The organism is Actinoplanes sp. NPDC051475, from assembly GCF_040689425.1.
Lineage (GTDB): Bacteria > Actinomycetota > Actinomycetes > Mycobacteriales > Micromonosporaceae > Actinoplanes.
The window spans coordinates 115344-171313 of record NZ_JBFAZZ010000003.1; the positions used below are offsets into that span (position 1 = coordinate 115344).

The window sequence follows — 55970 nt, forward strand, 5'->3', positions numbered from 1 at the left end:
CACCGGGGAGACGTCCGGGCCGATGGCCTGCACCGCGTCGATCGCCTCCAGGGCACGCTCGCGCGGTACGTGGTACTCGGACTGGAGTTCCTCGCCGCTGCTGGGGGTGAACTCCAGGCGGAAGTGCGGCAACCGGGTGTGCCACGGTCCCGGGTCGCCCGACTGGTCGGTGCTGTTCAGCGCCGGCATGCCGGGAACGGGGTGACGGGGGCCGTCGGCGCGGCGGGCGCCGTACCAGTCGCCGGCGGGCAGGGGGTCGCGGCGCTTGAGCCAGGCCATGGTGATGTCGGGCCGGGTCCAGTCGGTGAAGAAGCTGACGCTGTACCCGTCCGCGAGCATCTCCGGCAGGTGGGCCTCGACCGACGCCCGCGGTACGTCGTCGTAGACGTACTGGCGGATCTCGTACGCGGGCTCGACGTCCAGGGTCAGGGCCGTGATCACCCCGAGGGCGCCGAGGTGGACGACCGCCCCCGCGAACCTGTCGCCGTCGGTGTCGCGGCGCAGCGTGACGAGCTCGCCGTCACCGCGGATCAGTTCGATGCCGCAGACCCCGGCGGCCAGATTGGCGTGGCGGCCGCCGGAGCCGTGGGTCGCCGTCGCAATGGCGCCCGCCACCGAGATGTGCGGGAGTGACGCCGTGTTGTGCAGCGCAAGTCCCTCGGCGTCCAGGCGGCTGAAGAGCTCGCCGTAGCGGATGCCGCCGTCGACCCGGACCGTCCTGCGGTCCGGGGCGACCTCGACGATGCGGGGCAGCTCGGTCAGGGAGACGAGGTCGCCCGCGGTGTCCGCCATCCGGTTGAAGGAGTGCCCGCTGCCCAGGACCTTGACCGGATTCCCGGCCGCCACCAGCTCCTGCACCTGCTCGACGGTGGCCGGCCGGCGCAGCCGGCGCGCGCCGAAGACGATGTTGCCTGCCCAGTTGGTCACGCGTTCGTCACTCATGGGGTTCAGCACATCACGGATGCATCGGCAGGGACATCGGTGCGCGAGATCAGGATGCCCGGGGCGGCGTCCAGGTGGTGGCGACGTGCCCGATGCGTACACGCTGGGGGTGGTCACCAACCTGGACCCTCGCGACCCGCTTGCCGGTCGCGAAGCTGATCGCGGTCACCTGGTCGGCGCCGGACTCGGAGATCACGCAGTCCAGCCCGTCGCCGCTGACCGTCGCCCAGTACGGCTTGCTGGCGGTGACCAGCTCGCCCTGGGTCAGCGTGGCCCGGTCGACGATCGTGGCGTAGTCGTCCATGGTGCCGGCCACGCAGAGCTTGGCGCCGTCCGGGCTGATCGAGAGCCCGTGGTGGCGCGAGTCGTTGACCCAGGTGGTGCGGTCCTCGTTGGTGGCGGGGTTCTTCGGCAGCTCCTTGACCCGGGTGATCCGGTCGCTCGGCACGTCGTACTCGACCACGCCGTTGAAGAACGAGACCTGGAAGTACAGCTTCTTCTCGTCGGGGGTGAAGACGGCCGGGCGGACCGCGTCGGACAGGTCGGAGCGGCCGAACGCGTCGAGGCGGGGACGCATGTCGATCGTGCGTACCGTCTGGAAGGTCGTCGCGTCGGCGACGGTGATGTGCCGGTCGCCCTTGGTCCAGTCCGCCGAGGGATCGTCGAGCGACGTGTTGACCTCGCCGATCGACATGTTCCAGAGATAGCGGCCGCCGTCGGTGTAGATGTTCTCGTGCGGCGTGTCGCCGGCGGCGAAGGAGCCCAGCTGCCGGCCGGTGACGATGTCGAGCACGTGCACGGTGTCGGAGGTGGAGGCGGAGACCGCGACGGCCTTGCCGTCGGGCGACACGGCCATGTGGTCGGAGCGGAAGCCGGAAACCGGGAACCGCCAGCGGACCGCCCCGGTGGCCAGGTCGATCGAGACCACGTCGGCGAAGCTGGGCCGCGAGACCACCAGCGCGCTGCCGTCCGGGGTGGTGTACATGTCGTCGACGAGCTGGTCGTGGCCTTCGCCGGGGCCGAGCTGGATGCCGAGGTAGAACGCGAGCTTGATCGGGTTGAGGTAGATCTCCCAGAGCCGCTCGCTCTTGTCCGGCACGACGTTGATCCGGCCCAGCTTGGCGAAGTCGCCGCGCGAGGCGATGACGTCGACCGTGCCCTCCCAGTTGTTGCCGACGAACATGACCTCGCGGAGGGGCGGCGCGGCGGCCTGCGCGGGCACTGCCGGTACGACCGCGATGAGAAGGGCTATCAGGGCCTTCGGTACGGATGCAGCGCGCACGGACGCCTCCCGGCCGGTCGGGCGGGGCGCGGATCCGGGCTGTTCCGCCGGACGCCCCACAATGTTACTTTGCGGTAACGCATAGGGAACAATGAATAACTCCGCGCGGATAGAGGACGGGAACCAATGCCGCAGCAGCCCGTTGTGCACCGCCCACAATCGCGCGAGGACGCCCTGGCGGTCCTGGTAGCCGACCTCGCCGGCGACGCGCAGCTCGTCGACGACGTGGTGCACGCGGCCCGCTGCGAGTCGCCCGGGATCGCGAGGATGCCCCGGTCCGAGAGCCGGCGGCACGTCGCCGCCCTGCTTGCCGCCGGGTTCGCGGCGTTCACCGGTGACGGCGAGCCGGACTTCGGCCCGGCCGCGCGCTTCGGCGCCGAACGCGCGACGCTGGGCGTGCCCGTGGCAGCGCTGCTGTCCGGGCTGTACGCGGGCCGCAGCCGGATCCTGGAGATCGCGATCGAGCGGGGCCGCGCCGCGGGCATCGCCACCGACGTGATGCTGCAGGCCCTGCTGAAGCTGGACCGCTACGGCACCCGGCTGGAGCGGCACATCGTCGGCGGATACCGGGCCGCCGAGCGGGAGCTCAGCCGCGATCAGCGCGACGCCCGGATCGGCCTCCTGCGGCGGTTGCTGCTCGGCGAGGACGACGGCACCGCGACCGACCCGGGCCGGTTCGGGCTGCGGGCCGGCGGGACGTACCACTGCCTGGTGTCCGATGCCGCCGACCCCGCGCGGGTCCGCCGGCTCGAGCAGGCCGTCGCCCGGTGCGGCGGCGTCGCGGCTCCGGTGGCCGGGCTGCTGGCCGGGCTCACCCCCCGGCTGCCGTCCCCGCCGCCGGCCACGACCGCGCTGGTGGTGACCACCCCGGCGGTCCCGCTCGAGCGCGCGCCGGCGGCGTACGCCCTGGGCGTGACGGCCCTGCACGCGGCCGCCGGAGAGGCGCTGACCGGCGTGCACGACGTGGTGGACCTGGCCGGTGAGACCGCGCTCGCGGCCCAGCCGATGCTGGCCGGCTTCCTGTCCCGCAGCCTGCTCGGGGCCCTCGACCCCGGCGACGAGTTCCACCACGACCTGGCGTACACCGCACTGGCCTATCTGGACGCCGGGCAGCGCCTGGACCGCACCGCCGAGGCGCTGCACCTGCACCCGAACACGGTGCGGTACCGGCTGCGCCGGCTCCAGGAACTCACCGGGCTCGGCGAGCGGCTGACCGTGCTCGACACCGTGCGCTGGTGGTGGGCCCTGCGGTCATGGCCGGCGCCACCGGCCGGAGAACATCGACGGCAATTCATGTCTTGACGGTCCTTCCGGGCTGGAGTTACGGTCCGTCCACCCAGAAACACGACCTTTTCTGGATCCTCCTGGACGGAGTCACGACGGTGACCGAACCTCGCTCGACATCCCCGGAAGGCCGCATCCGCTGGCGCCGCTTCGGCGTGGTGATGGCGCTCAGCACCGTCGCCACCGCCGGCGTGGTGTCACTGATCTCGCAGGGCGCGCTGGCCGCGACGTTCGTCGTCTCCGGCCAGCAGTTCAAGGTCAGCGCCGACGAGCTCGTGGCCTCCGGCTTCATCCAGTACGGCACGGTCGACGCCCGCATCGAGCCGGGCGGCGACCCGCAGAACCAGAAGCCCGAACCCGTCGCGGTGTCGGCGATGAAGACCGCCACCCTGACCAACCTGTGCCAGTCCGTCGTCACCGACCTCGGCGACTTCGGCTCGGTCAGCCTGATGATCCGCGCCGGCACCGGCGGCCAGCCGGTGACCGCAAAGAACATGGTCGTCGACATGTCCCAGCTCGAGGGCAACGCCAAGTTCGAGACGATCGAGATCGGCCGCGACGCGTCCACGCTGGACAAGGGCCCCGACAACGACCCGGGCGAGAAGGCCCAGCGCCGCGAGGGCTTCTTCAGCCAGCAGGCCGACCGGGTCACGATCACCAACCTCAAGCAGGTCGCCTGGTCCACCTCGGCGGGCGAGTTCAACCTGCGCAACCTCAAGCTGTCCCTGCACTGGGGCAAGGACGAGTGCTTCTAGAAGGAGAAACGATGCGACACCTCCGCCGTACGGGCGTCGTCGCCGCCCTCGGCCTCGGCCTCGGCGTCCTGCCCGCCGTTCCCGCCCTGGCGCTCGCCGCCGGCACCACCGTCGGGCCGGCCGGGCACGCTTACGCCGCCACCCTGGTGAGCGGCACCACCGCGGCCTTCGTGGTCGGCAGCACCACGGTGACCTGCAACCAGTCCGGCAACACCGGGCTGGTGCCGGCCGAGCCCGCCAACACCAGCCCGGACGGACCGGTGGTGTCCGCCGTGACCCCGGCCACCTTCACCAACAACGGTGGCAACTGCCCGACGAACGTGCTGTTCACGACCGCCCGTACCGCCTCCAACAACACCAACGGCGACTGGACCATCGCGCTGCAGTACGACGCGGCGGGCTCCACCGGAACGATGACGATCCCGACCGCGGGCGTGGTCACCACGATCTCCGGGCTGGCCTCCTGCACGGTCCTGGTGGCTCCGGACGGCCCGGCGACCCTGACCGGGCCGTGGATCGACGGCACCGAGACCACCCCGCCGGTGCTGGACTTCTCCGCCGGCGTGAGCCTGCCGATCCGCGTGACCGGCGGCCTCACCTGCCCCACCGGCGCCACCACGGCGACCTTCCGGGCCCGGTACGCGATCACCGACACCACCGACGCGACCCAGCGGATCACCGTGACCGACGGCACCGTCGCGCCGCCCGAGGGGTGATCAGCCGGATCCGGCCACCCGGGCCGCCACGGCCGGGCCGAGGAACGGCACCAGCACGAAGTACGTGAGGTCGGGCAGGCGGTCCGGAAGGTCCGCCGCCCGGCCGGTCGAGACGAGATCGAAGATGATCCCGTACACGCCGGCGATGACGGCCTCCACGACCCCGGCGGGCACGACGGGACCGCCGGGGCGCTGGGGCACGTCGGCGAAGAAGCCGGAGTAGCTCTCCAGCAGCAACCGCCGCCGCTCCCGCGCCCGCGGCCCGGCGGCCAGCACCTCGACCACGGCCAGCACCGCGAACGCAGGTTCCGCGGCGAGCACCCGCAGCAGCGTGTCGAGCCCGCACCGGATCCGCTGCGGCCACCTCGCGGGCCGGGCGAACGCCTCGGCGACCGTCTTCTGCATCAGCTCGACGCCCAGATCGAAGGCGGCGAGCAGGCACGCCTCCTTGTCGGTGAAGTGCTCGTAGAAGGCGCGCGTCGACACGCCGGCCGCGGCGCAGATCTCGGTCAGGGAGGCGTTCGGATACCCCTTCTCGGCCACCACCCGGGCCATCGCGTCGATGAGCCGGTCCCGCTGGGTCCGCGACACGAACTCGCGGGGCAGGTCGTGCCGCCCCCGCGGCAGGCGTGCCACCTCGACTGCCGCGCCCGACCCCGGAAGCCGCTCCCGCTCGCCGGCGACCATGGTGCCCCCTTGCTGCCTACCCCTGCTGTCGCCTGCAGCCTAGTGCGCGCGGGTCAGCGCAGCGCGGCGACGGAACGCCGTGCTTCAGGGGTACTGCATCCAGGCACGCAGGTCGCCCCGCGGGTCGAACACGTACGCGCCGTCGCCCAGCGCCTGCTCGTCGTCGGTCGGGTTGTCGAAGACCGGCGAGGTCAGGCCCCAGTGCTTGTGGGTGGCGGTGTCCCTGCCCTTGCCGACGTGCACCCAGACCGATCCGGCGGCGGGGACCACGGTGCCGGCCGGGAACGTGTAGCGGCGCAGGCCCGAGTCGCGGACCCACCAGCCGCCGACCGGTACGGCGTAGCGGGAGGCGTTGTCGACGCGTACCCATTCGCCGTTGAGATTCTGGTCGTCGAGCCCCTCGGCGTCGTAGTTGACGACGGCCGTGAGCGCCGCGCTCTGGTACGGGCCACTTCCGCAGGTGTCGGTGTCGAAGAGGTTGAGTCCCTCCCGGGCGGCGCGCGCCTGGGCGACCCGGTAGGACGCGTTCCAGGCCCATTCGCCCTTGAACGGCTGCCACAGCGCCAGGCCGTGGCGGATCAGGTCGAGGCCGACGTCGTGCCACACCCCGTTGATCCGGACCTCGACGGCGCGCAACGGCCGGTTCCTGCTGGAGCTCGACGCGTGCTGCGCGGTCATCCGGACCACCCCGCCGCCGGCCTTGACCAGCCGCTCGAAGCGGGCGGCGGCGGCCAGGGCGTGGCACTCACCGCGGCGGCGGGCGGGGATGGACGAGTAGACGCTGAACTCCATGGCCTGCGCGTTGATCAGCCGGATCCAGCGCGGGTTGTTCGCCCCGTCGCCCGCGATGTCGACCAGGACGGTGTCACCGTCGCCGACGCGGACCACCTTGCCGGTCCAGACCTGGCAGGCCTGGCCGCCGCCGGCCGGCAGGCAGGAGCCGGACGCCGCGGCGGCGGGCACGGCGAGACCGGTCACCGTCAGGACGACGGTGAGCAGCAGGGCCAGTCGGCGCAGCAGGGGCATGCCTGCCCATCGGCCACGCCGGGCCGGGGCTGAGCGTTTGTCATCCGCAGGGGGCCTGCACCGACCAGCCGCAGTCGGGGCAGAGGTCGAAGGCGGCGTAGCGGCGGACCCGCGCCCCGCCGCATCCCGGGCAGCGGGCCGGCCGCTCCCCCGCCGGCCGGGGGCCGAAGAGCCGCAGCACCGAGAACCCCAGGACCGGCCGCAGGACGCCGTCGCCCGGATCCACGGCGAGCGTTCCGGTCCGCTCCCGCACGAAGGCCCGGACCACGAGCCAGGGCCGGGCGTGCCGGGGCGGCTCGTCGGCCAGCAGCGGCGCCACGTCCGCCGGCGCGGCCTCCTCGACGCCGGAGACCACGGTGGCGTGCTCCCGTACGCCCTCGGCACCGAGCCCGTCGCGCCACGGGCGTTGCGGTCGCGGGCGGGTCGCGGCGGGACGGGCCGCCAGCACGAGACAGACGCCGCTGGTGTCGGTGCCGAGCATGCCGACCTTCACGCCGGCGCCGCGGCCGTCGTTGAGGCCGGACAGCCGGGCCGGCTCGTCGGGCGTGGCGGCACCGGGGTGCAGCAGGTGGGCGGTGCCGCGGAGGAAACGCCACAGCGCGGCCCGTACCGCCGGGGTGACGACCTCGTCGCAGCGGCGCTCGCTGCCCGGGCCGTCGCGGTGCCGCAGCGGGGGAACGAAGATCGGCGGGTGCGGGCGGGAGGGCCCGTACGGCTCCGGTGACGCCGAACGCATGATCGCATCGTGTCACCAGCGCCGCCGTCGATCGGTGCCGACCCACCGGCGGCGGGCCCGCCCCGCCGAACCTCAGTCCTGTTCCCTCGTCTCGTCCAGCCGCATCTCCTGCGCGACATCGCGGGCCTGGCCGTTCCGCCCGGCGTGCCGCAGAAGCTGCACGAGGTACGTCGCCGCCTCGACGGTGTCGGGGTGGCCGTCACCGAGCAGCGCGCGCCGATGCTGGAGGGCGTAGCGGGCCGGCGTCACCGCGTCGCGGTGGCGGCCCGTCGCGCCGAGAAACCCTGCGAGCTGGAACGCGCAGTCGGAGGTCAGGGGATGGCCGTCGCCCAGGACACGCTGGTATCGCCGGAAGGTGTCGTGCAGCAGTGGCAGGGCTTCGCGGCGGCGACCCAGGACAGCGGCGAGGGACCGGGCCAGTTGCAGCGATCGGGGATGGTCCTCGCCGAGGACCCGCCGGGAGCGGCCGAGGGTGTCCTGGAAGAGCCGGGCGGCGTCGGCGTCGCGGCTCATGTGGAACAGGGTGGTGGCCAGGTCGTTGGCGGCGGTCAGCGTGTCGGGGTGGTCCCCGCCGAGGACGCGGCGGTGCCGGTCGTAGGTGTCCTCGTGGATGGCCAGGGCCTCGTCGTGCCGGTGCAGGGTCCGGAGGGTGTCCGCGAGGTTCCCGGCGGAGATCATCGTGCTGGGATGGTCGTCGCCGAACATGCGCCGGCGCCGGTCGTGGGCGTCCCCGTGCAGGACCAGGGCCTCCTGGTGCCGCCCGGTCCGCCGGATGGAGTTCGCGAGATGGCCGGCGCTGATCAGCGTCTCCGGGTGATCCTTGCCGAGGACGCTGCACCGCCGGTCGTAGCTGTCCTGGTGAAGGTTCAACGCCTCGTCATGGCGTCCCAGCTCGCTCAGGGTCCGCGCGAGGTTGTTGGCGGAGATCAGCGTGTCGGGGTGGTCGTCGCCGAGCATCCGGCGACGCCGGTCGTGGATCTCCCCGCCGAGCTCGTAGGCGTCGGTGAAGCGGCCCGACCGGTCGTACGCGAGGGCCAGGTTGGTCCCGACGAAGAGGGCGTACGGATCGTCCGGGCCGAAGCGCTCCTGCCACGACAGGTAGAGGCGGCCGGAGACCTCGCCCGCCGTGTCGGTGTCGCCGCGGGAGAGCAAGTAGGACGTGGCCCGGCAGGCCATCCCCCGCAGTCCGTCGTGGGTGGTGGTGGCCGGGTCCAGGGCGTTGAGGTGCGGCGTGAGCTGCGCCCACCGCGGCCAGTGGACCGGGTCGCGGCCGTCGTCGGGCAGCGCGGCGGCGAGCAGCGTCTCGCAGCGGCGCCGGGCCTCGGGCCGATCCGCCGGGTCGACGCTGTCGCGGATGACGGCCTGGGTGAGCCGGTGCAGCTGCAGGGTGCCCTCGCCGACCCGGGCCAGCCCGAACGCCGCGATGCGGCGCCGGATGTGGGCGAACGCCAGCGGTGTCGTCACCACCTCGGCCAGCGGCGACGGCAGGGCCCCGGGGGTGGCGGTGAACAGGTCCATGGGTATCGGTTCCGGCGCGAGGAACGCGCAGACCCGCAGCAGCTGGAGAGCGGTCTCGTCCTCCGCCGCCAGGCGGCGCATCGACGTGTGGATCACGGCGGCGAGCGGCGCCGGATACCCGTCGGGGACCCCCTCCGAGAGGATCGGCACCGTCTGCTCGGACAGCAGCGTGAGATAGTCGCCGACCGACATGCCGGTCTCCCCCAGCATCTGAGCGGCCTGCGCGATCGCCAGCGGCAGGTCGCCGAGCCGGCCGGCGAGCTCGTCGGCCTGGTCGCCGGTCAGGTGCGACAGGCTGTGGCGCAGCAGGGCGACCGATTCGGGGCGGGTGAACTCCTGCAGCGGCACCGGCTGCACCAGCTGGCCCCACCCCGGGTTGCGGGAGGTGATCAGCACGTGGCCGGCGCCCTGCGGCAGCCACGGCTGGAGATCCTCGCGGCGCTCGGCGTTGTCGAAGACCAGCAGCCAGGCGCTCTGCCGGCGCAGCTGCTGCATCACCAGCGCGGTCACGTCCGGCGTCGGCATGTCGGCCGAGATCCAGCCGGCCGCGACGCCCAGATCGGTGAACTGGTCGCTGATCCGGGTCGGCTGTTCAGCGTCGATCCACCAGACGAGGTCGTAGGTGCCGGCGAAGCGGTGCGCGTACTCGACCGCCAGCGTGGTCTTGCCCACGCCGCCCATGCCGTGGACGGCCTGGACCACGGCCGCACCCCCGCCGTGCAACCGCTCCCGCAGGGCGACCAGCGGTCCGTCCCGGCCGGTGAACAACACGCTGCGCCGCGGCACGTTCCACACCGGCGGCAGCGCGCCCGGGAGTCGCGGCGCCTGCTCGCGCTGCACCTTGGACTTCGCGGTGCCGGGGAACTCGGGCACACCCGCCGCGTCCCGGGCGCCGCCGACGGCCTCGAGCAGCGTGGTACGGGCCTTCCGCTCGTCGAAGCCGAACAGGTCGCGGTGGGCCAGGGTCTTGAGCAGGCGCGGCGGATCGACCTGCGCCACCCGTACGGGCACCACCGGCTGACGGTCGCCGGGACGCTCCGCCATGACCGCGGTCCACTCGTCGGCGGTGAAGCGGTTCCGCTCGAAATATGCGGGCGACCAGACCATCACGATGAGGCCGGCGCGCTCCAGCGCCTGGTTCATCCGGAGCACGATGTTGTCGCCGGCCTGCCAGTCGACGTCCAGCTCGACGGAATAGCCGGCGTCGCGCAGCTGCCACGCCACCCACTCCGCCCAAGGCCGGTCCGCCCCGGCGTACGAGACGAACACGTCGGGGCCGCCGGAGGAGGGCTTCCCCCGCTTCCCGGACTTGCCCTTCCGGGTGCCCTGCTGCTTGCCACCGGCGCCTCTGCCGCCCATACCACCCGACCCATCGTCCCGGCCGGCACCACGGTATACCGTGCGGACCGTCGCGATATCGTCCGGTTGACACCCCCGTACCGTCTGGGTGAGTGTTCCGGGGTGATCCCTGACTGGCCGGCCGCGGGCGATCTGCTCGCCGCGCGCTATCGCCTGGTCACCCGGCTGGAATCCGGCGGCATGGCGGACATCTGGAGCGCCCGGGACGAGCTGCTGGACCGCCCGGTCGCGCTCAAGCTGCCCACCGGCCGCACCGCCACCAGCGCCGAGGCGCTGCATGCGGCCTGGAAGGAGGCCCGGATGGCGGCGCGGCCGTCGCATCCGGGCATCGCGGTCGTCCACGACTACAACGGCGCCGTGCGGCCCGGCGGTTCGGTGGCGCCGTTCGTGGTCATGGAGCTGCTCACCGGCGAGACGCTGGCCGCCCGGGTGGAGCGCGCGCCGCTGAGCCCGCGGGAGGCGGCCCGGATCGGCCGGGACGTCGCCGACGCGCTCGCCGCGGCGCACGCCAGCGGGGTCGTGCACCGCGACATCAAGCCCGGCAACATCATGCTGACGCCGGCCGGCGTGAAGATCCTGGACTTCGGCATCAGCGCCGTCGCCGGGGAGCCGGACGACGACGAGACCGGGGTGACCTTCGGTACGCCCGCCTACGTGGCCCCGGAGCGCCTCGACGGCAAACCGGCCGAGCCCGCCACCGACGTCTACGGCCTCGGTGTCCTGCTGTTCGAGATGGTTACCGGCGATCCGCCGTACCCGGTGGACACCTGGGAGGAGTTGGAGGCCGCCCGCGCCCGCGGTCCCGGCCGCCTTCCGCCGAGGTTGCCGGTGCCGTTCCGTGCCCTGGTCGCCGACTGCCTGCACGACGAGCCCGGGCGGCGGCCGACCGCCCAGGAGGTCCGCGACCGGCTCACCCCGCTCGCCGGCGAGCCGCCACCGCCCCGGCATGGCAGCCGCCGGAGACTCGCCGTACCGGCTGTCGTCCTCACGGCCGCCGCGGTCACGTTTCTGTTCATCGGGCCGCCCGGCCGGGAGCCCCCCAGCGGACCGCGTGCGGCTCCGACCCCGGGCGCGGCTTCCCCCGCCCCGGCCGGAACCCCGTCGCCCACGCGGGCCGCGGCCCGGCCGGACCCGGTGCGGTTCGAGTTCGCCGAGGCCGTCCGCCGGGTGCGTACGGCGGTCGACGACGGGCGCACCTCCGGGCAGATCCGCCCGGACGTCGCCACCGACCTGCTGAACCTGCTGGACACGCTCGACGGCCCGCGATCTGCCGGCGTCGAGGCCCGCATCGGCGACCTGCGGCGCAAGGTACGGGCCCGCACCGGCGAGGGCAGCGTCGCGGAGTCCCGTGCGGCGGTCCTGCAGTCCCGCCTGGACGACCTCGGCAGGGCCGCCGGGATCCGGGGTTAGTGGGTCAGGTTGAGGACGGCGACGTAACCGCGGCCGCTGCCGCCCACGACGTACACGTCGCGGTCGTCCGGGCTGATCGCGATGGCGGAGGCCGTGCTGAGGCCGATGCCGGTGGTGCAGCCGGCGGTGCCGGTGGAGATGCAGCCGCTCGTGGCGGTCAGCTGGGTCAGCACCCCGGTGCTGCTGTTGTGCCGGAAGACCGCCACGCCGTGGCTGCCGGCGGACGTCACGAAGGCGAACAGCCCGTCGGAGCTGAACTCGATCCCGGTCGGTTGCGAGATCGCCCTCGCGGCGGTGCATCCGGTCACCGCGGAACCGATGTACGCGCAGCGGTTGGGGCTGGCCACCTGCGTCAGGACGCCGGTGCTGGTGTTGCGGGTGAAGGCGGCGACGGTGCTGCCGTTCCTGCCGGCGGCGTACACGGTGCGGCCGTCCGGCGCGACGTCCACGTGGTAGGCGCCGGAGATTCCCGACACGACGGTGCAGTTCGTGATGGCACTGGCGGTGTTGTCGTAGACGCACGCGTTCGGGCCGGCCGGCTGCGTGAGCACACCGGTGGTCATGTTGCGCTGGAAAATCGCTACCGCGCTGCCCGCGTAAGCCGCGACGTACACGCTCGTGCCGTCCGGAGAGGTGCGCAGATAGTACGGGTTGACCAGCCCGTAGACGGTCGTGCACCCGGGGGCGGCCGTGTTGGTGTAGCAGCCGGCCGTGCCGCTCACCTGGGTGAGCACGCCCGTGGTCGCGTTGCGCGCGAAGACAGTGAGCGAGTTGGAACCCACGGCGGTGACATAGACGTAAGCCCCGTCGGGGCTGACGACGACGCCGTCGGCTCCCGACAGTTTCCAGGCGGCGGTGCACCCGGCGGGAGGAGTGCCGACGCCGTTGTCGTAGAGGCACCCATTGGGACTGCTCAGGAGCGTCAACGCTCCGGTCGTGGCGTTGCGGGAGAACTCGGCGACCGTCGACGAGTTGTAGCCGACCGCGTACACGTTCTTGCCGTCCGGGCTGATCGACAGGTCGGAGACGGCCCCCAAGACGCCGGGCACCTTGGTGCAGCCGGCCAAGGTGCCGTTGCTGTGGCACCCGGTGGTACCCGCAAGCCGCGTCAGGGCCCCGGTGGTGGCGTTCCGGGAGAAAGAGGCCACGGCCGAGTTGGCGATCGAGCCGACGTACACGTTCTTGCCGTCGGGGCTGACCACGACGCTCGCACCTTCGGAGATGCCGGCGGCGGCCGTGCAGCTGCCGGTGCCGTTGTCGCTGAAGCAGGGTGCGGTCTGGGAGAGGCCGAACGTGGCGCGGGCGGCGAACGAGGACGCGGGACCCGTGGTCGTGGCCGAGAACGCGGCGGAGCTGCCCGGCATCAGGGCGAACCCGCCCAGGCAGAGCAGCGCGAACAGGGTCGCCCCCACCCGCGCCAGGCGGCCGCGGGCCGCACCGATGTTCCGTCCAGCCATCACCATCCTCCCCCCGATACGTCGGCCGCGGAGCGCCGAACTCAAGCTTTCGCCCGCATCACGTCCGATCGGTGGTCACCGGCTCCGCGGGCCGGCCGCGCGGGGGCGCCGGGCGGCCCGGCTCTTCCCCTTCCGCCGGCGTTGCGGGGCGGTCTGGCCACGCGCCTTGCGGCGGCGCGGCGGGGTGGGGCGGTTCGGCTTGGTTCCTACCGCCGGCGCGGTGGGTCGTTCGGGCGTCGTGGTCTCCACCGGAGCCTGGCGGTCCGGCGCCGCGCTCTCCGCGGGCGTGGCGGGCAGCCGCCGCGACACCAGCGCCACGGCGCCGAGGACGAGGACGCTCTGCGCGAGGAACATCGCCGGGCGGCCCTCCCGCAGCAGCAGGGTGGCCGTGCCGATCCGCGGGACGAGCAGCCGCGCGATGCCGCGCACCTGCGACGGCGCCGTCCGGAACCGGTCGTCGCTGCCGTTGGCGTCGCCCCGGGTGATCAACAGGCCCCGCTCGTCGAAGCCGGCGATGCGGTGGGTGAGCGTCGTGCCCGGCTTGTAGGGATCCGGCACGGTGACGACCTGGCCCACGGCGGGCTGCCAGTTCTCGGCCGGCGGCGAGGTGACCACGATGTCGCCGCGGTGCACCAGCGGGCTCATCGAGCCGCTGACGATCACCGCCGGGGTCCAGCCCCAGATCATCGGTACGGCCGTCCACGCGACGATCGCCGCCCCGGCCGCCAGCAGGCCGATCGCCACCATCCGTACCAGCAGCAGCGACCACCCCCGCGGGGCCTGGAGCGCACCGGCCTGCGTACTCATCGTCAGCGGGCTTCCCAGGTGAACGTGGCGTTCGCCGCGGCACCCTGCGCGCTGTCCGGGGTGGTCGCGTTCACCGTGTACGCGATCCGGTAGGTCTTCTGCTGGCCCGCGCCGGTGGGGGCGAACGAGCCCACACCCGACGTGAAGTCCGTCTTGCCGCTGCCGAACGCGGCGAGCGTGCCGGTGTAGTCCGTGGCCGAGGCGGAGAAGCCGGTGCAGCTGCCGAAGGTGCCGCCCGTGCCCTCCTCCACCACCAGGTCGATGTACGGGCTCAGCGCCCCGGAGACCGCGGTGCCGTACAGCTTGACGTTGGTGGCGAGGCTGCCGCTGTAGGTCAGCTTGATGCACTTCTCGCCGAACGAACCCGGCCGGATGTTCGCCGCGGTGAACATGGCGCCGTTGGAGTCGTCGTCACCCAAGGTCACCGTGCCGGCGTTCCAGCTGTTCGCCGAGTTGTCGGTCGATGCCGTGAACGCCGCGCTCGACGCCTGCCACATGGCCCCCGAGCTGACCGCGATCCCGCCGACCACAGCGACCACTGCCGCGTACGTCTTGAATCCGCTAGCCCACATATCAGTTCCTTCTCCCGAGCCCGGCGACGTCTTGCCGCCCCTGTTCACGAGACCAAGGTTCGCCGGTGTACCTCATCCCCGGCTCAAGACGGCGTCAGGTCCGAAGCAATCTCCGGCCGCACGGGCGGTAATCGGGTGCCGTGACTCACAGTCACGCGGAACGGCGGACCACCAGGCGGGTGGTCAGCACCGTCTCGCAGTCGCCGGGGTCCGGGCCGTCGAGCTTGGCCAGCAGCAGCCGGACCATCTCCCGGCCCATCTCCTCGATGGGCTGGTGCACGCTCGTCAGCGGCGGATCGGTGTGCCGGGCGATCACGGAGTCGTCGAAGCCGATCATCGCCACGTCGTCCGGCACGCGCAGGCCCCGCTCCCGGATCACCCGCATGGCGCCCGCCGCCATCATGTCCGAGGCGGCGAAGACCGCGTCGATGTCGGGGTGGTGGTCGAGCAGCCAGGCCATCGCGGCCGCGCCGCTCTCCTCGCTGAAGTCGCCCTGGGCGACCGGGCCCGACGCGACCACGTCACGGAAGCCGTCGAGGCGGGCGATGCCCGCGGCCATGTCCAGCGGGCCGGTGATCGTGGCGATCCGGCGCCGCCCCTGGCGGCGCAGGTACGCGACCGCTTCTCGCGCCCCGCCCCGGTTGTCGGCGTCGACGTAGCACCCCGGCTCGGGGTTGGTGGCCCGGCCGGCCCGGACCGTGGCCACGCCGCGCTCCTCGAGCTGGGCCGGCAGGGTGTCGGTGCCGTGCAGGGACAGCAGGAGCACCCCGTCGACGTGCTGGCGGGTGAGGTAGCCCTCCAGCCGCTGCCGCTCGTGCGGGGCCTGGGCGATCATGAGCACCATCTGCAGGCCCCGCTCGACCAGGCCGGAGGAGATCGCCTGCACGATCCGGCCGAAGAACGGCTCGCCGAAGAACCGCTCGCCGGACTCGAAGATGACCAGCGCGATCGAGTCGGTGCGCTGGGTGACCAGGGTGCGGGCGGCCCGGTTGGGCACGTATCCCAGCTCGGCGATCGCGGTCTCCACGGCGGCCTTCGCCTGCGGGCTGACCTGGGCCGAGCCGTTCACGACCCGGGAGACCGTGCCCCGCCCCACCCCGGCCAGCGAGGCGACCTGGTCCAGGGTCGGCCGTCCGCTCGACCGGCTCCGCTCCACCGCCATCCTGCCGCACCTCCGATCGACGCCCAGGACAACTTACCGCCGGTGCGGTCAGATGAGCCCGGCGCGCACCGCGTACGCCACCGCGTGCGGCCGGTTGCGCAGGTTCAGCCGGTGGGTGACGCCGTACATGATGTTCTTGACGGTCCGGGAGGAGTAGCTGAGCTCCGCGGCGATCTCGTCGGTGTCGAGGCCGTCCGCGATCAGGCGCAGGATCTCGATCTCGCGGTCGGTGAGCCCGCCCGCACCGGCCGGCGCGGCGTAGCGCAGGTCGCGTTGCAACCGGTCGACGTGCTGCAGCAGGCCACCGATCAGGTCCGGCGGCATGACCCCGCCGCCCGCGGCCACCGCGGTGACGCAGCGCACGAGCGCGCCGGCGCTGACCGACCGGCGCGGCACGACCGCGCGGACCCGGAACCGCACCACGGTGAGCAGGGCGTCCGGCATGAGCTCGTCGGCGATCAGCACGACCGGCGCGCCCACCTCGCGGGCGAGCCGGCTCAGCAGCAGGGCGAGCCCGGCCCGTGCGGCGGCGACCACCAGCACGTCCGGCCGCTCGTCGTCGCCGGCATCGGTCACGGTGAGCTGCGGGGCGCCGCGCAGCAACGCGACCAGCCCGGCGCGGTTGAGCGGATCGGCGGTCCGTACCGCGACGCGAAGACGTCCGACGGTCATGGCGACGACGCTAGCGAGCCCGCGCACCCGCGTGACACCTCGATGGCAGGCGGTGACCTCACTGTGCCGGCCTCGTGGACCTCGAGGTAGCTCATGGACAGTGGGCGTCGGTGGTCACGTGCAGCGGCGCGTCCAGCCCGGTGCCGATCATCGTCACGGCGGCCCGGGAGCAGCCGGTGGGCGCGACCGGGTCCGTCCACAGCTCGAGCGGCTGGCCGGCCGCCCGCGCCCGGTCGCCGCGGCCCGCGACGCCCAGGTCGACCGACCAGGTGCCGCGGGTTGAGCTGAACAACACCAGCCGGACCGAGCTGTGGGCGCCCCGGCCACACCGCCGCCCACTGCACCCACGTCACCGGCTACCTCAACTCGACCGGCGGATCGACCAGCACCGTCTGCTGACGAGCGGAAAGGCTCAGTCCTGGCGGGCGGGCTGGGCGGTGCGCCGGCGGGCCTCGGTCACGTCGGCCATCAGCCGGTCCCAGGCGGGATCGGGGCGGAACGGCCCGAGCGGCAGCCGGTCGCCCACCCGGGCCCAGGTGTACTCCCACCACGCCGCCACCCGTACCGGCCACAGTCCGACGCGGACCGCCCCGGCCAGGAAGCAGCGGTGCAGCAGCAGGGTGGCGGTCAGGATGTCGTCCTCCAGCTCGATGTCCTCGTCGTCGATCGCCCGGCCCAGGGCGCGCACGTCGCGGTGCATCTCCGAGTACGCGATCAGCTCCGGCGTCGCCGGCACCCACACCTCGGCGCCGGGCACCAGCATGTCGGCGGCGTACGCGGGCATGAAGGCGACGTCTTCGCTCATGACGATCAGCGGCAGCTCCTCGTGGCCGCGCCGGACGCCCAGCTCGACGCCCGGATCGCCGGTCGGCACGATGACCTGGGCGACGTTGAGCACGTCGCGGACGGCGAGGCGCACCGAGTCACCGATGGCCGGCACGTCGACCGTCACGACGCCGGCGTCCGCGGTCACCCGCGTGCCGGGGAGTTCGTCGAGCAGACCCAGGAGCGCTTCACTCTGCATGCGCCCGGTTATACCCGATCGAGGCCATTCCGCATTACCCATTCCTCTCCGTTATGGATCAATTACGGAACGCTACATATTCAGGTAGCGGCAAATGCGGAGGCTTAGACTTCGAGTACTACGCACCCGCGCACTTGTCCCGCCGGGGAAGTCGGACAAAGAATCGCTTCATGACGCACGGCAAAGAGGATCTGCCTTTCCCGTACAACCAGGACTTCTCCGGCATCGTGACGCGTGTCAAAGGGGTCCGGGAGGCGACCCGTGCCGCGCTGGTCAACTCGCCGAAGGTGGCGTCCTACCTGAAGGCCGGCGCCAACCTGGTCGAGCAGAACCTCGGTGCCTGGGACGGGCCGCCGGCGGCCGACGGCCGCAAGCAGTACTGGTCGGGCCTGCGCTTCCTCACCGAACGGGCGCTGTCCCGGGAGATGGAGACCCTCGAGCCGCCCTTCCTGCGGCAGAAGGGCGACGGCCCCTATCGCGCCACCTGGGCCAGCCACGACGACTACCTCAACGACCTGCTGTCGTTCCTTTTCCACGCCATGAATTACGACCCGCAGTACGACGCGGAGGTCGAGACCCGGGGCTGGCTGGACGACGAGGAGAGCTTCGTCGACGCCATCGACCGGGCGACCTTCCACGAGCTGCAGGCGATCTGCCGGATGCCGCTGTTCCGGCTGCAACTGATCATGGTGGCCACCGCCGACCGCAACGACGGCATCCACGACGCGATCGCCAACAACTACGCCGGCGCCCTCGAGCCGTGGAAGAAGATCTACGAGTCCACGTTCGCCTCGCGTGGCTTCCAGCTGCGTCCAGGTGTGACCCTCGACCAGCTCGCCTACATGCTGGCCGCGGTCACCGAGGGCTTCGCCCTGCACCACCTGGGCGACCCTGCCGCCGGGATCGTCGGCGACGAGATCGCCGACAACCTGGTCGGCATGGCCGTGCTCGGCATCCTCAACAGCTTCCTCGAACCGGTCGCTGAACCCACCGGGCAGACGCTGCGTGAACACTTCCGAGGCGTCTCGAACAGAGCGCGTCCCGCCGACCGCACTCTCGACGACAGCGGGGAATGACATGACGAGCACGACGCAACCACCGGTCCTCGACGCCGCGGCGCCACCGTCCTGGTGGGACCGCCAGAGCGACCTGATCATGCGCCGCCCGTTCAACGAGTTCACCTTCACCCACATGAACTGGCTCATGCCGACGGAGCGCGTAGCCCGCGGCCCGGCCACCCGCCCGCTGCCCGCGGCGCACCTGCCCCTCGACCTGACCTACCGCTTCGACGACGCCGACCACACCCTCACCGACCTGCACCGGCGCACCTTCACCACGGCGTTCGTGGTGCTGCACCACGGCGCGATCGTGCACGAGAGCTACCCCGGCGCCTTCGCCGGGCCGCGCACCCGCATGCAGTTGTTCTCGCTGTCCAAGTCGGTCACCTCCATCCTCGTCGGCATCGCGCTCGCCGAGGGGGCCATCGGTAACGTCAAGGACCAGGTCACCGACTACCGGCCGGACTTCCTGGACACCGCGTACGAGGGCGCCACCCTGGGCGACCTGCTCGACATGAGCAGCGGCGTCGGCGGCCTGGAGAGCTGGGACGGCACCGACAGCTTCATCCGGCAGTTCGAGCGGGCGGTGCTCACCGGCGGCGACGTGGCCGCGATCATCCGCTCGACCCCGCGCACCGCCGCCACCGGCGAACGCTTCAACTACTCCACCTTCGACGCCCAGGTGCTCGGCTGGGTCCTCGAGGCCGCCACCGGCCGGTCCCTGGCGGCGTACGCGTCCGAGACGCTGTGGACCCGCATCGGCGCCGAACGCGACGCCTACTACGGGCTGACCCGCTCCCACCCGCGTACGGCCATCGGCGCCGGAGCCCTCAACGCCACCGCCCGCGACCTCGCCCGCGTCGGCCTGCTCATGGCGAACGACGGCGTCGTCGCCGGCCGCCAGGTCGTCCCCGCCGACTGGGTCCGGCGCAGCCGTGGCGCCGGCCTGGCCCACCTCGCCGTCGGCGCGCTCGGCCCCAGCGGTTACCACCATTACGGGTACGCCAACCAGTGGTGGACCCTCGGCGAGGGCTGCTTCCACGCCTTCACCGGCCTCGGCGTCCACGGCCAGTACCTGTTCGTCGACCCGGTCGCCGACGTCGTCATCGTCAAGTGCAGCGCCTGGCCCACCGAGGACGACGAGACCCGCGACCGCGAGACCATCACCGCGTTGCGCCGGATCGCCGACCACCTCGCCTGAGTTCCCCTCCCCCACCCGCAGTCCCGCCCGGCTGAGCCACGCCTGAGGTAACCCCACGACCGCGGGCGACGCCGGGCGGTTATCCACCATGCCCGAACCACTCACGCCCGGAAGGGAACCACATAGATGAGAACTGCGCCCCGGCGGCGTTTCGCCGTCAGACTGGCCGCCGCACTCCAGGCCACCGCGCTCGCCGTCCTCGGCGTCGTGGTGGCGAGCGGCAGCCCCGCGAACGCCCTGCTCTCCCCCGGGACCGTCCTCACCGCCACCGCCGCCACCCTGCCGTCCGAACTCGCACCGCTGGCCACCGGCAAGCGCATCCAGTACCTCACCACCACGATCTCCGGTGCGACCACCGTCGCCACCGGCCTCGTCCTCACCCCGAAGAGCGGCAGGACGAACCGGACCGTCGCCTGGGGTCACGGCACCACCGGGCTGGCCGACAAGTGCGCGCCCTCGACCAACCAGGCCGTGTTCTGGCCGGAGGCCCGCGCCGCGATCGCCGCGCTGCTCAAGAAGGGCTGGACGGTCACCGCCCCCGACTACCCCGGCCTGGGTACGCCGGAATCGCACCCCTACCTCGTCGGCAACAGCGAAGGCCGCTCGATCATCGACAGCGTCAAGGCGGCCCGCAGCCTCGACAGCGCCCTGACCACCCAGTACGCGGTCGACGGGCACTCCGAGGGCGGCCAGGGCAGCCTGTTCGCCGGCCAGCTCGCCCCGTCCTACGACGGCCCGCTGGTGCTCAAGGGCGTGGCAGCCATCGCCCCGGCGTCGAACCTGGACCTGATCGCGCCCTACATCCCCGGCACGCCCGGGCAGGGCTACCTCGTCATGGCCCTGCACGGCATCAACGCCGTCGAGCCGACCTTCAACCCGAACGCCTACCTGGCCGCCCCGGCGAAGCAGCGCAGCTCCACCCTGCAGACCGGCTGCCTCAACGAGATCCTGGACGCGTACGCCCCGCTGACCGCCGAGCAGCTGGTGCCGGGCGGAGTCGTCGCCCCCGCCGTGCTCTCCAAGCTCGCGCAGTACGGCAACCCGGCGACGGTGGCGCCGAGCGCGCCGATCCTCATCGTGCAGGGCACCGACGACGACGCGGTCCCGTACGACATCACGGCCGGCCCGCTGCTCGACGAGCTCGCCGGGTTCGACCAGCCGGTCACCTTCGTGCCCCTCGACGGAGCGACCCACGACGGCGCGGTCTTCCAGTCGGTGGACACTGTGGCCGACTGGATCGCCGCCCGGTTCTCCTGAACGTCCCGATTCGCCCTCTCGGGACCGGCAGCACCCCACGCGACCACCCCCGCGTGGGGTGCTGCCACGTGGTGTCCGGAATCCGATCGGCCCCACTACGATCTGGCACGTGTCGCGTGCATCGGGTAAGCAGAAGGGCATGCTTCCCCCCGTGCTGGAGCTGTACGTCGTCTGGCATCCCGAGGACGACCTCGGCGCCGACATCGCCCGCCAGCTCGTCGATCACTTCCACGGCACGGCCTACACCGGACTGATCGGCGGGGCCGTCGAGGTGTACGTACGCTCCGCCGGCTGGCAGGACCCGCAGGACGCCCCCCGCCCGATCCCGTTCCCCGGCCGCCCGTGGGCCAACGGCCTCGAGCCGGCGCGGTACGTGGCGGTGGTGCCGGTGCTCCGCAAGAAGATGCAGCGAGCGGTGCAGTTCGGTGACACACCCTGGCGCAGGTACGTCGCGGGCCTGGTCGAGGCCCACCGGCGGGACCCCGAGCACGTCGAGATCTTCCCGATCGCCGTAGATCCGGGCGTCCGCGGCCGGCTGGACGAGCTGATGGGCGATTTCCAGCGGGTGGACACCGTGGAGCAGGGCGGCGGCGACGGTGAGCGGCGCTGCACCGATCTCGCCCAGATGCTGGCGCAGAAACTCGACGGCGTCACCGAGCGCATCCGGGTCTTCATCAGCCACAGCCGGCAGCGGGCCGAGGACGACGAGGAGGGACCCGGCCCGCTGACCGAGGAGGTACGCAGCGTGCTCCGCACCACCCACCTCGACGAGTTCTTCGACGCGGTCGCGCTGCAGCCCGGCCGGAAGTGGAAGGAGGAGCTGCGCCGGAACGCGGCCGAGGGAGCCATGCTCGTCCTGCGCAGCGACCGGTACTCGTCGCGGCCGTGGTGCCAGGAGGAGATGCGGACCGCCAAGTACGCCGGCCTGCCCATCGTCGTGATCGACGACCTCCACCGCGGCGAGGAGCGCGGCTCGTACCTGCTCGACCACGTGCCCCGGGTCCCCGCCCACCTGGGCGGGGACGACCGTAGCGCCGCGATCCGGCGGGCGCTGAGCATCCTGGTCGACGAGTGCCTCAAGCGGGCGTTGTGGCGACGCCAGCAGGAGGCCGCCGCGGACGACACGGACCTCGACGTCGCCTGGTGGGCGGCGCACGCCCCGGAACCGATCACGCTGCTGCACTGGATGGCCGAGCATGCCGACCGCTGCGCCGGCCGGCCGCTGATCCTGCACCCGGATCCGCCCCTGGGCGATCCCGAACTCAGCGTGCTGGAGCAGCTCGCCAAGGCGGCCGGCATCGAGGACGGCATCGAGGTGCTCACGCCTCGCGGCCTCGCCACCCGGGGCGGTTGACGTTTCCGCCGTTCCGTTTCCGACCGAAGGAGTGCCGCGGTGTCCGAACCCCTGCCGACGCAGCGACTGGCCTGCCGAAGACTGGTGCTCTCGATGTCCGACAGCCCGGACCTGCAGCGCCTGGGGCTCACCGACACCCACATCCGCCTGGTGCTCGGCGAGGTGGCCCGGGCGGTGCTGATCGCCGGCGGCACCTTGGCCTACGGCGGCGACCTGCGCATCGGAGGCTTCACCGAATACCTGATGAGCGAGGTGCAGCGGTACGGCCCGCTGGACTATCCGGCGCTGCTGATCGCCCTGGCCTGGCAGAACCACCGCGAGATGACGCTCTCCGACCTCGACGAGAAGCGCCGCTACCTCGAGGACTTCGCCGACATCGTCTTCCTGGACCCGCACGGCAACGAGGTCGAGCCGGAGGAGGGCCGCGGAAACGACCTGGCGGCAGTGGACGACGGCGACCGGGCACCGGCCCTCAGTGCCATGCGGCGGTTCCTGGAGTCCAAGGCGGACGCCCGGCTCGCGATCGGCGGCAAGCGCGAGGGTTTCCAGGGCCGCGTACCGGGGCTGATGGAGGAACTGCTCTTCGCGCTCGAGGGAGACAATCCGCTCTATCTCGCCGGCGGCTTCGGCGGGGCGACGATGGACGTCGCCCGCCTGCTGGGCGCCGGCGACACGGCCTGGTTCCCGCCGCTACCGCCCCCGGCGGACTCCCGGTACGCGGAGGGCCTCGCCCAGATCTCCGACGTGACCGGCCGTGCCGGTTGGTCGCTGCCCGACAACGGCCTGGACACCGAGCAGAACGACCGGCTGATCGCCACCCCCCGGCCCAGCGAGATCGCCAGCCTGGTCACCCTCGGCCTGCACCGGCGTCTGGGCCCGTGACCATCGCCGGACGGTCAGGCGCGGACCGGTGACTGTCCCGGCACCCCCGCCGTCAGGACCTCTGCGGCGTTGGACAGGCCCGCCAGCTTGCCGAAGCTCAGCACGTACCCGACGAGCCGTTTCTGCAGGTCCGCCAGCTCGGCCCGGCAGGCCGCGTCGTCCGGCCACGCCGATTCCGGGCGGCCCTTGTTGGCCTGTTCCCAGTCGTGCAGGGCCGGGTGCCAGCGGGCCAGGAACGGCCGGAGCTCGAGGTTCAGCATGGCGATGGCCAGGTGCTCGACCGCCGGGTCGGTGCCGCCCTGCCGCGACGGCTGGGAATCCTTGAGCAGGTCGCGGATCACGGCGAAGAGGCTGTAGAGGGACGTGAGTGCCTCGCGGACGCGGCCGCTGCCGTCCGCCACGGGCTGCGTGGCGATGCGGGTGCTGGCCTCCACGAACAGCTTCCAGGCCACGTCCTGGCCGTCGCGGGTGACCGCGAAGCGCAGGCGGCTGAACTGCGGCACGCTGACCGTGATGTCGGTGAGGCGCACCGACCGGCGGTAGCCGAAGACGACCACGACGACCAGGAGGCCGACGAACGCGCCGCAGACGGCGAACAGCCACGGCCGGGGCAGTCGTACCGCCTGGTACGCGAGGAAGCCGGCAGCCGCGCCCAGCAGCACGCCGAGCAGTGCCTTTGTCCACAACTCACGGATCCGCGACAGCATTACGCGATCATCACACACTCTCGCGGCGGGCCAGCCACAGCGTGTGCTCGCGCGAGATCGCCCGCTCGGACTCCTCGACGAAGTCCGCCCACTCGTCCTCGGTGGGGCCGGCGCCCAGCATCCGCTCCGCGCGGGTACGGATGATCTGCAGTTCCCGGGCGGTCACGGCGTACGACTGGGCGAGGTTCTGATGGTCCTTGGTCTGCAGCCAGGCGGCGGCGCTGGCGGCCACCGCGCCGAGGATGCCGAGCACGTCGACGTCCAGCACGTCGAACGCCTTGAGCGCGCCCGCCACCAGGCCGATGGACTGGGCGACGACCACGACGGCGAACCAGTGGCGGACCCGGGCCTCGTTGTGCGCCGCCTTGCCGGCGTACCAGGCGATCTGCGAGTCGACCCGTTCGGTGAGGTACCGCTCGCGGCGGCGCTCCAGCGGCTCGGCGCGCAGCCGGCCCATCGCCTCGGGGATCTGCCCGGCGCCGGTCCGGGTCACCACCGACCGCATCTCGCGCATGATGTCGACGAGCCGGGCCGCGAACAGGTCCTCGGCGTCCACCGACGCGTCGTGGCGGAACGCTCCACCCGCGACGCTGTACTGCCAGGCGAGGGTCTTGACGGATTCGGCGACGGCGCGGCCCTCGTACCAGTGTTGCTGCGGTTTGGTGCTGAGGGCGTACGTGGCTGTGCCGATGGCCGCGGCGAAGGCGAGCGCGGCGACCAGCGCGCCGAGGTCGAGGTGGCGGCCGGCGACCGTGGCCCGTACGTCCACCGCACCCCCGACGGCGGCGACGCAGGCCAGGATCAGCCCGGCGAGCGTGTACCGCAGGAACGAGGACTGGCCGTGCGCCGAGGCGGCCTCCGCGTCGGCCAGCACCGGCGGGAAATGGTCCTCCATCGTCACAGCGTCCCCCAGCGGCCAGCCGGCCCGGCACCGGCGGTCGGCGCGGCACTGTCCGTGGTGGAATCGTAGCGAGCGGCCGCCCACCGGCGGGGATCGGCTGTCAGCCCGGCCCGAGGGCCGGCCTCACCGCCGTCCGGATCGCCTCCGCCACGGTCTCGGCGGCGGTGGCACGGACGAGATCGAGGTCGACGCCGTCGGTCACCTCGCCGGTCGCCAGCGCGACCACCGCATCGCCGTCGAAGCGGGAATGCGCAGGGTGGAGGGCACGCGCGAAGCCCGTGTGGCCGCTCTGCGCCAGCAGGAAGCAGTCGACCTTGGACAGCCGGGCATTCGTCAGGACCACCGCCACGGTCGTGTTCGCGATCCCGAACGGCGCCTCGGTGCCGGCGACGGCAGCGGTCCCACCGAACAGCGGTGACCCGTCCCCCGCCAGCACGTCGCCCCAGGCATTGACCGCGACCACCGCGGCGACCTGCACCGGGCCGGCGGCGCGAACGGCCTGGCCGAGACCGCCGGGGTCCTGCCGCAGCCGCCACGAGCCCGTCGACGCGCCGGTGGCGGCACCGACGCGGCCGGTGCCGAACGGCTCGCCGGACCACGCGGCCAGCGCGGCCGCCCGGCCGGCGGCGGCATCCGGCGGCCCGGTCCGCACCGAGCCGTCGAAGATCGACATTCCGACCACGATCGGCACGGGACCCGCCGGCGTGGGAAAGCCGGCGCCGCGCTCCCGCAGCAGGCCCATCACCCCGTCGGCCGCAGCCAGGCCGAACGCCGAGCCGCCGGACAGCACCACGGCGTCCACCCGGTTCACCAGCCGCGTCGGATCCAGCAGCGCGAACTCCCGGGTCGCCGGCGCGCCGCCGCGCACCTCTCCGGAGGCCACCGTCCCCGGCGGCGGCAGGATGACGGTCACGCCGGTGCCGGCACCGGTCCAATGGCCGGCGTACGCCGACAGCAGCTGCGGTCGAGTCATCCCCCGATCATCCCTAAGGCTTACGGGCCACGGCGCCGTACTCGTCGACTTCGCGCAGCTCCTCGGGGCTCGCATCCGGGGCGGGACGCCACCGCGCGCACGGCACCAGCCCCGGCTCCACGACGTCCAGCCCGGTCAGGAACGTGGACAGCTCGTCCGGGGTCCGCAGGTGGTAGGAGAGGGGCGCGTTGGCGTTCCACACCCCGATCGCCTCCTCGAAGGCCGGCCCGTCGATCACGTTGGTGCCGTCCGCGGTGACCAGGTAGCTGCCCGACGGCAGGCCGGCGAGCAGCCGCCGCACGATCGAGGCCGCCTCGTCCAGGCCGGGAACGTGCCCGAGGATGTTCATGAGGATGAGGCCGACCGGCCGCGACAGGTCGAGGGTGCTGCGCCCGGCCAGCTCCAGGATCGTGCCCGGATCCTGAAGGTCGGCGTCGAGATACTCGGTCACCCCCTGCGGGGTACCGGTCAGCAGGGCCCGGGCGTACGCGAGGACCATCGGATCGTTGTCCACGTAGACGATCCGGGCCTCCGGGTCCGCCGCCTGTGCGACCTGGTGGGTGTTGTCCACGGTCGGCAGCCCCGTACCGATGTCGAGCAGCTGCCGGATCCCCCGCTCCGCCACCAGGAAGGTCACCGCGCGGGTGAGGAAGGCGCGTGAACTGCGCGCCACCACCTCGATGTCCGGATAGAGGCCGGCGAACTGGTCGCCGACCTCCCGATCCGCCTGGAAGTTGTCCTTGCCGCCGAGCCAGTAGTTCCACACCCGCGCGGAATGCGGCACGGTCTCGTCGATCTGTGCTCGCTCACTGCTCACCGGACCACGGTAGCGACTGACGTGCACGGTGGTCGATGGGTTGGCGGCAACCGGCTCAGCGCTTGGCGGCCGCGACCGCCTCCCGCACCGCCGCGGCCGGCGCCGGGGTGCCCGCCGGGTCCTCGAAGGACCCGTACGGCGCGCCGTAGGCGGGAGTGTCCGGCTGCAGGCGCCACCCCTCGGCCAGTGGCCCGGCGTCGACGGTGTCGTAGCCGATCGCGTCCAGGAACGCGGTCACGGCCTCCTTCGCCGCCGCGTCGTCGCCCGCGACCGTGAGCGCCGTACGATCGGCAGCCCCCGCCGGCCGGGTCAGCGAGGCGAGGTGGCGGAAGTAGATGTTGTTGAAGGCCTTGACCACCCGGGCGCCGCCCAGGCGCCGCTGCAGCAGCTCGCTGCTGGTGGCGGAGGCGTCGTCGAGCTCCGGGAACCGCCCGTCGCGCTGCGGGTAGTAGTTGTTCGTGTCGATGACCACCTTGCCGGCCAGCGGCTCGGCGGGCACGTCGCCGTACGCCTTGAACGGCACCGTCACCACCACGATGTCGCCGTCCGCCGCCGCGTCGGCGGGGCGCCCGGCCCGCGCGTGCGGTCCGAGCTCGTCGGTCAGGGCCTTGAGGGTCTCGGGACCGCGGGAGTTGCTGAGCACCACGTCGTAGCCGGCCGCGACGGCCAGCCGTGCCACGGTGCCGCCGATGTTCCCGCTACCGATGAAACCGATCGTCGTCATACCTGCCGCGAACCCGCGCGCGGCACGAACCATTCCGGCCGCCTGGCGGGTGTCGCGTTCGCCACTCTCGCGTGCCATCCTCCTGCCCATGGACCTGCTGTTCACCGGCGGCCCGCTGTTCGGCACCGACGCCACCACCCTGCTCGTCCGCGACGGCCGCATCCTCGCCGCCGGCCACGATGACGTCCGCGACCTCGCCCGGCCCGGCGCGGAGGTGGTGGACCTCGCCGGACGGCTGCTGCTGCCGGGTTTCCAGGACGCGCACGTCCACGCCGTGTTCGGCGGTCTCGAACTGGGCCAGTGCGATCTCGCCGGCACCACCGACCCGGGCGAATACCTGCGGCGGATCAGCGCATACGCGGCGGCTCACCCGGACGCCGAGTGGATCGTCGGCGGCGGCTGGTCGATGGAGAGCTTCGCGGGCGGCGTACCCGGAAAGGATCTCCTGGACGGTGTCACCCGGGGCCGTCCGGCGTTCCTGATGAACCGCGACCACCACGGCGCGTGGGTCAACAGCCGGGCGCTGGAGCTGGCCGGCATCACCGCCGCCACCCCGGACCCGGCCGACGGGCGCATCGACCGCGGGGCCGGCGGGGAGCCGGCCGGCGGGCTCCAGGAGGGCGCCATGGCGCTGGTCGCCGCGCTGGTGCCGGCAGCCACCGCCGCTGACCGCCTGGCCGGGCTGCACCGCGCCCAGCGGCTGCTGCACTCGCTCGGGGTCACCGCCTGGCAGGACGCCATGCTCTGTGCGGCCAACGGCTATCCCGACGTGTCGGACGCCTACCTGGCCGCCGCGACCGACGGCACGCTGCTCTCCCGGGTCGCCGGCGCCCTGTGGTGGGACCGCGACCTGGGCGCCGAGCAGATTCCCACCCTCGTGGAGCGCCGGGAGAGGTTCACGACGGGGCCGCTGCGGTGCCACACGGTGAAGCTGATGCTCGACGGCGTAGCGGAGAACTTCACGGCCGCCATGACCGCCCCGTACCGCGACGCCTGCGGGCAGCCGACCACCAACAGCGGACTGTCGTTCATCGACCCCCTGGCGCTGCGCGAGCATGTCACCGCGCTCGACGCCCTCGGCTTCCAGGTGCACTTCCACGCGCTCGGCGACCGGGCCGTCCGCGAGGCCCTCGACGCGGTGGCCGCCGCGCGGGCCGCGAACGGCACCCGCGACACCCGTCCCCACCTGGCGCATCTGCAGGTCGTCGATCCCGGCGACGTCCCGCGCTTCGCGCAGCTGGACGCCACCGCCACCGTGCAGGCGCTGTGGGCCGCCCATGAGCCGCAGATGGACGAGCTGACCATCCCGTTCCTCGACCCGGCCCTGGCCGCGCGGCAGTACCCCTTCGGGGACCTGTGGCGCGCCGGTGCGCGGCTGGCGGCCGGCAGCGACTGGCCGGTCAGCAGCCCCGACCCGCTGCTGGGCGTACACGTCGCGGTGAACCGGGTGCTCGCGGGCGAGGACCGGCCGCCGTTCCTGCCGGGGCAGCGGCTCGGGCCGGCGACGGCGCTGCGGGCGTACACGAGCGGGTCGGCGTACGTGAACCGGCTCGACGACACCGGCACCCTGGCGGCCGGGAACCGGGCGGATCTCGTCGTGCTCGACCGCGACCCGTTCGCCGGTCCGCCGGAGGCGTTCGGCGAGACCCGGGTGGCGCTCACCTATGTCGGCGGCGAGCGGGTCTATTCGTCGCGCGACGCGTGAGCACCGTATCGCCGCCGGGATTCCTCGTCCGCGACGTCCTCCTCGGCCCTGTCCTCGGCCACCCCGTCGCCGGCCTGCTCGGGCTCGCCCGGCGCCTCGGCGTCTGCGGCCACGACCGGCGCCGGCACGTCCGGAAGGTCCCCGGTCACCTGCGGCTGGTCCACCCACAGCGCCCGCAGCTGGCTCTGCATGAACGAGGTGAGCCGGCCGCGGTACTCGCGGTCGAACTTCTCGAGCGCCTCGATCTGCTGCTGGAGCGCCTCGCGGCGGGCGCCGAGGCTGCCGACCACGTCGTCGTGGCGCTGCTGGGCCGCCAGCCGCAGCTGGTCGGCGTTCGCCTGCGCGTCGGCGGTGATGCGGCCGGCCTCGCCGCGGGCCTCCAGGACCACCTTCGCGGCGATGCGCTGGGCCTCCTCGGTGCGCGCCTGCGCCTCCCGGGCGGTCTGCTCGGCCGCAGCCCGCGCGTCGAACAGCACCTGCTCCGCCTCGCGCCGCACGTTGTGCGCGTGCATCTGCGCCTCGCGCTCGATCTCCTCCGCGGCGGCGAGCGCCTCGGTGCGGATCTTGTCGGCCTGCTGCTGCGCCTTGGCGAGGTGATCCTCGGCGGTGCGCTGGGCCATGGTCAGCACCTGCAGCGCCTGGTTCGACGGGACGCCGGGGCCGGCCGGGGAGAGCAGCACGTGCTCCGAGGTCGCACTTTCCGGGGAAGTCCCGTTGAACATCACTCTCACACGATCCTTCATCCGATTGTCCGACACCGGAGACCTCCACAGGTGGCCCGAGAACGGCGGCATGCTATCAACGTGACCAGCAAATACGCGAGGGGTCGCGACGTGATGGAATAGTCACTCTCGGTGATATATGAATAATGACATCGGCTCTCATTAATTGATTTCCGGGCCGCTCTCCCTTTCCGTGGTACCGTTACCGGGTTGCAGTTTTGATTTCCGTTGACGTCACCGGCGCCTGATGGGTATCTGAGCCCGCCAGGCGCTCTTTGTTCCCCGCGGATCTTTTGCCATCCTTCGCCGCCGGACGGCGGAGTGGTTGGACGGGTGATCAACGCGGCGACACACGGAATCCCGCGCGGTGCGGGTTCCCCAGTGCTGCAAGGAGCGGACATGGCTTTCGGAACCGTCAAGTGGTTCAACGGCGACAAAGGCTTCGGATTCATCACCCAGGACGACGGCGGCGATGTGTTCGCGCATTTCTCCGCGATCGCGGCGGACGGTTACCGCAGCCTCGAGGAGAACCAGCGGGTCGAGTTCGACGTCACCCAGGGCGCCAAGGGCCTGCAGGCGTCGAACATCCGCATCGTCTGAGTCCTCCCCGAGGCACGAACGGCCCGCTGGTTCGGCGGGCCGTTCGTCATGTCCGGGGCAGTTCCGGCAGGGGCGATTCGGGGCGGCGGGCCCGGAACACGGCCGGCCGGCGTTCCCGGTGGTCGTCCGCCGGACCCAGGTGCGGTCGGTCGTAGGCGGCGACCCGGTCCATGAGCCCGTCCGGCACGTGCCCCCGGCCGGGATCGCCCGCCAGCACCAGCGCGCCGCGGGCCGCCTGCCGGGTCAGGAACTTGAGCACCCGGACGGCGAGACCTTCCTCGTACAGCCCGTCGCCCGCGAGGATGACGTCGGCACCCTCGCCGTCGCCGTCCAGCAGGTCGTGGGGCAGACAGGTCACCCCGCCGACGTCGTTGGCCACGGCGTTGGCCTTGATGGCCGCCGTCGCGTACGGGTCGATGTCGTTGGCCAGGACCTCCGCCGCGCCGGCCCGGGCCGCGGCGATCGCGACCAGACCGGAGCCGGAGGCCACGTCGAGCACCCGGCGCCCGGCCACCAGCGCCGGATGGTCCAGGACGTAGCGGGCCAGCGCCTGCCCGCCGGACCAGGCGGAGGCCCAGAACGGTGGCTGCAGCCGGCGCCCCTCGGCCGCCTCGAGGCGGGCCCAGAGCAGCGTGGGGTCCTCCGCCAGGAGCAGCCGGATCTCGGGGACGAGCGCGACGGTTCGCAGCGACAGCCCGTCGCCGGCCGGTCTCGCCGTCGTGACGCCTTCGGCACTCAGCCATGGCGTCAGCGAGCGCGGCGGATCGTTTTCCTTCTCGAGTATTCCGATGTCACATCACCCCCATGAGAATTTAGTGCACCCGGGGTCCGCACTGGCCGCGGGGGGGGGCGGTGAAATCTAATGACAGCCGATCGCGGCCGTCATTGCGGTGATCACCGCAGCGATCGCGCCTGGCACCGGAACGCCGAATGCCGAACTGGATCCGCCGTTCGCCGCGGCCAGAATGAAGCCGCCGCAGATGCAGAGCAACAGGACGAGCGACACCACCATCAGCGCGATGGTGGCCGCCATCCCCGGATACTTCTGCGGGGGCGTTCCGAGCGCGCCGCCCATGAAAACGATCATCGGGGCCCGGTACTCGAGCTCGACGGTCTGTCCGGGATGCACCGCGATGCCGAGGTCCGCGACGCCGATGCGCGACGGGATCAGATACGGCACGTGCACGTGGACGTGGTGCTGACCGGGCACGACGGGCAGAACCGTGCGGCCCCAGGCGTTCGCGGCCGGATGACCGTTGATCTCGACCTGCGGCTTGAACAGTCCGAGCATGAAGGCGAGCGGGTGGTACTTGACCGTCAGGGCGATGGCACCGCCACCCTGCGGCGCCCCGGGTGGCGGGTAGGCGCCGGGCTGCTGCTCGTACACGATCGGTCCTCCCGGTGATCTGGTCGGCGCAGAATACTGGCCGTCCCGGCGTGGCCGGCCGACGGGGTCGGCCGGGTGGTCACGAAATTCCTCCGGATCTCCGTTGCACATCCGGGGCGGGACCGGCGTCCTAGACGATGTGACCTTCGAGCAATTCGCGATGGCCCGGCTTCCGAGCCTGCTGCGGTACGCGGTCGTCCTCACCGGCGACCGCGAGCTCGCGCAGGACGTCGTCCAGGAGGTCCTGGCCCGGGCGCACGTGCGATGGCGCCGCATCAGTGACGCCGACTCACCCGAGGCGTACGTCCGCCGCATGGTGCTCAACGAGTACCTGTCCTGGCGGCGCAGCTGGGCGGCCCGCAACGTGCACGCCGTGGGTGAGCGGCTGGTGGACCTCGACGACGCCCGTGGCGGCGTCGGCGACCACGCCCAGGACGTAGTGGAGGCCGACGAGCTGTGGAAGCGGCTGGCCACGCTCGGCCGCAAGCAGCGGGCAGTGCTGGTGCTGCGTTATTACGAGCAGCTGGACGACGTGGCGATCGCCGATCTCATCGGCTGCTCACCGGCGACCGTCCGCAGCCACGCGTCGAGGGCACTGAAGACTCTCCGGCTGACGTCGGAGCGATACGCCATGATCCACGCCGAGGAGACGTCGTGATCGACAACGGAGAAAGGCTTCGCGAAGCCTTCGAGAGACATGAACACCTGACACCCGACCCGGCAGACGTCTATGCCCGTGTCCAGGAGCTGTCCCGCAGCTACCAGCGGCGCCGGTGGGGCGTCCAGGCCGCGGGCGGTGCCGTGCTCGGCGCCGGCCTCATCGCCGGGGTGATCACGCTGCCGGGGATGCTGCCCGGACAGGGATCCACCGGCTCGGGGAACATGGTCGCCCCGGCGGCCGCCCCGGCGACGCCGTCCGCGGCGCCGTCGTTGTCCCTTCCGCCGCTGCCGGTGGATTCCTCGCTGTCGCCGGCCGAGGAGAAGCTGCAGAAGCAGTACGACGCCTACTTCAACGCCGGTTACGACTACGACGACGCCGTCGAGCTGGCCAAGCTCTGGAAGTTGAACAAGAACGACATCGGGGCCGTGAAGGCGGCGGCCGGAAAGAAGCTGCTGGACGGCAAGAAGCTGCCGATCAAACCCGGCAGCGCCCCCGACGCCCCCGAGCCTCCGCAGTCGAAGGAGGATCAGCGGGTCGAGGCCTTCTTCAACGCCGGCTACGACTACAACGACGCCGTCGAGCTCGCCAAGCTCTGGAAGAAGCCCAACGCGTACGAGGCGAAGGTCCTGGGCGGCAAGAAGCTGCTGGCCGGCGAGACCCTGCCGATCCGGCCGTGATCGCCCCGCTGCACCGGCGTACGGGATTCGAGATCGAGCTGATGGCCCCGCCAGGCCTCAGCCGGCAGACCCTCGCGCGCGACCTGGCCGACCGGTACGGCGGCCGGGTCCACCCGGTGTGGCACCACGACAGCGAACCGTCCCTGGTCCCGGGCCTGGGACGGTTCCTGCACCTGACCCAGGGTTTCGAGGTACGCCGTGACGACGGCAGCCTGCTGTGCACCCTGGTGGACGACGTCACCCTGCTGGCCGGCCTGGATCCGCGGACGCCTCCCGCACCCGGCTGGTTCCGCGTCCTCACCGACGATCCGCGGCTGTTGCGCCTGCTCGCCCGGCACAGCGACCCCGGCGGCACGATCGGGGCGGCGCTCGACGCGACCGCCCAGCTGTGGGCTGCCACGGTGGACCGGCACGGCGGCATCTACCAGCTCGCCGACGCCACCGGCGCGACGATCGCCCTCGCCGCGCCCCAGGGCGGTGAGCGGGAACGCCCCTGCGAGATCGTCACTCCCCCGCTGAGCGCCGGCCACGGCGAGGCGCTGGAGGAGCTGCTCGGCCCGGCCCGCGAGCTGGGCTTCACCGTGCCGCGCGAGGCGGCCGTACACCTGCATCTCGACGGTGCGCCGTTCCGGGAGCCGCATGCCCTGGCCAACGTGGTGCGGCTGTTCGCGTACTGGCGGGAACCGCTGCGCGCGATGCTCCAGACGAACCCGGCGTGCCGACGGCTGGCCCCGCTGCCGGAGCCTCTGGTCCGGGCCGTCGACGGCATCCCGTCGTACGAGCAGCTGTGCGAGGCGGCGGAGGTCGGCGGGCTGACGAAGTTCTTCGACGTCAATCTGACCCAGCTGCTGACCGCCACGCCGCTGCGGGACACCGTCGAGATCCGGATCCTGCCGGGCGCGATCACATCCGACGAGATTCTGCACCGCGGCGCGCTGGTCGAGCTGCTGCTGGAGCGCTGCCTGGATCGGGAGCCCTTCCCGGCCGCCCCGCCGCACGTCGATGCCGCGGTGAACCAGTTGCTGCACCTCGCGGCGCAGGCCCTGGCCCGCCGGGATCCGCTGCCCACACATTGAGAAGCGTCACCGTCCGGCATGGACGGTCGGTGTCCGCGCTACTACTATCCGTGTCTGGAACGTAGCTCAGAGTCCTCGATGACAGGAGCACGCGTTGACTGACACGCGCCAGGCACCCACGGCACGCCGATACCCGTTCAGCGAGCCGGACCGGCTCGACCTCGACCCGCTCTACGCGCGGCTGAGACGCACGGATCCGGTGACCCGGGTACGCCTGCCGTTCGGCGAGGAGGCCTGGCTCGCCACCCGCTACCAGGACGTCCGCACCCTGCTGGGCGACCCCCGGTTCAGCCGCGCCGCGAGCGTGGGCCGCGACGAGCCCCGCACCACGTCGCAGCAGGTCGGCGGCGGACTGCTCGCCATGGACCCGCCGGATCACAGCAGGCTGCGCCGGCTGGTCGCCAAGGCCTTCACCGCCCGCCGGGTGGAGGAGCTGCGCCCGGCCACGACCGCGATCGCGAACGAGCTGATCGACGCGATGACAGCGGCGGGTCCCCCGGCCGACCTGGTGGAGCACTTCGCCACCCCGCTACCGGTACGGGTGATCTGCCGGCTGCTCGGCGTACCCACCACCGACCAGGAGCTGTTCCGGACGTGGTCGGAGGCGATCGTCTCCACCACCTCGCTGAGCCCTGAGCGGATCGAGGAGTACATCGGCAACCTGCACGCGTACATGGCGAGCCTGATCGCCCAGCGGCGGGTGGCCCCGACCGAGGACCTGATCGGCGCCCTCGTGCAGGCCCGCGACGACGACAACGACCGCTTGAGCGAGGAGGAGATGGTCGAGCTCGCGGCCGGCCTGCTCGCCGCCGGGCACGAGACCACGGTCACCCAGATCCCGAACTTCGTGTACGTGCTCTTCACGAACCCGCCGAAGCTGGCCGAGCTGCGCGCCGACCCGGACCTGGTCCCGGCCGCGGTCGAGGAGCTGCTGCGCTACGTGCCGCTGGGCGCGGCGTCGGCGTTCGCCCGCTACGCCACCGAGGACGTCGAGCTCAGCGGCGTCCTCATCCGGGCCGGCGAGCCGGTGCTCGGCTCGCTCTCCGCCGCCAACCGCGACGGCGAGGTCTTCACCGATCCGGACGGCCTCGACTTCGCCCGCGGGGCCAACCCCCACCTGGGCTTCGGCCACGGCGTGCACCACTGCCTCGGCGCCCAGCTCGCCCGCATGGAGCTCCAGGTGGCGCTGCGGACCCTGCTCGGCCGCCTGCCGGAGCTGCGCCTGGCCGTCGACGAGAAGGACCTGCCGTGGAAGTCGGGCCTGCTGGTCCGCGGCCTGCGGGCCATGCCCGTGTCCTGGTGAGCACGACGGCCCGGGAGCCGCAGCTCCCGGGCCGTCACATCGGCGGGTGGATCAGCGGATGCTGACCAGCTCCCGCAGCGGCGCCCGGCTGGAGCCGCCGGCCGCGCTCAGGCTCTTCGCCGCCGCAGCCGTCGGGTCCGGAACCGGAACCGGCGAGCACTGCTTGTCGGAGCGGTTGCCGTGCACCCGCGTCGGCAGGGCACCGGTGTCCAGGTACGCCGCGATGACGTTGTCGGTGCACGCGACACCGTTCAGCGAACCGGCGTGCGTGGTGCCGCCGACGCCCTCGAGCAGCACGGAACGCGGGAAGCGCTTGCGCACCTCGAGGCTGCCCGAATACGGCGTCGCCGCGTCCTTGGTCTCACTGATCAGCAGGATCGGCGGCGCGTTCTTGCCGTTGACGGTGACCGGCTTGCCGACCTGGCCGCCCCAGTTCCGGCACGGCGCGTTGTACCAGGCGTTGTTCCACGTGATGAAGGGCGCCTTCGCGTACGTACGCCAGTTGTCCCGCTTCCACTTGCCCCAGCTCTGCGGCCACTTGACGTCGGTGCACTGGGTGGCGAGGTACATGGCGTAGCCGTTGTCCGCACCCGGGTCACCGGGAGCGGCGTAGAGGTCCTTCAGCGGGGCGGCATCGCCGTCGTTGACCCAGGCGGCGAACGCCTCGGCGACCTCCTCCCAGCCGAACACGTAGTAGCCGGCCGAGACGAAGATGTCGTTCCACTCGTCGGGGCCGATGAGCCCGCCGGCCGGCGTCCTGCGCAGCTTCTGCAGGGTGCCGTAGTACTTGGCCTTCACGGCCTTGCCGGTGGTGCCGAGGTGGTAGACCTTGTCGTACTTGGCCACCCACTTGAAGTAGACGTCCATGTTCTTGTCGAACGCGAGGTCCTGGTCCAGGTTGGCGTCGTACCAGACCCGCCGCGGGTCGACGTTGCCGTCGAGCACCATCCGGCGCACCTTGCCCGGGTGCAGGGTCGCGTAGACCTGGCCGAGGTAGGTCCCGTACGAGAAGCCGTAGAAGTTGATCTGCTTGGCGCCGAGCGCCTTGCGGATGCTCTCCATGTCGGCGATCGTGTCGGTGGTCTTGACGTGGTCCAGCAGCGCGCCGCCGGCCCGGTTGCAGTCCGCGGCGTACTTCGCGGTCTTCTTCAGCCAGGCCCGCTCCAGCGCACCGGTCTCCGGCACGTAGAACGGCCGGTTGTAGCCCGCGTACTCGACGTCGCAGCTCAGCGCCGGCTGGCTGGAACCGACCCCGCGCGGGTCGAACCCGATCCAGTCGTAGTCCTTGCCGACGCCGCCGGGCACGTACTCGCCGAGCACCGACAGGGTCAGCCCGGAACCGCCGGGACCGCCCGGGTTGGTGAGCATGACGCCCTGGTAGTCGGCCGCGGCCGAGGTGTGCTTGATCCGCGACACGGCAAGCTTGATCTTGGTGCTGCCGGGCCGCGCGTAGTCCAACGGTACGGTCAGCATGCCGCACTGGGCCCCCCGGGCCTGCAGTCCGGCACTGGCACAGGTGCCCCACGTGATCGGCGGCGGGGTGTAACCGGAACCGGCCCCCACCCGGGCCTGGGCGGTGGACGGGATCACGCCGCCACCGACCGCCAGCCCCATCGCCACAGCGGCGGTAGCCGCCAGGATTTTTCTCATCCCTAGCCTCTCCACTGGGCCGCCCGACGCAGGCGGCCTGGAGGAGATTAATCATCCAGCGGCACGGATGCGCTAGGTCCGACCGGCCGATTGACGGTCAGAGATCCAGTAGCTCCACCTCCACCGTGGTGCTGTCGCCCTGGTCCAGGCCCTGCGCACGGCGGACGGCACGCTTGACCGGCATCACGTACGCCTCGCGGCCTTTGCCCGGAAAGATCGAGGTCGTCCACGTCGTCGCGCCGATCCGGGCCCGCACGCGCAGGGAGCCGAAGCCGCGCCGGATGCCCTCCGTCATGTCGCGGATGGTCTCCGACTCCTCGGCGGGCAGGCTGACGAACGTCCAGCTGTCGCCCCGCCGGGCGTCCCAGGTCCACAGCTCTGCATCGAAGACGACGACCATGGGAGCGAGCATCGCACGGGGGTCCGACAGTTCTACGGGACGACGCGGCGGCCCGTGGATCACTCGGCTGCCGGGAGCGGCTCACCCGGCCGGGTGCTGTGCTCACTGTCACCCGCGGGCGTGGATTTCCGCATGCCGAGCCGCCGTTGTGCCATTGGCGGCTTTGTACCGCATCCATCCCCAGCAATGCGGCGTGCGGGCGCGCGCCGGCAAGGAGATATCCCCATGCACCAGATTCCTGACAAGACGGTCCGGGCCGAGGCGGTGTTCGTCTCGCACCTCCAGGCGTCGGACACCCTGGACGCCGAGGTCGTCGACGACACCGTGGGCACGCTGCTGCACCGCGACGGTCCGGCCGGGTGTGCCGCCGGGATGGCGTACGAGTTCGGCGAGCACCCGGACACCGCCGTACCCCGGATGCGCTGGGCGCGTGAGCTGGTCCGTCGCGAGGTTTGAGCAGGTCGGAGGGGGGAAGCCAGCACGGGTGTGGATCAGCCGGTGCGCCGCGGCGCTGCTCGCGGTGACTCTCACCGCCTGCTCGGCCGCTCCGGACGACCGTCCCGGTAACGCCTCCGGCGGCACGCCGTCCCCGGCCGCGTCCGGCGGAGGGCCGCAAGCGGCAAGCCCGGCCGGCAGCCCGGCGCCGGCGACCGGGACACCCGGCGTGACCCGACCCGAGGCCACCGCGCAGGCCGAGGCCGCCGGTGCCACTCCGGCGGTGCTGATCGGCGCCGGCGACATCGCCAGCTGCGAGAGCACGGGTGACAGCCGCACGCTCGCGCTCCTCCAGCGGTTCCCGGGAACGGTCTTCACGCTCGGGGACAACGCCTATCCGAACGGCAGCCGCACGAATTTCGCCCGGTGTTACGGGCCCACGTGGGGGCGGGCCAAGGCCCGGACCAGGCCCGCCGTCGGCAACCACGAGTACCACAGCGGCAGCGCCAGGCCGTACTTCGACTACTTCGGGGCGGCGGCCGGGCCCAGGGGCAAGGGTTACTACTCGTACGACGCCGGCGCGTGGCACGTCGTCGTGCTCAACACGGTGTGCTCGGAGGTGCCGGGCGGCTGCGGCAAGGGCTCGGCCCAGGAGCGGTGGCTGCGGGCGGACCTGGCCGGGAGCGCCGCGGCGTGCACGGTCGCGATGGTGCACCATCCGCTGTTCACCTCGGCCGCCACCCACCCGCCGGCCACCGAGACCCGCCCCCTGGTCCAGGCCCTGTACGACGCCGGCGCCGAGCTCCTCATGGCCGGCCACAACCACGTGTACGAGCGGTTCGCGCCGCAGACCCCGGCCGGGCGCCGGGACACCGCACGGGGCATCCGGGAGATCGTGGCGGGCACCGGGGGCGCAGAACGCTATCCCTTCGGCCGGACGGCGGCGAACAGCGAGCGGCGGAACAACACCACGTACGGGGTGGTGCGGCTGACGCTGCGGCCCGGCTGGTATCGCTGGGACTTCCTGCCGGTGCCGGGCGGCTCGTTCACGGACACCGGCACTGGCCGCTGCCACTGACCGTTGTGGTGGGAGCGCTCCCATGCAACGATGTTCGTCACTGGTTCACATCGGCCACCTCCGACGAGCCGAACGGAGATCCCCCATGGTCCGAAAAGCACTCACCGCAGCCGTCGCCGCAACGGCTGCCGGCGCGGCCCTCATCGTGGGCGCCACCCTGACCGCCTCCCCCGCCTCCGCCGCGGCGGCCGGCACCGGCACCGGCTACCTGCACACCAGCGGCAGCAAGATCGTGGACGGCACCGGCGCGACGGTCCGCATCACCGGCATCAACTGGTTCGGCATGGAGACCGACAACAAGACCTTCCACGGCCTGTGGTCCGCCAACCCGTGGCGCGGCCAGCTCGACACCATGGCCCGGCTCGGCTACAACACGCTGCGCATCCCGTACTCCAACGACGCCCTGCGGCCCGGAGCCACCGCGAGCGGCATCAACGACTTCGTCAACCCGGACCTCGCCGGACTGTCACCGCTGCAGATCCTGGACAAGGTCATCGGGTACGCAGGGAGCAAAGGCATGCGCGTCATCCTCGACCGCCACCGCCCGACCGCCGCCGGCCAGACCGCCCTCTGGTACACCGCCGCCGTACCCGAGTCCACATGGATCAGCGATTGGCAGATGCTCGCCCGCCGGTACGCCGGCAACGCCACCGTGATCGGCGCGGACCTGCACAACGAACCGCACGCGGAGGGCACCAACCCGGCGGCGACCGGCGCCTGCTGGGGCTGCGGCGACACCGCCCGCGACTGGCGCCTGGCCGCGGAACGCGCCGGCAACGCCATCCTGTCCGTCCAGCCGAACTGGCTCATCTTCGTCGAGGGCGTCAGCTGCCCCAGCGGCGGACTGTCGAACGTCTGGGACGGCGACACCAGCAACGACGAGGACTGCGGCTGGTGGGGCGGAAACCTGTCGAAGGCGGGAGACCTCCCGGTCCGCCTCGACCTGCCCGGCCGGGTCGTCTACTCCCCGCACGAGTACGCGACGTCGGTCTACCACCAGGCCTGGTTCGACGACCCGGCGTACCCGGCCAACATGCCGGCCATCTGGGACCACTACTTCGGCTACCTCTCCAAGCAGAACAAGGCGCCGATCATGATGGGCGAGTTCGGCACCACGCTGCAGAACCCGATCGACAAGGTGTGGCTGGAGAACCTCATGGCCTACACGGGTACGGGCGTCGGCGGCATGTCGTTCACGTACTGGTCGTGGAACCCGAACTCGGGCGACACCGGCGGCATCGCACTGGACGACTGGACCTCCATCGACACGGCGAAGCAGGCGATCCTGCAGCCGTACCTGATCCCGCCGGCATCCTCGCCCGGCCCGTCCTCGCCCGGGCCGTCCTCGCCGGCCCCGACCGGCGCCTGCACGGTGAGCTACCACCAGGACAACGCCTGGCAGGGCGGCTTCCAAGGCTCGCTGACGGTGAAGAACACCGGCGGCGCGGCGATCAACCCGTGGTCGGCGAGCTGGACCTGGCCGGGCGGGGTGACGCTGTCCAACGGCTGGAACGCGACGGTGTCGCAGACCGGCACCACGGTGACGGCCACCGCGCCGTCGCACAGCACGTCGCTCGCGGCCGGGGCGTCGGTGACGATCGGCTTCACGGCCAACGGCACGGCAACCGCGCCGGCGGCGGTGAAGCTGGGCTCGGCGACCTGCTCCTGATCGGACGGGGTCCGGCCACCCGGCCGGGCCCCAGCCCGCCGCCGAAGCGCTGCCGGGGCTGCCGGGTTTGCCGGCGGGCTGCCGGGTTTGCCGGCGGGGCCTCCGGCCTGCCGCGGGCTGCTTCGGGGCTGCTTCGGGGCTGCTTCGGGGCTGCTTCCCGGGAAAGTAGGACGCCGCTGCGAATTCCACGGGGGAAGAACTCGCAACGGCGTGCCTTCACGTTATCCGAAGGGAGGCGGTTACGTCCAATCGCGAGCGTGCCGTTGCTACAACGTTTTCATGCGAGCACCGCTACCCAACCCCGAGCTGTACCGCCGGCAGGACGCTCTGCAGGCGGAGGCCGGCGAGGTCCTGGCCGCGCTCGGCGAGGCGGGGTTGTTCGAGGGGGTGAGCCCGCCGCTGCTCACCGGGAGCTACGTCTCCGGCCTGATGTGCTGGCGTGACCTCGACATCATGGTGCTGGGCGGTTGCGTGCAGCCATCACCGCTGATCAGCGCCCCGACGTCCTGCGCATCAAGGACGTGTGGCACCAGCTGCCCGGCTACCCCGACGAGGTCGGGGGCACGGGACATCTACACGGCCGTCCTCGACCACGGCATCCGTACCCCCGAGGAGTTCGGCACGTGGCTGGCCGGAGGCCCCGGCCGCGGCGCCGCGGGTGTCTCACATCCGACACTCCAGCCCGGACGTTGGTGCCGTAACCGATCCCGGACGGCGGAGTCCCGTCCGCCGCCGCGGCGCGCGAGCCAACCGGACGAGTGATTGCCACGCTCTACGCCATGGACAAGGGTGATGATTCCCGACCATTCCGCCGTCGGGGGGAGGCTCACCACGGCATTCATCGAATCCCGGACCGGCTCTCCGAGGCGGGGACAGCCGACCGCAGCAAAGGTGAGTTGATGAGTTCTTCCCCACCCGCATCCGTGAGCCTGCGGCTCCCGCAGGACTGGGTGGAGCTGGACCCGCAGGCCCACGACGTCACCACCGAGCTACGGCAGGCCGTAGCCGCGCGGTGGGCCGGGCACCAGCTCATCACCGAGGACCGGCTGGTCACCCACCTGGCCCCGCCGGCAATGGAACTACGCCGGCTCAGCGCCGAGGCGTACGTGGTGGTCGTCGGCCTCTACGCCGACGTGGTGCCGGTCGCGGGCTCCACCGAGCCCCTGGTGGTCACCGCCCACGCGATGCTCAGCATGTCGCCGCCGGTGGGCTCGCTGGACGACGTACGCGAAAAGCTGGGCGACGACGCGGAGACGGTGACCCTCCCGTCCGGCCCGGCGGCGCGTGTGAGCGGCCCGGTCACCATCCGCGACCGCGCCGGGTACGGCGAGGTGACGGCATACCGGCGCGACTTCCACCTGCCGGTGCCCGGCACGGACAGCGTGGGCACACTGTCGTTCCTGACTCCGAACACGGCACTGGCCTCGGTCTTCGACGACGTCTTCGACGCGGTGGCCGGCACCCTCACCTTCGGCTGGAAAGACTGACCGCCAGGCGGGGACGGGATGCGGGGCTCCTCCGGCGCGGTGAATTCGGGGTGTGGCTCGGGGTGGCGGCCGGCGCGGGCCAGGGACGCGGATGTCAGGCCGATTCCTGCGATTGCCGCGAGTCCTCCTGCGAGCTGGGATGTCGTCAGCGTGTCGCCGAACGCCGCCACGCCCAGGGCTGTGCCGACGATTGGTTCCAGGTTCACGAAGGATGCCGCTGTCTCCGGGGCGATGCGTGTCTGGCCGTACGCGAACAAGGTGAACGGCAGCAACGTCCCGCCCACCGCGAGCCCCGCGATGGCCAGGAGCGGCACGATTCCGGGCAGGTGCCCGGACGGTTGCTCGGTGAGGACGGCGAACGGCAGGGCCGCCGCGGCCCCCGCGCCGAACTGGACGGCGGTGACCGCGGTGACGCTGCGGCCCGCCAGCAGGCTCGGCTGGACGTGCAGGAACGCCGCGGAGAGCAGGGCCGACGCGCCGACCAGGGCGTCACCGGTCAGGGAGGCCTCGCCGCCGCCGTGGGAGGCGATGACGGCGATGCCGAGGCCGGAGATTGCGAGGCCGGTCCAGGCCGGGGCGGCGATGCGGGAGCGGCCGGTGGCGACGCCCAGGGCGGCGGTCAGCAGGGGGGTCGCGCCGAGGATCAGTGCCGAGTGGCTGACGCTGGTGCGGGCGATGCCCATGTTCTGCAGGACGATGACGACGCCGTAGCCGACTGCACCCCAGGTGATCGTGCTCGCCGACACGGCCTGCTGGAGCCGGTGGCGTGCCAGGCAGGCGAGGGGCACGACCGCGACGGCGAATCTCAGGACGGTCAGCCATCCCGGGCCGATGCCGGTCAGTGCCACCTTCGTCAGGGGCACGGTGGTGCCCCAGAGCAGGCCGGCGGCGAGGAGGGCGAGCAGGGTGAGGTGGCGGGAACGCATGGGCTCGATGTTCCGGATCACGGCACAGAATTCGTTCCGCTGCGCTCAGGACGAAACTATATTTGGTCGAATGGCGGTTCGACTTGATGAAATCGACGTCCGGCTGCTCCACGAGCTGCAGGTGGATGCCGACCGCTCCAACCTCGATCTGGCCCGGCTGGTCGGCCTGTCGCCGGCCGCGACCCTCAATCGGGTACGCCGGCTGAAGAAGTCCGGCGTCATCCGGCGCATCGGCGCCCGGATCGAGGCCGCCGAGGCCGGGTTCCCGCTCCAGGTGTACGTGTCGGCGACCCTCGCCCGGCACGAGCCGCGCGCCAGCCGGGCGTTCGAGCAGGCGGTGCTGGCGTTGCCTCAGGTCATCGCCGCCGACTGGGTGGCCGGGGAGATCGACGTGATGCTGCTGGTGGTCGCGCGGGACGTGGCTGAGCTGCAGCACGTCCTCACCCAGCTGTCCATCAAGGGGGCGCAGCGGCTGACCACGCTGCTGCGCCTGCAGGAGATCAAGGGCGCGTCGCCGCTGCCGTTGATCGCCGATGCTTGATGAACGCGGTCGCCGCCGTCCGCAGCAGGTCGAGCAGCCCCCGATAGGTCACCCTGCCCGCCCCGCTCCGGGCGGTGAGCCACGGCGAGCCGGTTCTGTTCGACGGCCCCCACCGCTGATCCTCGGGGCGCGGCTCACAGCACTCCGCGTCGACGAGCCGCCGAACGGCCACAGTGTCGTCACGACCCCGGCCACCGGCCAGACAGCTGGCGGCATCGCGACACCACGTATCAGCGCCCTGAGGGAGACACCCGATCCGCCGGGGCCGGACGCCTGCCCGGCTGGCCGTCGTGGATCGAAGGAAGCTTCTTTCCCTGGCCGCGCTGACCGGCCTGGGTCCCGCCGCTCGCGAAGCCTCGGCCCGGGCCCGGCGGGATCAAGCGATACGAGCTGACGCTCCAGGCCGGCGGCCGTTCGCACTTCCTGCCCGGCCGCACCCACATCCACGAGGTGGCCTTCTGCATCCTCGACGTCAACGGTGCGCCGCCGCCGGCGTGGCAGAGCGGCCCGAGGGACACGGTCTGCCGGCTGGGCATCACCACGGCTGACGTGGGGACCTCGGCCGATCGGCAAGCCGCACCAGCACTTCCGGTTAATCCGTATTGCCCGAAAGGCCCATTAGCAGGGCAGGCTGCGCATTCGACGAACGACCGAATGTATCCGGCTTACGCTGCCCTGTAGCCGCCGCACGTGGGATGAACTCACCTGGACCGACGGCCACACCGCTCTGGAGCCGGCGCCGACCGATTGGCGCCGCGCCCGCCGCCGAAATCGAACCTCGGCAGCCCGTAACTATGCGCACCACTTCGCTGAGGACGCACGTGCCACCGGCACCGCGCCCGGCACATCAACGTGTTAAGGAGCACCGTCATGTCCGTCGTACCCGTCTCACCATGCCGGAGAATCGTCATCGCTGCCGCCGCAGCGGTGATCGGCTCCGCGCTGTTCACCGCCCCGGCCCAGGCCATGCCGGCCCAGCGGGCACCGGCCGCCGGTGCCGCAGTGACCATGCTGGCACCCACCGGTGCCGCAGCGGTCTCGGTGGCCCGCAACAGCAACGGCCGGCTGGAAGCCTTCGTCCGCGGTACCGACCAGGGACTGTGGCGGCAAAGTCAGACCAGCGCGGGCAGCGCCACCTGGTCCGGCTGGGCCAGTCTCGGGGGCGGCCTCGCCGGCGCGCCCCGCTCCGGCAGCAACCTCAACGGCCGGCTGCAGGTCTTCGTCCGCGGCACCGACAACGCCCTGTGGTACCGCCGCCAGATCGTCGCCGGCAGCGCCGCCTACACCGCCTGGAGCAGCCTGGGCGGCGGACTCACCAGCGACCCCACCGTCACCCGCGACGCCCTCGGGCGGCTGGTGGTCTTCGTCGAGGGCACCGATCAAGCACTGTGGATGCGGCGTCAGACCTTTGCCGGCAGCGCCGCGTTCACCGCATGGAGCAGCCTCGGCGGCGTCCTGAACGGGGAGACGAGCGCCTCGATGGACCGGTACGGCCGGCTGCAGGTCTTCGTCCGCGGCACCGACAACGCCCTGTGGACGCGCCGGCAGGCGTCGGTGGGCAGCAACGCGTGGACCGGCTGGAGCAGCCTCGGCGGCGGACTCACCAGTGACACGGCTGTCTCGCCTGACGCCGCCAATCGGCTGCAGGTCTTCGCGCGCGGCACCGACAACGCCCTGTGGACGCGGCGGCAGACCTCCGGGGGCAGCAACTCATGGACCGGGTGGGCCAGCCTCGGCGGCGGACTCACCAGCAACCCGGGCGTCTGGCGCAACGCCAACGGCCGGCTGCAGGTCTTCGTCCGCGGCACCGACAACGCGCTCTGGTACCGCTACCAGAACAGTGGTGGTAGCTGGGGCGCGTGGACCAGCCTCGGTGGTGTGTTCACCAACGAGCTGACCGCCGCGCAGAACAGCAACGGCAGGCTGCAGGTGTTCGTCCGCGGTACGGACAATGCACTGTGGACGCAGCGGCAGATGTTCGCCGGCAGCATGTCGTGGACCGGCTGGGCCAGCCTCGGGGGCGTGCTCACCTGATCCCTCTTCGCCTTTCTCTTCCGCACGGTACGCACCCCGGCCTCCGCAGCCGGGGTGCGTACCGTGCCGCGCTCAGCCGCCGGCGAGGCCGCTGCGGCAGGCGAACACCACCGCCTGCACCCGGGATCACCACGCCTGGAGCGTCCTAGGAACCTGGGATCCGGGCTGCACCGCCCGCGCCTCTCCGGCTTGCCGGGGGCGAGCGGTCCCTCTAGCGTCATCGCGGCTGGTGGGAGCGCGATCATGGAGACGGGAGGCGGGCATGCCGGACGACGCGGCGGCGGCCTTCCGCGCGTTCTTCGAGCGTCGTCATGTCGAGCTGGCCCGGCTGGCCTTCCTGCTGACCGGCGACGCCTCGGTCGCCGACGACCTGGCGGCCGACGCGCTGACGGAGGTGTGGCGGCACTGGTCGCGGGTCGAGGCGGCCGACGACCCGGTCGCGTACGCCCGCGGGATCGTGACGAACCTGACCCGGCAGTGGGTCCGCCGCCGGATCCGGGAGCGGCGCGGCCTGCTCGGCATGCACCTGCTGGCCGGCACCCGGGGGACGCCGGATCCGGACGTGCCGGCGGTGCTGGACGTACGCAGCGCGCTGAGTCACCTGCCACACCGGCGGCGCGCGTGTGTGGTGCTGCGGTACGCGTTCGACCTGTCCGAGCGGGAGGTGGCCCGGGTGCTCGGAATCTCCGTCGGGGCGGTGAAGAGCCAGACGTCCCGCGGAGCCCGCCAGCTGGCGGAGTTGCTCGGCAGCCAGGAAGCGTCCCGGATCGAACACGGCGCGAGGGAGGAGGCACGGTGAACGACAACGACCTGCGCGGCCTGCTCAGCCGGGCCGCGTCCGAGCACCGGCCGGACCGGACGGCCATGCTCAACCGGATCGCGCAGCAGCGGGCCGGCCGGCCCGGCAGGAAGCCGCGAGGGCAACTCGTCCGGATCGCCGGCGCGGCGCTCGCGGTGTCGGCCGTCATCGGCACCGGCGGCGTGGCGCGCTGGGCCCTGGCCGACCACGTCGGCCCCGGCCCTTCGCCCGCCGCTCCCCCGGTCGTCGCCGCCTCCCCAAGCCCGGTGACCGCAGCGCCGCCGGTCCCGACCGGTCCTCCGACGACGGCGGGTGTCCCCGGGACCACCCGGCCGACGAGCGTCCGGCCCCGGTCCACGCCGCCGTCGAACAGCCCGCGGACCGGCGGAAACCCCGCCGAACAAGGCCCGCTGTGGTCGGACGGGTCGGTCGTGACCGAGGGCGACCGCGCCGCGCGCAGCGAGATCACGCTCAAGCTGGCGGAGCCGCTCACGGCCCTGACAGTGACCGTACGCGTGAAGCTGACTCCCGGCCTCAGCGACCAGGGAGCGGTGCACGACGTCACCGGCACGAGGATCGACAGCACGATCCTGCACGAGCGGGACGCGTTGACCTACCGCTTCGACCTGGCCGCGGGCGAGACCCTGGCGCAGGGCACGCACGTCTTCGCCGCCAAGTACCTCCACGACAGCGGTGGCCGCGACGCCGGTGCCGACTCGTACTGGGCGGTCGCGACCACGGTGGGAGGCAAGAAGCTGACCGTCTCCGGCGACTTCTCCTAGCGATCACTCGCCGCTCAGGCCCTCCCCCCAGTCGACCGCCGCCATCTCCTCGTACGTCATGAGCTGCCGGGGGATCCAGGACGGGCTCGGCCCCTCCCGGTTCACGCCCTTCTCGATGAAGGCGAGGCTCCGGTGGAAGTGGACACCGCTGATCGACTCCGCGAACCGCCCGGCCGCCCCGGCGTCGCAACGCTCCTCGTGGGCCAGGTCGTCGACGAGCGTCTTCAGGAAGCCCATGCTGGTCGCCGGGTCGTCGAGCCGGGTGCCGCCGCCGTAGCCGGGCCAGTAGGAGGTCTGCAGGTCCTCGACGACGTAGAGGCCGCCGCTGCGGACGTACGGGAAAAGGGTTTGGAATGCCCCGATCACGTCGGCACTGCGGTGCGAGGCGTCGTCGATGACCACGTCGAACGGCCCCAGATCGGCGCCCAGCGAGGCCAGGAAGTCCGGGTTCGAGAGGTCGCCGGCGACCGTGTGGATGCGCTGCTCGCGCAGGGGCGCCTTGTCGAAGATGTCCACTCCGTAGAAGACGGCCCGGGGGAAGAAGCGCTTCCACATGCGCAGCGATCCTCCGCCGGAGGCGGGGTTTCCGAAGCCGCCGATGCCCAGTTCCAGGACCACCAGCGGGCGGTGCCGCAGCGGACCGAAATGCCGCTCGTAGTGCGGGGTGTAGTAGTGCAGTCCCCACTTGTCGGATCCCTGGCGCAGGGACAGCTCGCCGAGGTCGACCGGGTGGTGCGTCGCCGCGCGGACCAGCCGGCGGACCACCGGGAAGACGTGCATCGCGGTGCCGAGGCGTTCCGGCGTTTCCAGGTCGTGCCAGTGGATGGCGAAGCCCTGCCCGTCCTTCATGGCGTGCGGGCCGTAGACCGCCTGCGCGAGCCATTCGAGTGAGGTCGCCACCGTCGCGTGGGGCTCCTCGGCCGCGCCCGGGCGGTGCTCGACGACCTTCCCGGCGTGCACGGTGTGCCGGACCGTACCGTCGGCGCTCGCGACCTCGAACTGGACCACGATCGGGGTGGTCTGCGTGCCCGCGACCTCCGTCAGATCGGCCCGGGCGACCATCTCGTCGACGAGGATCTCGACGGTACGCCCGGCACCGATCTCCGCGGCCGCCACGGCGATCTGCTCCCCGGACCCCCCGGCGGCGAGGATGAGCCGCCGGACCTGCTGGTGTGCCGTTTCGGTAGTCACGCCGCCAGACATTGGCGCCGCTTGGTGGATCGGCGCTCGAGGCGGGCTCGGGCGCAGGCTCCAGTGATCTTCCAGCGCGACGCTGGCGGGCTGCGGCAGGTTGCCTCGCATCTGCGGATGAAAGGACGCATCCATGGCCGCAACGTTGACCCGCCGGCGCCTGCTGGGCTTCGGGGCCGCGCTCGGGACCGGGGCTCTGCTCGGTTCCACGGGCATCGCCGCCCCGGCGCCAGCCCGCGACCGGACGGGCTGGCCGACGACCCTGCAGTTGCCCGACGGCTTCCACCCGCAGAGCATCGCCATCGGTGCGCTGCCGTACGCCTATTTCGGCTCGCTGCTCGGCGGCGCCCTCTATCGGGTCTGCCTCGCCACCGGCGCCGGCGAGGTGCTCTATCCGGGGGTCAACCCGGGTGTGTTCGACCCGCGGTACATGGCCGTCGGGGTGCAGGTGGACCAGCGGGCACGCCTGTTCGTCGGCGGGGGCTGGGGCCGCATCCTCAAGGTGCACGACGCGCATGACGGTGCGCTGCTGCGGACGTACGACGTGGGGACGGAGACGACAGCCGCGTCGCACATCGCCGTCACGCCCGGCGCCGTCTGGTGCACCGACGGGTTCAATCCCGTGTTGTTCGGGCTGCCCCTCGGCAGCGGCGGGCAGCTCCCGTCCCAGCAGCAGGTCATCACCCGGACGCTGACGGGTGACTGGTTCCAGGCGCCGGACGGTGGGGTGTCGGCGACCGGGATCACGCGTACGCCGGACGGCTCCGCGCTGCTGGTCGTGAACGTCGCCGCCGACGGCGGCTCGCTGTTCCGGGTCGATCCGGCCACGGGGATCGCCCGCCGGGTCGACCTACCGCTGCGGCTTCCGACAACGATCGGTGTGACGGTACGCGGCCGGACGCTGTATGCGACGCAGTTCGACAACGTCGCCGTCATCGAGCTCGACGACGCCGGCACCCGTGGCACCTTCGCCGGTTACCTCGAGGACGAGCGCTTCGACGTGCCGTGCGCGGCGCAGGTGTACGGCGACCGGCTGTACGTGACCAACGGCCGCTTCACCGTCGAGCCCACCCCCCAGACGCCCTACAACGCCGTGGCGATTCCCCTGTCCGAGCGGAGGAGACACTCATGACGCGGTTGACGAACCGGACGGCCCTGGTCACCGGCGGCACCAGCGGTATCGGGCTGGAGGTGACGCGGCGCCTGGCGGGCGCGGGCATGCGCGTCCACCTGTGCGGCCGCCGGTCCGACACGGTCGAGGACACCGTGGAGCAGCTCCGGAAGGAGGGCTTCGACGTCGCGGGATCGGTGTGCGACGTACGCCGCCAGGCCGATCTGGACGCCCTGGTCCGGGACGCGGTCGAACGGTTCGGCCCGATCGGCGTGCTCGTGAACAACGCCGGCCGCGGTGGTGGCGGGCCCGCCACCGAGATCACCCACGAGCTGTGGGACGACGTGCTCGCCACCAATCTGACCGCGGCGTTCCGGCTCTGCCAGGCCGTGCTGACGGCCGGCGGCATGCGCGCCGCGGGTCAGGGCCGGATCGTCAACATCGCCTCCACGGGCGGCAAGCAGGGCGTCGCCTTCGCGGTGCCGTACTCGGCCTCCAAGCACGGCCTCGTCGGGCTGTCGAAGGCGCTGGGGCTGGAGCTCGCCACGACCGGCATCACGGTGAACGCCGTCTGTCCCGGGTTCGTGGAGACGCCGATGGCCGAGGCCGTGCGGCAGGGCTTCGCCGGCGTCTGGGGCATCACCGAGGAGGAGGCGTACCAGCGCATCACCGCCAAGGTCCCGATGGGCCGCTACGTGGAGCCCCGGGAGGTCGCCGCCATGGTCGAGTACCTGGTCGGCGACGACGCGGCAGCAGTCACCGCGCAGGCGCTCAACGTGTGCGGCGGACTCGGAAACTACTGAACGGAGTGAGAATGCCGCTGTCCTTCACCGATCTCTACGTCCGCGTGCAGCAGTTCTATGCCGGCCAGGTGAGGTCGCTGGACGGGATGCTCGCCGCCGAGTTCGCCGCCACCTTCGCCGAGGGCGGCGTCTTCGACCACGCGCCGGGCACGACGCCGCTGCGGGGGCGTGCGGCGATCACCGCGGAGATGCGTGCCTACCAGGAGCGGCGCTATGCGGCCGATCCGTGCCAGCGCCGGCACTGGTTCAGCATGCTGCAGATCTTTCCCGACCAGGACGGTACGGTGCGGACCGAGTACTACGCCGTCGTCATGCTGACCCGGCCCGGTGTCGCCGAGCCGGTCGTCGCCCCCAGCTGCCTGGTCCGCGACGTGCTCGAGGTCGACGGCGACGGGCTGCTCGTCCGCGAGCGGGTCGTACGCCCCGATTACGCGCTCTGATCCTCGACGGCCGGGGTCGCGACAGCGGCCTCGGCCAGCTTCACGAACGCGGGGCGGCGCATCGCGGCACGCAATTGCGCGCGCCAGTCCCCCATCAGCGGCAGGCCGGCGTCCGCCCATCGCCTGCGGGACAGCACGCCGTACGCCGGCCGCCGCGCCGGGCGGGGGAACCGGTCGCTGGTGGTCGCCCGTACGCGGGCCGGATCGAGACCCGCTTCCTCGTAGACGGCGCGGGCCAGGCCGTACCAGGTGGTAGTGCCGCCGGCGACGCCGTGGTAGATCCCCGGGGCGAGGCGGCCGGAGTGGGCGGCGCTGCCCAGATCGGCGAGCCCCTCGGCCAGCGCGGCCGACCACGTCGGCTGCCCCTGCTGATCGGCCACGACCTCGACGTCCCGCCGGCTCGCCGCCAGCTTCAGCATCGTGGCCACGAAGTTGGGGCCGTGCTCGCCGTAGAGCCAGGCGGTGCGTACGACGTGACCGGTGTGCGGCAGGAGGGCCAGGACGGCCCGCTCACCGGCGAGTTTGCTGCGTCCGTACGCGTTGACCGGCGCCGCCGGGGCCGCCTCGTCCAGCGGAGCGCCGCCGTCCCCGGTTAGCACGTAGTCGGTGGACACGTGGACCAGGCGTGCGCGGTGGTGGGCGCAGGCGGCGGTCAGGTACCGCACGGCGTGGCCGTTGACCGCCGTGGCCTGCTCCTCGGCCGCCTCGGCACCGTCCACGTCGGTCCAGGCCGCGGCGTTGACGACGACGTCGTGGCCCCGCACGGCCCGCGCGACGGCTCCCGCGTCGGTGATGTCGAGCTCCTCACGGCCGGCGGCGGTCACCACCGTTCCCGGCCTGGACCGCAGCACCTCGACGACGTCGCGGCCCAGCATGCCGCCGGCGCCGGTGACGAGCCAGCGGGTCATGGCCGGCTCGCCGCGGCGGTCGTCACCAGGCGCTCGAGCACCGCGGCGGGGCTCGGCTGGGCCGCCATCTCGCGGGCCACCGCCGCGGCGGCGTCGGCGTACGCGGGGTCGCTGAGCAGGTGCTGAACGGCCTGGTGGAAGGTGGCGGTGTCGAGGGTCGCCGGGTCGAGGGACAGCCCGGCCTTGCAGTTGACGACCCGCTCGGCCACCAGCGGGTTGTCGGCGCCCTCCGGCAGCAGGAGCTGCGGTACGCCGCAGTGCAACGCCGCCGCGGTCGTGCCGGACCCACCGTGGTGGACGATCAGCGAGCAGGTGTCGAGGAAGGCCGAGAGCGGGAGGTAGCCGGCGACCCGGACGTTGCCCGGCAGCGGGCCTAGGGCGGCGAGGTCCGTGGAGTGGTCGGCGAGGACGACCTCGGCGTCGAGCTCGCCTAGCGCCCGGAGCAGGTGCGCGAGGTGGCTGCCGTCCGACAGCAGGGGTGTCACGGTGCCCAGGGTGAGGCAGATGCGGGGCCTGGCCGGCCGTGCCAGCGCCCATTCCGGCAGCACGGCTCCGCCGTTGTAGGGCACGTACCGCATGGACCACCACGGCACGCCGTCGCGGGGGTCCGGCTCGTCGCCCGTGAGCCCGCCCAGGCTCGGCGGACGCGGGTCGACCCGGGCGACCAGCCGCGGCGCCCGCTCCCCGAGTCCGAGCCGGTCCCGCAGGCCGGTGATGACCGGGGCGTCGTCCGCGATGACGCCGGTGCGGTCGTCGTGCTCCGCCGCGCCGCGGAACTCACTGTCACGCAACGACCATGACACCCGGTTACCGACTTCGAGCGCCGGAACGTCGAGGGCCGCCGCCGCGAGCATGCCCGCCGCGTGGTCCGCCGGGTAGACCACGAGGTCGGCGCCGAACGCCCGGCCGGCGGCAACCGTGCCTTCCGTCATGGCGAGGGCGAATAATTCGAAGGGCTTCAGCTCGCCGGCGAGATCCCAGTATCCGGGGGGCAAGGCGTCGGTGTCCCGGTCCGCCGGTATCCGCTTCCCGGCGGCGAGCATGAGGTCCGCTCCGACGTCACGGGCCGGGAAGACGTCCACGGTGGGCAGTCCGCTGTTCGCCGCGGCGCCGGTGACGAAGGCGGTGGTGGCGAACAGGATGTCGTGGCCGGCCGCCCGGGCCGCCCAGGCGAGGGGCACGATCGGCAGCATCAGGCCGTATCCGGGCGCGGCGGGAAAGAGGACTCTCATGAATGGATGGTCGCACAGTTTCCGGGGCTTTCTCCGAGCGCTTTATGCGGACTCGAGCAATAGTGGAGCGGCACTTTAGTGATATTGACGGAAGACATTCCTAGAATCGCGCCCATGGGCCGGAGAGGGAAAGTACGGATCGGAGTCGCCGGGGGCGCGAGCATCGCCGTACGCCGGATGCTGCCCGCGATGGCCCGGCACCCGGACGTCGAGATCGCCGCCGTGGCCAGCCGCGACCCCGCCAAGGCGGACCGGATCGCGGCGCAGTTCGGCTGCCGCGCCGCCACCGGGTACTCGTCCCTGCTGACCGACGGCGGCGTCGATGCGCTCTACGTTCCGCTTCCGGCCGCCCTGCACGGCGAATGGGCGGAACGCGCCCTCCGCGCCGGGAAGCACGTGCTCGGCGAGAAGCCGCTCACGACGGATCCGGCGCACACCCGGCGCATCCTGGCCGAGGCCGCGTCCCGGCGGCTGACCGTCTTCGAGAACGTCATGTTCGTCCACCATTCCCGGCACGCGACCGTGCGCGAGCTCGTGGCCGGCGGCGCGATCGGCCGGCTCCGGGCCTTCCGGTCGTGCTTCAGCATCCCGGGCCTGCCGGACGGCGACATCCGGTACCGGGCCGATCTGGGTGGCGGCAGCCTGTTCGACGTGGGGCTCTACCCGGTCCGGGCCGCGCTGCACTTTCTCGGTGCCGGGCTGAGGGTCACCGGGGCGGTGCTGTCCACGGGCGACCGTACGGTGGACACCTCCGGCGCGGTACTGCTGGAGGCGCCAGGCGGGGTCGTCGCCCAGCTCACGTTCGGGATGGAGCACCACTACCAGTCCGGCTACGAGCTGCTCGGCAGCACCGGCCGGATCTGCGTGGACCGGGCCTTCACCCCGCCTGCCGACCTGCCGACGGAGATCGTCCTCGAGACGTCCGGCGGGGTCCGCCGGATCCCGTGCCCGCCCGACGACCAGGCCGCGAACACGCTCACCGCCTTCGCCGCCGCCGTCGCCACGGGATCCGGCGCCGATGCCGCCTGCCTCGACCAGGCGGACCTCCTCGAGGCCGTACGCCGGGCCGCCGCGCCCCTCTCAGCGGCGGCGTAGCCCCGCGATCTCGCCGATCACCTCCGCCGGGCCCGGCAGCGCGGCCATCTCGGCCGCGAGCTCGCGGCTCCTGGCCCGGAACTTGTCCTGCGTCAGGATCGCCGTGCAGGCGGCCTCGACCGCTCCGGGACCGTCCTCGCCGGCGGGCAGGTTCATCGCGGCGCCGGCTTCCGCCAGGCGGCGCGCGTGCGGCAGGAGCTTCGGCATGGACGGTACGAGCACCTGCGGCACCCCCGCGTGGATGGCGGTGAGGGCCGTCTGCCCACCCCCGGCGTGCACGATCGCGTCGCAGGTCGGCAGGACCGTGTCGAGCGGGAGCCAGCCCGCCCGCACCCCGGGGTGTGCGGCGGTGAGCGCGGCGGCCGCGGCATCGGCGGCGGCGACCAGGACCTCGGCACCGGTGCGGGCCACCTCGCCGGTCAGGCGGAGCAGATCATCGAGTTCCGGCCCGCTCTCGGCGCGGCTGCCGGCGGTGACACAGACCCGGGGCCGGTCGCCGGGGGCGGCTAGCATCCATGATTCGAGGCGCTGCTGGCGCCCGGCCGGCACATAGCGCATCACCCGGCCGGGCGGCGCCTCCGGCGGCAGCAGGCTCGGCGGGCTCAGGTGGATCCACAGGTCGGCCTCCGGCAGCCCGGCCAGTTCTCGGGCCGCGAGTTCCGCCTCCAGCTCCGCGGCGGCCCCGAGGTCCATCTCCGCCGGCTCGCCGAGGTCCCACGCGTGCCGGACGTAGGGCACCGCCAGGTCCGTCGCCAGCAGCCCGGCGGCGAAGGCGAGCGTGCCGCCCACCACGACGTCGGGGCGCCAGACGGCGGTCAGGGCGGCCAGGGCCGGCATGCCGGCGGCCGCGAGCCGGCCGAAGCCGCGACCCCCGAAGAGCAGACGTTCCTGCGGGTCCTGCGGCAACGCCAGGGGCTGCCCCGCCCGGTCGCGGAACATGAGGTCGCGCATGGACAGCGGGGTCGTGGCGATCGCCGGCAGCCCGGCCCCCGTGACCACGGGGACCATGTCCTCGGTGGCGGCCACGACGACGCCGTGCCCGGCCTGGCGCGCCGCCGTCGCCAGCGGCGCGAGCGCGAAGACGGTGGCCGGGCTTCCTCCGCAGATGAAGAGAAGTCTCATCGCGCCAGCGTCGCCCCGGGCGCTCCAGCCGCGCTCCAGGTCAGGTGGAGGACGGCCCCGAACAGATGGGTCTAATGTGGAGAAAGGCCCGATTTGGATCTTGGTGCACGGTACTGCACTCTAGGAATGTGACAATTCGACTACTCCTCGCCGAAGACATGCACATGGTCCGCGGCGCCCTGGTGGCCCTGCTCGAGCTGCAGGACGACTTCGAGGTGGTGGCCGAAATTGATCGCGGGGACGTGGTCGTCGAGACGGCCCGCCGGACCCGGCCCGACGTCGCCGTGATCGACGTGAACCTGCCCGGGACGGACGGCCTCACCGCGGCCGCCGAGCTGCGCCTCGTCCGGCCCGAGTGCGCGGTCCTCATGCTGACCGCGATGGAGACGCCGAGCCTGTTGCGCCGGGCGCTCAACGCCAACGTGAGCGGCTTCCTGCTCAAGGACGAGCCGCCGGCGAACCTGGTCAGGGCGATCCGCCGGGCGGCCGCGGGGCATCACGCCATCAACCCCGAGCTGGCCTCGGCCGCCTGGGGCGGCACCCAGCCGGGCCTGACCCAGCGCGAGCTGACCGTGCTGCGGCTCGCCGCGACCGGCGCCAGCCCCCGGCAGATCTCCGAGGAGCTGCACCTCGCGCTGGGTACGGTGCGCAACTACCTCACCGTCATCGTGCACAAGCTCAACGCGCGTAATCGACTCGACGCTGTTCGGATCGCGCGTGATGCCGGTTGGCTGGAATGACGGCCGGGCAGTCGGCCTCCAGGCGGAACCAGCCCCGCCGGTAGGAGGTGTCCAGCCGCCCGCCGAGCGCGGCCATCCGCCGTTGCAGGTTGGCCACACCGGTGCCCGCCGTG

General features: G+C 72.4%; 57 protein-coding genes (2 of these 57 cut by a window edge). 28 read left to right on the top strand and 29 right to left on the bottom strand.

The features are described from left to right. Positions 1-942, bottom strand: the 5' portion of a protein-coding gene (locus AB0368_RS07820) for an FAD-binding protein (RefSeq protein ID WP_366153022.1). The gene continues 309 nt to the left of window position 1, outside the view; 942 of the gene's 1251 nt are visible here — the first part of the coding sequence; the start codon lies at positions 940-942; the stop codon falls past the left edge of the window. 49 nt (positions 943-991) lie between these two features. Then, positions 992-2224: a YncE family protein gene (locus AB0368_RS07825; RefSeq protein WP_366153023.1), complete on the bottom strand. Its 1233-nt coding sequence runs from the start codon at positions 2222-2224 to the stop codon at positions 992-994. A gap of 144 nt (positions 2225-2368) precedes the next feature. Between AB0368_RS07825 and AB0368_RS07830 the strand changes: the two genes are divergently transcribed. From AB0368_RS07830 to AB0368_RS07840, 3 genes are all read left to right on the top strand, one after another. Further along, entirely contained in the window at positions 2369-3526 is a 1158-nt protein-coding gene (locus tag AB0368_RS07830) for a helix-turn-helix domain-containing protein (protein ID WP_366153024.1), read from the top strand. A gap of 80 nt (positions 3527-3606) precedes the next feature. After that, positions 3607-4263 carry a DUF6230 family protein gene (locus tag AB0368_RS07835; RefSeq protein WP_366153025.1) on the top strand — a complete coding sequence of 219 codons (657 nt, stop codon included), beginning with the start codon at positions 3607-3609 and terminating at the stop codon, positions 4261-4263. Positions 4264-4274: 11 nt separating this feature from the next. Beyond that, positions 4275-4979, top strand: a complete 705-nt coding sequence (locus AB0368_RS07840; protein WP_366153026.1) for a hypothetical protein — start codon at positions 4275-4277, stop codon at positions 4977-4979. Here AB0368_RS07840 and AB0368_RS07845 read toward each other — a convergent pair whose 3' ends face one another. The 4 genes from AB0368_RS07845 to fxsT form a co-directional block, all read right to left on the bottom strand. After that, on the bottom strand, positions 4980-5666 hold the full coding sequence (locus AB0368_RS07845; protein WP_366153027.1) for a TetR/AcrR family transcriptional regulator: 687 nt from the start codon (positions 5664-5666) through the stop codon (positions 4980-4982). 84 nt (positions 5667-5750) lie between these two features. After that, positions 5751-6692, bottom strand: a complete 942-nt coding sequence (locus AB0368_RS07850; RefSeq protein WP_366153028.1) for a lamin tail domain-containing protein — start codon at positions 6690-6692, stop codon at positions 5751-5753. Positions 6693-6732: 40 nt separating this feature from the next. Beyond that, a complete protein-coding gene (locus tag AB0368_RS07855) occupies positions 6733-7428 on the bottom strand; it encodes a hypothetical protein (RefSeq protein ID WP_366153029.1) in 696 nt (231 codons plus the stop codon). Positions 7429-7500: 72 nt separating this feature from the next. Further along, the gene (gene fxsT / locus AB0368_RS07860) at positions 7501-10305 is read right to left on the bottom strand and encodes an FxSxx-COOH system tetratricopeptide repeat protein (RefSeq protein WP_366153030.1); all 2805 of its coding nucleotides are present in this window, start codon (positions 10303-10305) and stop codon (positions 7501-7503) included. A gap of 102 nt (positions 10306-10407) precedes the next feature. On the opposite strand from fxsT, the gene AB0368_RS07865 reads away from it, so the two are divergent. Then, positions 10408-11715 (top strand): protein kinase, encoded by a 1308-nt coding sequence (locus AB0368_RS07865; RefSeq protein ID WP_366153031.1) that lies wholly within the window; start codon positions 10408-10410, stop codon positions 11713-11715. Here AB0368_RS07865 and AB0368_RS07870 read toward each other — a convergent pair. From AB0368_RS07870 to AB0368_RS07900, 7 genes are all read right to left on the bottom strand, one after another. Further along, positions 11712-13172, bottom strand: a complete 1461-nt coding sequence (locus AB0368_RS07870) for a beta-propeller fold lactonase family protein (protein WP_366153032.1) — start codon at positions 13170-13172, stop codon at positions 11712-11714. The two genes, AB0368_RS07865 and AB0368_RS07870, sit on opposite strands and share 4 nt — an antisense overlap. Before the next feature lie 75 nt (positions 13173-13247). Then, the gene (locus tag AB0368_RS07875; RefSeq protein WP_366153033.1) at positions 13248-13979 is read right to left on the bottom strand and encodes a S26 family signal peptidase; all 732 of its coding nucleotides are present in this window, start codon (positions 13977-13979) and stop codon (positions 13248-13250) included. 2 nt (positions 13980-13981) lie between these two features. Beyond that, positions 13982-14551 carry a hypothetical protein gene (locus AB0368_RS07880; RefSeq protein ID WP_366153034.1) on the bottom strand — a complete coding sequence of 190 codons (570 nt, stop codon included), beginning with the start codon at positions 14549-14551 and terminating at the stop codon, positions 13982-13984. 151 nt (positions 14552-14702) lie between these two features. Then, the gene (locus AB0368_RS07885; protein WP_366153035.1) at positions 14703-15713 is read right to left on the bottom strand and encodes a LacI family DNA-binding transcriptional regulator; all 1011 of its coding nucleotides are present in this window, start codon (positions 15711-15713) and stop codon (positions 14703-14705) included. A 48-nt stretch (positions 15714-15761) separates the two neighbouring features. Continuing rightward, on the bottom strand, positions 15762-16385 hold the full coding sequence (locus AB0368_RS07890) for a LuxR C-terminal-related transcriptional regulator (RefSeq protein ID WP_366153036.1): 624 nt from the start codon (positions 16383-16385) through the stop codon (positions 15762-15764). A gap of 91 nt (positions 16386-16476) precedes the next feature. Beyond that, positions 16477-16680 (bottom strand): hypothetical protein, encoded by a 204-nt coding sequence (locus AB0368_RS07895; RefSeq protein ID WP_366153037.1) that lies wholly within the window; start codon positions 16678-16680, stop codon positions 16477-16479. 117 nt (positions 16681-16797) lie between these two features. Next, the gene (locus tag AB0368_RS07900) at positions 16798-17409 is read right to left on the bottom strand and encodes a hypothetical protein (RefSeq protein WP_366153038.1); all 612 of its coding nucleotides are present in this window, start codon (positions 17407-17409) and stop codon (positions 16798-16800) included. Positions 17410-17579: 170 nt separating this feature from the next. Here AB0368_RS07900 and AB0368_RS07905 point away from each other — a divergent pair, with 170 nt between their 5' ends. The 5 genes from AB0368_RS07905 (at position 17580) to AB0368_RS07925 (ending at position 23161) form a co-directional block, all read left to right on the top strand. Further along, the gene (locus tag AB0368_RS07905) at positions 17580-18485 is read left to right on the top strand and encodes a hypothetical protein (protein WP_366153039.1); all 906 of its coding nucleotides are present in this window, start codon (positions 17580-17582) and stop codon (positions 18483-18485) included. A 1-nt stretch (position 18486) separates the two neighbouring features. Continuing rightward, positions 18487-19668, top strand: coding sequence for a serine hydrolase (locus tag AB0368_RS07910; protein WP_366153040.1), 1182 nt, complete (start codon positions 18487-18489; stop codon positions 19666-19668). Positions 19669-19794: 126 nt separating this feature from the next. After that, positions 19795-20925 (top strand): alpha/beta fold hydrolase, encoded by a 1131-nt coding sequence (locus AB0368_RS07915; RefSeq protein WP_366153041.1) that lies wholly within the window; start codon positions 19795-19797, stop codon positions 20923-20925. A gap of 109 nt (positions 20926-21034) precedes the next feature. Further along, complete coding sequence (locus tag AB0368_RS07920; protein ID WP_366153042.1) at positions 21035-22279, top strand: toll/interleukin-1 receptor domain-containing protein; 1245 nt, start codon at positions 21035-21037, stop codon at positions 22277-22279. Between the two features lie 39 nt (positions 22280-22318). After that, on the top strand, positions 22319-23161 hold the full coding sequence (locus tag AB0368_RS07925) for a hypothetical protein (protein WP_366153043.1): 843 nt from the start codon (positions 22319-22321) through the stop codon (positions 23159-23161). Between the two features lie 14 nt (positions 23162-23175). Here AB0368_RS07925 and AB0368_RS07930 read toward each other — a convergent pair whose 3' ends face one another. The 5 genes from AB0368_RS07930 to AB0368_RS07950 all read right to left on the bottom strand — a co-directional run bounded on the left by AB0368_RS07930 (position 23176) and on the right by AB0368_RS07950 (position 27283). Continuing rightward, the gene (locus tag AB0368_RS07930; protein ID WP_366153044.1) at positions 23176-23868 is read right to left on the bottom strand and encodes a hypothetical protein; all 693 of its coding nucleotides are present in this window, start codon (positions 23866-23868) and stop codon (positions 23176-23178) included. 10 nt (positions 23869-23878) lie between these two features. Continuing rightward, a complete protein-coding gene (locus AB0368_RS07935; protein WP_366153045.1) occupies positions 23879-24763 on the bottom strand; it encodes a DUF4231 domain-containing protein in 885 nt (294 codons plus the stop codon). Between the two features lie 106 nt (positions 24764-24869). After that, a complete protein-coding gene (locus tag AB0368_RS07940; RefSeq protein WP_366153046.1) occupies positions 24870-25742 on the bottom strand; it encodes a P1 family peptidase in 873 nt (290 codons plus the stop codon). A gap of 13 nt (positions 25743-25755) precedes the next feature. Then, on the bottom strand, positions 25756-26559 hold the full coding sequence (locus tag AB0368_RS07945; protein ID WP_366153047.1) for an SAM-dependent methyltransferase: 804 nt from the start codon (positions 26557-26559) through the stop codon (positions 25756-25758). A 55-nt stretch (positions 26560-26614) separates the two neighbouring features. Next, complete coding sequence (locus AB0368_RS07950) at positions 26615-27283, bottom strand: NADPH-dependent F420 reductase (protein WP_366153048.1); 669 nt, start codon at positions 27281-27283, stop codon at positions 26615-26617. Between the two features lie 88 nt (positions 27284-27371). Between AB0368_RS07950 and AB0368_RS07955 the strand changes: the two genes are divergently transcribed. After that, positions 27372-28988 (top strand): amidohydrolase, encoded by a 1617-nt coding sequence (locus tag AB0368_RS07955; RefSeq protein WP_366153049.1) that lies wholly within the window; start codon positions 27372-27374, stop codon positions 28986-28988. Here AB0368_RS07955 and AB0368_RS07960 read toward each other — a convergent pair. After that, a complete protein-coding gene (locus tag AB0368_RS07960; protein ID WP_366153050.1) occupies positions 28967-29710 on the bottom strand; it encodes a hypothetical protein in 744 nt (247 codons plus the stop codon). The two genes, AB0368_RS07955 and AB0368_RS07960, sit on opposite strands and share 22 nt — an antisense overlap. Before the next feature lie 399 nt (positions 29711-30109). Here AB0368_RS07960 and AB0368_RS07965 point away from each other — a divergent pair, with 399 nt between their 5' ends. Continuing rightward, positions 30110-30310, top strand: a complete 201-nt coding sequence (locus AB0368_RS07965) for a cold-shock protein (protein ID WP_366153051.1) — start codon at positions 30110-30112, stop codon at positions 30308-30310. Positions 30311-30356: 46 nt separating this feature from the next. Here AB0368_RS07965 and AB0368_RS07970 read toward each other — a convergent pair whose 3' ends face one another. Both AB0368_RS07970 and AB0368_RS07975 read right to left on the bottom strand, forming a co-directional pair. Next, on the bottom strand, positions 30357-30824 hold the full coding sequence (locus tag AB0368_RS07970) for a 50S ribosomal protein L11 methyltransferase (protein ID WP_366153052.1): 468 nt from the start codon (positions 30822-30824) through the stop codon (positions 30357-30359). Positions 30825-31169: 345 nt separating this feature from the next. Next, the gene (locus AB0368_RS07975) at positions 31170-31697 is read right to left on the bottom strand and encodes a hypothetical protein (protein WP_366153053.1); all 528 of its coding nucleotides are present in this window, start codon (positions 31695-31697) and stop codon (positions 31170-31172) included. A gap of 139 nt (positions 31698-31836) precedes the next feature. On the opposite strand from AB0368_RS07975, the gene AB0368_RS07980 reads away from it, so the two are divergent. The 4 genes from AB0368_RS07980 (at position 31837) to AB0368_RS07995 (ending at position 35414) form a co-directional block, all read left to right on the top strand. Beyond that, complete coding sequence (locus tag AB0368_RS07980; protein WP_366153054.1) at positions 31837-32355, top strand: SigE family RNA polymerase sigma factor; 519 nt, start codon at positions 31837-31839, stop codon at positions 32353-32355. Continuing rightward, entirely contained in the window at positions 32352-33035 is a 684-nt protein-coding gene (locus tag AB0368_RS07985) for a hypothetical protein (protein ID WP_366153055.1), read from the top strand. The genes AB0368_RS07980 and AB0368_RS07985 overlap by 4 nt, the downstream gene beginning before the upstream one ends. Next, entirely contained in the window at positions 33032-34111 is a 1080-nt protein-coding gene (locus AB0368_RS07990) for an amidoligase family protein (RefSeq protein ID WP_366153056.1), read from the top strand. Before AB0368_RS07985 ends, AB0368_RS07990 begins: the two co-directional genes overlap by 4 nt. Before the next feature lie 94 nt (positions 34112-34205). Beyond that, the gene (locus AB0368_RS07995; RefSeq protein ID WP_366153057.1) at positions 34206-35414 is read left to right on the top strand and encodes a cytochrome P450; all 1209 of its coding nucleotides are present in this window, start codon (positions 34206-34208) and stop codon (positions 35412-35414) included. A 51-nt stretch (positions 35415-35465) separates the two neighbouring features. On the opposite strand, the gene AB0368_RS08000 is transcribed toward AB0368_RS07995, so the two are convergent. Beyond that, complete coding sequence (locus tag AB0368_RS08000) at positions 35466-37064, bottom strand: alpha/beta hydrolase (RefSeq protein ID WP_366153058.1); 1599 nt, start codon at positions 37062-37064, stop codon at positions 35466-35468. A gap of 97 nt (positions 37065-37161) precedes the next feature. Then, complete coding sequence (locus AB0368_RS08005; RefSeq protein ID WP_366153059.1) at positions 37162-37464, bottom strand: DUF1905 domain-containing protein; 303 nt, start codon at positions 37462-37464, stop codon at positions 37162-37164. A 225-nt stretch (positions 37465-37689) separates the two neighbouring features. Between AB0368_RS08005 and AB0368_RS08010 the strand changes: the two genes are divergently transcribed. The 4 genes from AB0368_RS08010 to AB0368_RS08025 all read left to right on the top strand — a co-directional run bounded on the left by AB0368_RS08010 (position 37690) and on the right by AB0368_RS08025 (position 41408). Next, positions 37690-37920, top strand: a complete 231-nt coding sequence (locus AB0368_RS08010) for a hypothetical protein (RefSeq protein WP_366153060.1) — start codon at positions 37690-37692, stop codon at positions 37918-37920. A gap of 28 nt (positions 37921-37948) precedes the next feature. Beyond that, a complete protein-coding gene (locus AB0368_RS08015; protein ID WP_366153061.1) occupies positions 37949-38977 on the top strand; it encodes a metallophosphoesterase in 1029 nt (342 codons plus the stop codon). Positions 38978-39062: 85 nt separating this feature from the next. After that, on the top strand, positions 39063-40646 hold the full coding sequence (locus tag AB0368_RS08020) for a cellulase family glycosylhydrolase (protein ID WP_366153062.1): 1584 nt from the start codon (positions 39063-39065) through the stop codon (positions 40644-40646). A 279-nt stretch (positions 40647-40925) separates the two neighbouring features. Further along, entirely contained in the window at positions 40926-41408 is a 483-nt protein-coding gene (locus AB0368_RS08025) for a hypothetical protein (RefSeq protein ID WP_366153063.1), read from the top strand. Between the two features lie 361 nt (positions 41409-41769). Here AB0368_RS08025 and AB0368_RS08030 read toward each other — a convergent pair whose 3' ends face one another. Beyond that, positions 41770-43059, bottom strand: a complete 1290-nt coding sequence (locus AB0368_RS08030; RefSeq protein WP_366153064.1) for a DMT family transporter — start codon at positions 43057-43059, stop codon at positions 41770-41772. 70 nt (positions 43060-43129) lie between these two features. Between AB0368_RS08030 and AB0368_RS08035 the strand changes: the two genes are divergently transcribed. From AB0368_RS08035 to AB0368_RS08050, 4 genes are all read left to right on the top strand, one after another. Further along, positions 43130-43600, top strand: coding sequence for an Lrp/AsnC family transcriptional regulator (locus AB0368_RS08035; protein ID WP_366153065.1), 471 nt, complete (start codon positions 43130-43132; stop codon positions 43598-43600). 870 nt (positions 43601-44470) lie between these two features. Continuing rightward, entirely contained in the window at positions 44471-45634 is a 1164-nt protein-coding gene (locus AB0368_RS08040; RefSeq protein ID WP_366153066.1) for a hypothetical protein, read from the top strand. Positions 45635-45896: 262 nt separating this feature from the next. After that, entirely contained in the window at positions 45897-46433 is a 537-nt protein-coding gene (locus tag AB0368_RS08045; protein WP_366153067.1) for a SigE family RNA polymerase sigma factor, read from the top strand. Then, positions 46430-47215, top strand: coding sequence for a hypothetical protein (locus AB0368_RS08050; protein ID WP_366153068.1), 786 nt, complete (start codon positions 46430-46432; stop codon positions 47213-47215). The genes AB0368_RS08045 and AB0368_RS08050 overlap by 4 nt, the downstream gene beginning before the upstream one ends. 3 nt (positions 47216-47218) lie before the next feature. Here the strand turns inward: AB0368_RS08050 and AB0368_RS08055 are convergent, their stop codons facing one another. Then, complete coding sequence (locus AB0368_RS08055) at positions 47219-48406, bottom strand: hypothetical protein (RefSeq protein ID WP_366153069.1); 1188 nt, start codon at positions 48404-48406, stop codon at positions 47219-47221. A gap of 133 nt (positions 48407-48539) precedes the next feature. Between AB0368_RS08055 and AB0368_RS08060 the strand changes: the two genes are divergently transcribed. The 3 genes from AB0368_RS08060 to AB0368_RS08070 are packed head-to-tail and all read left to right on the top strand — an operon-like array spanning position 48540 to position 50760. Continuing rightward, positions 48540-49538, top strand: coding sequence for a superoxide dismutase (locus tag AB0368_RS08060; RefSeq protein ID WP_366153070.1), 999 nt, complete (start codon positions 48540-48542; stop codon positions 49536-49538). Further along, a complete protein-coding gene (fabG, locus tag AB0368_RS08065) occupies positions 49535-50320 on the top strand; it encodes a 3-oxoacyl-ACP reductase FabG (protein WP_366153071.1) in 786 nt (261 codons plus the stop codon). Before AB0368_RS08060 ends, fabG begins: the two co-directional genes overlap by 4 nt. Positions 50321-50331: 11 nt before the next feature. Then, positions 50332-50760, top strand: a complete 429-nt coding sequence (locus tag AB0368_RS08070; protein ID WP_366153072.1) for a nuclear transport factor 2 family protein — start codon at positions 50332-50334, stop codon at positions 50758-50760. Here the strand turns inward: AB0368_RS08070 and rfbD are convergent. Both rfbD and AB0368_RS08080 read right to left on the bottom strand, forming a co-directional pair. Further along, the gene (gene rfbD, locus AB0368_RS08075; protein ID WP_366153073.1) at positions 50748-51668 is read right to left on the bottom strand and encodes a dTDP-4-dehydrorhamnose reductase; all 921 of its coding nucleotides are present in this window, start codon (positions 51666-51668) and stop codon (positions 50748-50750) included. The two genes, AB0368_RS08070 and rfbD, sit on opposite strands and share 13 nt — an antisense overlap. After that, complete coding sequence (locus tag AB0368_RS08080) at positions 51665-52900, bottom strand: nucleotide disphospho-sugar-binding domain-containing protein (RefSeq protein ID WP_366153074.1); 1236 nt, start codon at positions 52898-52900, stop codon at positions 51665-51667. The genes rfbD and AB0368_RS08080 overlap by 4 nt, the downstream gene beginning before the upstream one ends. A 114-nt stretch (positions 52901-53014) precedes the next feature. Between AB0368_RS08080 and AB0368_RS08085 the strand changes: the two genes are divergently transcribed. After that, positions 53015-53995: a Gfo/Idh/MocA family oxidoreductase gene (locus AB0368_RS08085; RefSeq protein ID WP_366153075.1), complete on the top strand. Its 981-nt coding sequence runs from the start codon at positions 53015-53017 to the stop codon at positions 53993-53995. Here the strand turns inward: AB0368_RS08085 and AB0368_RS08090 are convergent. Then, the gene (locus tag AB0368_RS08090) at positions 53981-55117 is read right to left on the bottom strand and encodes a glycosyltransferase (protein WP_366153076.1); all 1137 of its coding nucleotides are present in this window, start codon (positions 55115-55117) and stop codon (positions 53981-53983) included. The two genes, AB0368_RS08085 and AB0368_RS08090, sit on opposite strands and share 15 nt — an antisense overlap. A 128-nt stretch (positions 55118-55245) precedes the next feature. On the opposite strand from AB0368_RS08090, the gene AB0368_RS08095 reads away from it, so the two are divergent. Next, the gene (locus tag AB0368_RS08095) at positions 55246-55857 is read left to right on the top strand and encodes a response regulator transcription factor (protein WP_366153077.1); all 612 of its coding nucleotides are present in this window, start codon (positions 55246-55248) and stop codon (positions 55855-55857) included. Here AB0368_RS08095 and AB0368_RS08100 read toward each other — a convergent pair. Further along, positions 55796-55970, bottom strand: the 3' portion of a protein-coding gene (locus AB0368_RS08100; protein ID WP_366153078.1) for a histidine kinase. The gene runs 566 nt beyond the window's last position; the window shows 175 of its 741 coding nt (coding positions 567-741); its start codon lies beyond the right edge, outside the window — the gene reads right to left on this strand; it ends in the stop codon at positions 55796-55798. The genes AB0368_RS08095 and AB0368_RS08100 overlap by 62 nt on opposite strands.

Excerpts from the sequence above, each read along its gene's own strand:
- AB0368_RS07840 (WP_366153026.1), top strand. The coding sequence starts at position 4,275 with ATGCGACACCTCCGCCGTACGGGCGTCGTCGCCGCCCTCGGCCTCGGC.
- AB0368_RS07845 (WP_366153027.1), bottom strand. The coding sequence starts at position 5,666 with ATGGTCGCCGGCGAGCGGGAGCGGCTTCCGGGGTCGGGCGCGGCAGTC.
- AB0368_RS07850 (WP_366153028.1), bottom strand. The coding sequence starts at position 6,692 with ATGCCCCTGCTGCGCCGACTGGCCCTGCTGCTCACCGTCGTCCTGACG.
- AB0368_RS07855 (WP_366153029.1), bottom strand. The coding sequence starts at position 7,428 with ATGCGTTCGGCGTCACCGGAGCCGTACGGGCCCTCCCGCCCGCACCCG.
- fxsT (WP_366153030.1), bottom strand. The coding sequence starts at position 10,305 with ATGGGCGGCAGAGGCGCCGGTGGCAAGCAGCAGGGCACCCGGAAGGGC.
- AB0368_RS07870 (WP_366153032.1), bottom strand. The coding sequence starts at position 13,172 with ATGGCTGGACGGAACATCGGTGCGGCCCGCGGCCGCCTGGCGCGGGTG.
- AB0368_RS07875 (WP_366153033.1), bottom strand. The coding sequence starts at position 13,979 with ATGAGTACGCAGGCCGGTGCGCTCCAGGCCCCGCGGGGGTGGTCGCTG.
- AB0368_RS07880 (WP_366153034.1), bottom strand. The coding sequence starts at position 14,551 with ATGTGGGCTAGCGGATTCAAGACGTACGCGGCAGTGGTCGCTGTGGTC.
- AB0368_RS07885 (WP_366153035.1), bottom strand. The coding sequence starts at position 15,713 with ATGGCGGTGGAGCGGAGCCGGTCGAGCGGACGGCCGACCCTGGACCAG.
- AB0368_RS07890 (WP_366153036.1), bottom strand. The coding sequence starts at position 16,385 with ATGACCGTCGGACGTCTTCGCGTCGCGGTACGGACCGCCGATCCGCTC.
- AB0368_RS07900 (WP_366153038.1), bottom strand. The coding sequence starts at position 17,409 with ATGCAGAGTGAAGCGCTCCTGGGTCTGCTCGACGAACTCCCCGGCACG.
- AB0368_RS07905 (WP_366153039.1), top strand. The coding sequence starts at position 17,580 with ATGACGCACGGCAAAGAGGATCTGCCTTTCCCGTACAACCAGGACTTC.
- AB0368_RS07910 (WP_366153040.1), top strand. The coding sequence starts at position 18,487 with ATGACGAGCACGACGCAACCACCGGTCCTCGACGCCGCGGCGCCACCG.
- AB0368_RS07915 (WP_366153041.1), top strand. The coding sequence starts at position 19,795 with ATGAGAACTGCGCCCCGGCGGCGTTTCGCCGTCAGACTGGCCGCCGCA.
- AB0368_RS07930 (WP_366153044.1), bottom strand. The coding sequence starts at position 23,868 with ATGCTGTCGCGGATCCGTGAGTTGTGGACAAAGGCACTGCTCGGCGTG.
- AB0368_RS07935 (WP_366153045.1), bottom strand. The coding sequence starts at position 24,763 with ATGGAGGACCATTTCCCGCCGGTGCTGGCCGACGCGGAGGCCGCCTCG.
- AB0368_RS07940 (WP_366153046.1), bottom strand. The coding sequence starts at position 25,742 with ATGACTCGACCGCAGCTGCTGTCGGCGTACGCCGGCCATTGGACCGGT.
- AB0368_RS07950 (WP_366153048.1), bottom strand. The coding sequence starts at position 27,283 with ATGACGACGATCGGTTTCATCGGTAGCGGGAACATCGGCGGCACCGTG.
- AB0368_RS07955 (WP_366153049.1), top strand. The coding sequence starts at position 27,372 with ATGGACCTGCTGTTCACCGGCGGCCCGCTGTTCGGCACCGACGCCACC.
- AB0368_RS07960 (WP_366153050.1), bottom strand. The coding sequence starts at position 29,710 with ATGTTCAACGGGACTTCCCCGGAAAGTGCGACCTCGGAGCACGTGCTG.
- AB0368_RS07965 (WP_366153051.1), top strand. The coding sequence starts at position 30,110 with ATGGCTTTCGGAACCGTCAAGTGGTTCAACGGCGACAAAGGCTTCGGA.
- AB0368_RS08000 (WP_366153058.1), bottom strand. The coding sequence starts at position 37,064 with ATGAGAAAAATCCTGGCGGCTACCGCCGCTGTGGCGATGGGGCTGGCG.
- AB0368_RS08005 (WP_366153059.1), bottom strand. The coding sequence starts at position 37,464 with ATGGTCGTCGTCTTCGATGCAGAGCTGTGGACCTGGGACGCCCGGCGG.
- AB0368_RS08010 (WP_366153060.1), top strand. The coding sequence starts at position 37,690 with ATGCACCAGATTCCTGACAAGACGGTCCGGGCCGAGGCGGTGTTCGTC.
- AB0368_RS08020 (WP_366153062.1), top strand. The coding sequence starts at position 39,063 with ATGGTCCGAAAAGCACTCACCGCAGCCGTCGCCGCAACGGCTGCCGGC.
- AB0368_RS08025 (WP_366153063.1), top strand. The coding sequence starts at position 40,926 with ATGCGAGCACCGCTACCCAACCCCGAGCTGTACCGCCGGCAGGACGCT.
- AB0368_RS08030 (WP_366153064.1), bottom strand. The coding sequence starts at position 43,059 with ATGCGTTCCCGCCACCTCACCCTGCTCGCCCTCCTCGCCGCCGGCCTG.
- AB0368_RS08035 (WP_366153065.1), top strand. The coding sequence starts at position 43,130 with ATGGCGGTTCGACTTGATGAAATCGACGTCCGGCTGCTCCACGAGCTG.
- AB0368_RS08040 (WP_366153066.1), top strand. The coding sequence starts at position 44,471 with ATGTCCGTCGTACCCGTCTCACCATGCCGGAGAATCGTCATCGCTGCC.
- AB0368_RS08045 (WP_366153067.1), top strand. The coding sequence starts at position 45,897 with ATGCCGGACGACGCGGCGGCGGCCTTCCGCGCGTTCTTCGAGCGTCGT.
- AB0368_RS08060 (WP_366153070.1), top strand. The coding sequence starts at position 48,540 with ATGGCCGCAACGTTGACCCGCCGGCGCCTGCTGGGCTTCGGGGCCGCG.
- fabG (WP_366153071.1), top strand. The coding sequence starts at position 49,535 with ATGACGCGGTTGACGAACCGGACGGCCCTGGTCACCGGCGGCACCAGC.
- AB0368_RS08070 (WP_366153072.1), top strand. The coding sequence starts at position 50,332 with ATGCCGCTGTCCTTCACCGATCTCTACGTCCGCGTGCAGCAGTTCTAT.
- rfbD (WP_366153073.1), bottom strand. The coding sequence starts at position 51,668 with ATGACCCGCTGGCTCGTCACCGGCGCCGGCGGCATGCTGGGCCGCGAC.
- AB0368_RS08080 (WP_366153074.1), bottom strand. The coding sequence starts at position 52,900 with ATGAGAGTCCTCTTTCCCGCCGCGCCCGGATACGGCCTGATGCTGCCG.
- AB0368_RS08085 (WP_366153075.1), top strand. The coding sequence starts at position 53,015 with ATGGGCCGGAGAGGGAAAGTACGGATCGGAGTCGCCGGGGGCGCGAGC.
- AB0368_RS08090 (WP_366153076.1), bottom strand. The coding sequence starts at position 55,117 with ATGAGACTTCTCTTCATCTGCGGAGGAAGCCCGGCCACCGTCTTCGCG.